Origin of the sequence: Micropruina sp. (genome assembly GCF_047606365.1) — a bacterium.
In the GTDB taxonomy this organism is placed as follows: Bacteria; Actinomycetota; Actinomycetes; order Propionibacteriales; family Propionibacteriaceae; genus Micropruina.
The window spans coordinates 1-54455 of record NZ_JASGEN010000007.1 but is presented as its reverse complement, the minus strand read 5'-3'; the positions used below and the strand labels follow the sequence as shown (position 1 = coordinate 54455).

58 protein-coding genes and 1 pseudogene (1 of these 59 running past the window's edge) are annotated in these 54455 nt (G+C 69.1%); 33 read left to right on the top strand and 26 right to left on the bottom strand.

All coding sequences use genetic code 11. From position 1 onward, the window contains the following. Positions 1 to 1124, top strand: partial view of a BglG family transcription antiterminator gene (locus QM624_RS01285; protein ID WP_415088275.1) — the 3' portion only. Its footprint begins 787 nt before the window's first position; the window shows 1124 of its 1911 coding nt (coding positions 788-1911); the start codon falls outside the window, past its left edge; its stop codon occupies positions 1122 to 1124. Positions 1125 to 1128: 4 nt separating this feature from the next. On the opposite strand, the gene QM624_RS01280 is transcribed toward QM624_RS01285, so the two are convergent. Continuing rightward, positions 1129 to 1998, bottom strand: a complete 870-nt coding sequence (locus tag QM624_RS01280; protein ID WP_415088274.1) for a mechanosensitive ion channel family protein — start codon at positions 1996 to 1998, stop codon at positions 1129 to 1131. A gap of 61 nt (positions 1999 to 2059) precedes the next feature. On the opposite strand from QM624_RS01280, the gene QM624_RS01275 reads away from it, so the two are divergent. Continuing rightward, complete coding sequence (locus QM624_RS01275; RefSeq protein WP_415088273.1) at positions 2060 to 2797, top strand: SDR family NAD(P)-dependent oxidoreductase; 738 nt, start codon at positions 2060 to 2062, stop codon at positions 2795 to 2797. 70 nt (positions 2798 to 2867) lie between these two features. On the opposite strand, the gene QM624_RS01270 is transcribed toward QM624_RS01275, so the two are convergent. The 6 genes from QM624_RS01270 to QM624_RS01245 all read right to left on the bottom strand — a co-directional run bounded on the left by QM624_RS01270 (position 2868) and on the right by QM624_RS01245 (position 9331). After that, complete coding sequence (locus QM624_RS01270; protein WP_415088272.1) at positions 2868 to 3584, bottom strand: ABC transporter ATP-binding protein; 717 nt, start codon at positions 3582 to 3584, stop codon at positions 2868 to 2870. Next, complete coding sequence (locus QM624_RS01265) at positions 3568 to 4344, bottom strand: ABC transporter ATP-binding protein (RefSeq protein WP_415088317.1); 777 nt, start codon at positions 4342 to 4344, stop codon at positions 3568 to 3570. The genes QM624_RS01270 and QM624_RS01265 overlap by 17 nt, the downstream gene beginning before the upstream one ends. A 62-nt stretch (positions 4345 to 4406) precedes the next feature. After that, positions 4407 to 6143 carry a branched-chain amino acid ABC transporter permease gene (locus tag QM624_RS01260; protein WP_415088270.1) on the bottom strand — a complete coding sequence of 579 codons (1737 nt, stop codon included), beginning with the start codon at positions 6141 to 6143 and terminating at the stop codon, positions 4407 to 4409. Next, positions 6140 to 7090, bottom strand: coding sequence for a branched-chain amino acid ABC transporter permease (locus QM624_RS01255; protein ID WP_415088269.1), 951 nt, complete (start codon positions 7088 to 7090; stop codon positions 6140 to 6142). The genes QM624_RS01260 and QM624_RS01255 overlap by 4 nt, the downstream gene beginning before the upstream one ends. A gap of 65 nt (positions 7091 to 7155) precedes the next feature. Beyond that, positions 7156 to 8370 carry a branched-chain amino acid ABC transporter substrate-binding protein gene (locus tag QM624_RS01250; RefSeq protein WP_415088268.1) on the bottom strand — a complete coding sequence of 405 codons (1215 nt, stop codon included), beginning with the start codon at positions 8368 to 8370 and terminating at the stop codon, positions 7156 to 7158. 214 nt (positions 8371 to 8584) lie between these two features. Beyond that, entirely contained in the window at positions 8585 to 9331 is a 747-nt protein-coding gene (locus tag QM624_RS01245) for an SIR2 family NAD-dependent protein deacylase (RefSeq protein WP_415088267.1), read from the bottom strand. A 143-nt stretch (positions 9332 to 9474) separates the two neighbouring features. On the opposite strand from QM624_RS01245, the gene QM624_RS01240 reads away from it, so the two are divergent. Next, entirely contained in the window at positions 9475 to 10623 is a 1149-nt protein-coding gene (locus tag QM624_RS01240; RefSeq protein WP_415088266.1) for an LLM class flavin-dependent oxidoreductase, read from the top strand. Then, positions 10620 to 11225, top strand: coding sequence for a CE1759 family FMN reductase (locus QM624_RS01235; RefSeq protein ID WP_415088265.1), 606 nt, complete (start codon positions 10620 to 10622; stop codon positions 11223 to 11225). The genes QM624_RS01240 and QM624_RS01235 overlap by 4 nt, the downstream gene beginning before the upstream one ends. A 14-nt stretch (positions 11226 to 11239) precedes the next feature. On the opposite strand, the gene QM624_RS01230 is transcribed toward QM624_RS01235, so the two are convergent. Beyond that, positions 11240 to 12265, bottom strand: coding sequence for an SDR family oxidoreductase (locus QM624_RS01230; RefSeq protein ID WP_415088264.1), 1026 nt, complete (start codon positions 12263 to 12265; stop codon positions 11240 to 11242). A 64-nt stretch (positions 12266 to 12329) separates the two neighbouring features. Here QM624_RS01230 and QM624_RS01225 point away from each other — a divergent pair, with 64 nt between their 5' ends. Together QM624_RS01225 and QM624_RS01220 are read left to right on the top strand one after the other, a co-directional pair. Beyond that, a complete protein-coding gene (locus tag QM624_RS01225) occupies positions 12330 to 12887 on the top strand; it encodes a TetR/AcrR family transcriptional regulator (RefSeq protein ID WP_415088263.1) in 558 nt (185 codons plus the stop codon). Positions 12888 to 12931: 44 nt separating this feature from the next. Next, a complete protein-coding gene (locus tag QM624_RS01220; protein ID WP_415088262.1) occupies positions 12932 to 14398 on the top strand; it encodes a M1 family metallopeptidase in 1467 nt (488 codons plus the stop codon). Between the two features lie 55 nt (positions 14399 to 14453). Here the strand turns inward: QM624_RS01220 and QM624_RS01215 are convergent, their stop codons facing one another. Together QM624_RS01215 and QM624_RS01210 are read right to left on the bottom strand one after the other, a co-directional pair. Further along, a complete protein-coding gene (locus QM624_RS01215) occupies positions 14454 to 16250 on the bottom strand; it encodes an MBL fold metallo-hydrolase RNA specificity domain-containing protein (RefSeq protein ID WP_415088261.1) in 1797 nt (598 codons plus the stop codon). 14 nt (positions 16251 to 16264) lie between these two features. Further along, positions 16265 to 17740: an FGGY family carbohydrate kinase gene (locus QM624_RS01210; protein WP_415088260.1), complete on the bottom strand. Its 1476-nt coding sequence runs from the start codon at positions 17738 to 17740 to the stop codon at positions 16265 to 16267. A gap of 90 nt (positions 17741 to 17830) precedes the next feature. Between QM624_RS01210 and QM624_RS01205 the strand changes: the two genes are divergently transcribed. The 3 genes from QM624_RS01205 to QM624_RS01195 all read left to right on the top strand — a co-directional run bounded on the left by QM624_RS01205 (position 17831) and on the right by QM624_RS01195 (position 20225). Continuing rightward, positions 17831 to 18235 carry a hypothetical protein gene (locus tag QM624_RS01205; RefSeq protein ID WP_415088259.1) on the top strand — a complete coding sequence of 135 codons (405 nt, stop codon included), beginning with the start codon at positions 17831 to 17833 and terminating at the stop codon, positions 18233 to 18235. Positions 18236 to 18544: 309 nt separating this feature from the next. Next, positions 18545 to 19192, top strand: coding sequence for a hypothetical protein (locus QM624_RS01200; RefSeq protein ID WP_415088258.1), 648 nt, complete (start codon positions 18545 to 18547; stop codon positions 19190 to 19192). A 157-nt stretch (positions 19193 to 19349) separates the two neighbouring features. Then, positions 19350 to 20225, top strand: coding sequence for a transglutaminase-like domain-containing protein (locus QM624_RS01195; protein WP_415088257.1), 876 nt, complete (start codon positions 19350 to 19352; stop codon positions 20223 to 20225). A 49-nt stretch (positions 20226 to 20274) separates the two neighbouring features. Here QM624_RS01195 and QM624_RS01190 read toward each other — a convergent pair whose 3' ends face one another. The 5 genes from QM624_RS01190 to QM624_RS01170 all read right to left on the bottom strand — a co-directional run bounded on the left by QM624_RS01190 (position 20275) and on the right by QM624_RS01170 (position 25947). Next, positions 20275 to 21276: a LacI family DNA-binding transcriptional regulator gene (locus QM624_RS01190; RefSeq protein ID WP_415088256.1), complete on the bottom strand. Its 1002-nt coding sequence runs from the start codon at positions 21274 to 21276 to the stop codon at positions 20275 to 20277. Between the two features lie 33 nt (positions 21277 to 21309). Beyond that, a complete protein-coding gene (locus QM624_RS01185) occupies positions 21310 to 22686 on the bottom strand; it encodes a GH1 family beta-glucosidase (RefSeq protein WP_415088255.1) in 1377 nt (458 codons plus the stop codon). Continuing rightward, on the bottom strand, positions 22683 to 23591 hold the full coding sequence (locus QM624_RS01180; protein ID WP_415088254.1) for a carbohydrate ABC transporter permease: 909 nt from the start codon (positions 23589 to 23591) through the stop codon (positions 22683 to 22685). The genes QM624_RS01185 and QM624_RS01180 overlap by 4 nt, the downstream gene beginning before the upstream one ends. Beyond that, positions 23588 to 24538 carry a carbohydrate ABC transporter permease gene (locus tag QM624_RS01175; protein WP_415088253.1) on the bottom strand — a complete coding sequence of 317 codons (951 nt, stop codon included), beginning with the start codon at positions 24536 to 24538 and terminating at the stop codon, positions 23588 to 23590. The genes QM624_RS01180 and QM624_RS01175 overlap by 4 nt, the downstream gene beginning before the upstream one ends. Before the next feature lie 98 nt (positions 24539 to 24636). After that, positions 24637 to 25947: an ABC transporter substrate-binding protein gene (locus QM624_RS01170; RefSeq protein WP_415088252.1), complete on the bottom strand. Its 1311-nt coding sequence runs from the start codon at positions 25945 to 25947 to the stop codon at positions 24637 to 24639. A 240-nt stretch (positions 25948 to 26187) separates the two neighbouring features. On the opposite strand from QM624_RS01170, the gene QM624_RS01165 reads away from it, so the two are divergent. The 9 genes from QM624_RS01165 to QM624_RS01125 all read left to right on the top strand — a co-directional run bounded on the left by QM624_RS01165 (position 26188) and on the right by QM624_RS01125 (position 32695). Further along, positions 26188 to 26937, top strand: a complete 750-nt coding sequence (locus QM624_RS01165; RefSeq protein WP_415088251.1) for a PIG-L deacetylase family protein — start codon at positions 26188 to 26190, stop codon at positions 26935 to 26937. A 143-nt stretch (positions 26938 to 27080) separates the two neighbouring features. Beyond that, complete coding sequence (locus QM624_RS01160; RefSeq protein ID WP_415088250.1) at positions 27081 to 27785, top strand: NUDIX hydrolase; 705 nt, start codon at positions 27081 to 27083, stop codon at positions 27783 to 27785. Between the two features lie 110 nt (positions 27786 to 27895). After that, entirely contained in the window at positions 27896 to 28513 is a 618-nt protein-coding gene (locus tag QM624_RS01155) for an SAF domain-containing protein (RefSeq protein WP_415088249.1), read from the top strand. Continuing rightward, positions 28513 to 29280, top strand: a complete 768-nt coding sequence (locus tag QM624_RS01150) for a hypothetical protein (RefSeq protein ID WP_415088248.1) — start codon at positions 28513 to 28515, stop codon at positions 29278 to 29280. Before QM624_RS01155 ends, QM624_RS01150 begins: the two co-directional genes overlap by 1 nt. Continuing rightward, complete coding sequence (locus QM624_RS01145; RefSeq protein WP_415088247.1) at positions 29277 to 30230, top strand: hypothetical protein; 954 nt, start codon at positions 29277 to 29279, stop codon at positions 30228 to 30230. Before QM624_RS01150 ends, QM624_RS01145 begins: the two co-directional genes overlap by 4 nt. 154 nt (positions 30231 to 30384) lie before the next feature. Then, positions 30385 to 30594, top strand: a complete 210-nt coding sequence (locus QM624_RS01140) for a hypothetical protein (protein ID WP_415088246.1) — start codon at positions 30385 to 30387, stop codon at positions 30592 to 30594. Positions 30595 to 30637: 43 nt separating this feature from the next. After that, on the top strand, positions 30638 to 31921 hold the full coding sequence (locus tag QM624_RS01135; protein ID WP_415088245.1) for an AAA family ATPase: 1284 nt from the start codon (positions 30638 to 30640) through the stop codon (positions 31919 to 31921). Beyond that, a complete protein-coding gene (locus QM624_RS01130; protein ID WP_415088244.1) occupies positions 31914 to 32192 on the top strand; it encodes a hypothetical protein in 279 nt (92 codons plus the stop codon). Before QM624_RS01135 ends, QM624_RS01130 begins: the two co-directional genes overlap by 8 nt. Then, positions 32192 to 32695, top strand: coding sequence for a hypothetical protein (locus QM624_RS01125; protein ID WP_415088243.1), 504 nt, complete (start codon positions 32192 to 32194; stop codon positions 32693 to 32695). Before QM624_RS01130 ends, QM624_RS01125 begins: the two co-directional genes overlap by 1 nt. A gap of 8 nt (positions 32696 to 32703) precedes the next feature. Here the strand turns inward: QM624_RS01125 and QM624_RS01120 are convergent, their stop codons facing one another. Then, on the bottom strand, positions 32704 to 32910 hold the full coding sequence (locus QM624_RS01120) for a hypothetical protein (RefSeq protein WP_415088241.1): 207 nt from the start codon (positions 32908 to 32910) through the stop codon (positions 32704 to 32706). A gap of 89 nt (positions 32911 to 32999) precedes the next feature. Here QM624_RS01120 and QM624_RS01115 point away from each other — a divergent pair, with 89 nt between their 5' ends. From QM624_RS01115 to QM624_RS01100, 4 genes are read left to right on the top strand one after another with little or no spacing between them, the layout of a single operon-like run. Next, complete coding sequence (locus tag QM624_RS01115; RefSeq protein ID WP_415088239.1) at positions 33000 to 33773, top strand: terminase large subunit domain-containing protein; 774 nt, start codon at positions 33000 to 33002, stop codon at positions 33771 to 33773. After that, on the top strand, positions 33770 to 34504 hold the full coding sequence (locus tag QM624_RS01110; RefSeq protein WP_415088237.1) for a hypothetical protein: 735 nt from the start codon (positions 33770 to 33772) through the stop codon (positions 34502 to 34504). Before QM624_RS01115 ends, QM624_RS01110 begins: the two co-directional genes overlap by 4 nt. Continuing rightward, positions 34501 to 34710, top strand: a complete 210-nt coding sequence (locus QM624_RS01105) for a hypothetical protein (protein WP_415088236.1) — start codon at positions 34501 to 34503, stop codon at positions 34708 to 34710. The genes QM624_RS01110 and QM624_RS01105 overlap by 4 nt, the downstream gene beginning before the upstream one ends. Further along, positions 34707 to 35543: a hypothetical protein gene (locus QM624_RS01100; RefSeq protein WP_415088235.1), complete on the top strand. Its 837-nt coding sequence runs from the start codon at positions 34707 to 34709 to the stop codon at positions 35541 to 35543. The genes QM624_RS01105 and QM624_RS01100 overlap by 4 nt, the downstream gene beginning before the upstream one ends. 88 nt (positions 35544 to 35631) lie before the next feature. On the opposite strand, the gene QM624_RS01095 is transcribed toward QM624_RS01100, so the two are convergent. From QM624_RS01095 to QM624_RS01085, 3 genes are all read right to left on the bottom strand, one after another. After that, positions 35632 to 36309, bottom strand: coding sequence for a recombinase family protein (locus QM624_RS01095; protein WP_415088234.1), 678 nt, complete (start codon positions 36307 to 36309; stop codon positions 35632 to 35634). Then, positions 36306 to 36464: a hypothetical protein gene (locus QM624_RS01090; RefSeq protein WP_415088232.1), complete on the bottom strand. Its 159-nt coding sequence runs from the start codon at positions 36462 to 36464 to the stop codon at positions 36306 to 36308. Before QM624_RS01090 ends, QM624_RS01095 begins: the two co-directional genes overlap by 4 nt. A 68-nt stretch (positions 36465 to 36532) precedes the next feature. After that, complete coding sequence (locus QM624_RS01085) at positions 36533 to 36814, bottom strand: hypothetical protein (protein WP_415088231.1); 282 nt, start codon at positions 36812 to 36814, stop codon at positions 36533 to 36535. 713 nt (positions 36815 to 37527) lie between these two features. Here QM624_RS01085 and QM624_RS01080 point away from each other — a divergent pair. Continuing rightward, positions 37528 to 37650 carry a hypothetical protein gene (locus QM624_RS01080; RefSeq protein ID WP_415088230.1) on the top strand — a complete coding sequence of 41 codons (123 nt, stop codon included), beginning with the start codon at positions 37528 to 37530 and terminating at the stop codon, positions 37648 to 37650. Here the strand turns inward: QM624_RS01080 and QM624_RS01075 are convergent. Both QM624_RS01075 and QM624_RS01070 read right to left on the bottom strand, forming a co-directional pair. Beyond that, positions 37647 to 37913, bottom strand: coding sequence for a hypothetical protein (locus QM624_RS01075; protein ID WP_415088229.1), 267 nt, complete (start codon positions 37911 to 37913; stop codon positions 37647 to 37649). The two genes, QM624_RS01080 and QM624_RS01075, sit on opposite strands and share 4 nt — an antisense overlap. A gap of 128 nt (positions 37914 to 38041) precedes the next feature. Next, positions 38042 to 39679 (bottom strand): recombinase family protein, encoded by a 1638-nt coding sequence (locus QM624_RS01070; protein WP_415088228.1) that lies wholly within the window; start codon positions 39677 to 39679, stop codon positions 38042 to 38044. Between the two features lie 39 nt (positions 39680 to 39718). On the opposite strand from QM624_RS01070, the pseudogene QM624_RS01065 reads away from it, so the two are divergent. The 7 genes and pseudogenes from QM624_RS01065 to QM624_RS01035 all read left to right on the top strand — a co-directional run. Beyond that, positions 39719 to 40369: pseudogene (locus tag QM624_RS01065) on the top strand (ATPase, T2SS/T4P/T4SS family); the annotation flags it as partial. Next, the gene (locus QM624_RS01060) at positions 40366 to 41220 is read left to right on the top strand and encodes a type II secretion system F family protein (protein ID WP_415088227.1); all 855 of its coding nucleotides are present in this window, start codon (positions 40366 to 40368) and stop codon (positions 41218 to 41220) included. The pseudogene QM624_RS01065 and the gene QM624_RS01060, both read left to right, overlap by 4 nt. Continuing rightward, positions 41217 to 42095: a hypothetical protein gene (locus QM624_RS01055; RefSeq protein WP_415088226.1), complete on the top strand. Its 879-nt coding sequence runs from the start codon at positions 41217 to 41219 to the stop codon at positions 42093 to 42095. The genes QM624_RS01060 and QM624_RS01055 overlap by 4 nt, the downstream gene beginning before the upstream one ends. A 24-nt stretch (positions 42096 to 42119) precedes the next feature. Continuing rightward, positions 42120 to 42302 (top strand): hypothetical protein, encoded by a 183-nt coding sequence (locus tag QM624_RS01050; protein WP_415088225.1) that lies wholly within the window; start codon positions 42120 to 42122, stop codon positions 42300 to 42302. Next, a complete protein-coding gene (locus QM624_RS01045; protein ID WP_415088224.1) occupies positions 42299 to 42658 on the top strand; it encodes a TadE/TadG family type IV pilus assembly protein in 360 nt (119 codons plus the stop codon). The genes QM624_RS01050 and QM624_RS01045 overlap by 4 nt, the downstream gene beginning before the upstream one ends. Next, positions 42655 to 43101, top strand: a complete 447-nt coding sequence (locus QM624_RS01040; protein ID WP_415088223.1) for a TadE/TadG family type IV pilus assembly protein — start codon at positions 42655 to 42657, stop codon at positions 43099 to 43101. Before QM624_RS01045 ends, QM624_RS01040 begins: the two co-directional genes overlap by 4 nt. A gap of 1 nt (position 43102) precedes the next feature. Beyond that, positions 43103 to 45940, top strand: a complete 2838-nt coding sequence (locus QM624_RS01035) for a LysM peptidoglycan-binding domain-containing protein (RefSeq protein WP_415088222.1) — start codon at positions 43103 to 43105, stop codon at positions 45938 to 45940. A 94-nt stretch (positions 45941 to 46034) separates the two neighbouring features. On the opposite strand, the gene QM624_RS01030 is transcribed toward QM624_RS01035, so the two are convergent. Further along, a complete protein-coding gene (locus QM624_RS01030) occupies positions 46035 to 47006 on the bottom strand; it encodes an endo-beta-N-acetylglucosaminidase H (protein WP_415088221.1) in 972 nt (323 codons plus the stop codon). Positions 47007 to 47165: 159 nt separating this feature from the next. Then, positions 47166 to 47636 (bottom strand): methyltransferase family protein, encoded by a 471-nt coding sequence (locus tag QM624_RS01025; RefSeq protein ID WP_415088220.1) that lies wholly within the window; start codon positions 47634 to 47636, stop codon positions 47166 to 47168. 92 nt (positions 47637 to 47728) lie between these two features. Between QM624_RS01025 and pdxH the strand changes: the two genes are divergently transcribed. Further along, a complete protein-coding gene (pdxH, locus tag QM624_RS01020; RefSeq protein ID WP_415088219.1) occupies positions 47729 to 48364 on the top strand; it encodes a pyridoxamine 5'-phosphate oxidase in 636 nt (211 codons plus the stop codon). A gap of 71 nt (positions 48365 to 48435) precedes the next feature. Here the strand turns inward: pdxH and QM624_RS01015 are convergent, their stop codons facing one another. The 3 genes from QM624_RS01015 to QM624_RS01005 form a co-directional block, all read right to left on the bottom strand. Then, positions 48436 to 49314, bottom strand: coding sequence for a universal stress protein (locus QM624_RS01015; protein WP_415088218.1), 879 nt, complete (start codon positions 49312 to 49314; stop codon positions 48436 to 48438). After that, on the bottom strand, positions 49311 to 50807 hold the full coding sequence (locus QM624_RS01010) for an APC family permease (protein WP_415088217.1): 1497 nt from the start codon (positions 50805 to 50807) through the stop codon (positions 49311 to 49313). Before QM624_RS01010 ends, QM624_RS01015 begins: the two co-directional genes overlap by 4 nt. A gap of 206 nt (positions 50808 to 51013) precedes the next feature. Next, entirely contained in the window at positions 51014 to 52825 is a 1812-nt protein-coding gene (locus QM624_RS01005) for an alpha-amylase family glycosyl hydrolase (RefSeq protein WP_415088216.1), read from the bottom strand. Between the two features lie 82 nt (positions 52826 to 52907). Between QM624_RS01005 and QM624_RS01000 the strand changes: the two genes are divergently transcribed. Both QM624_RS01000 and QM624_RS00995 read left to right on the top strand, forming a co-directional pair. Next, complete coding sequence (locus QM624_RS01000; RefSeq protein WP_415088215.1) at positions 52908 to 53567, top strand: hypothetical protein; 660 nt, start codon at positions 52908 to 52910, stop codon at positions 53565 to 53567. Then, the coding region (locus QM624_RS00995) for a serine/threonine-protein kinase (RefSeq protein WP_415088214.1) at positions 53567 to 54455 on the top strand (889 nt) is incomplete at its 3' end. The genes QM624_RS01000 and QM624_RS00995, both read left to right, overlap by 1 nt.

Below are 54455 nucleotides of genomic sequence, written 5' to 3'. Positions count from 1 at the left end.
CCGACCTGGTCGAAGCCAACACCCGTCCGCTGGCGGCCGAGTTGGGCGACATCGTGCCGGCCGAGGTGCGCGAGGCGGTCGAGCGTGCGCTGTCCGAGGTGGCGGCCGAGTTCCAGATGCTGCGGGCCGGCCAGGAGATGGTGGACAAGCTGGTCCTGCACGTCAACGCCCTGCGCCGCCGGGCCCGGACCGGCGCCTTCGTGCACAACCCGCTGAGCCGTCCGTTCAAAGAGACCCAGCCGCTGTTGCACGAGCTCGCCGTGCAGTTCGCGCGCAAGCTGAGCGCCTCGTTGTCGATCGCGGTCGGCGAATCCGAGGTCGGTTTCCTGGCCTTCTACCTGGCGCACCACTTCCAGCTGCCCCGGGAATCCGACAGTCAGGTGACGGTGCAGTTCGTCGTCCCCCGCTACGCGCCGCTGCTGGCCGGTTTCCAGGCCGCGGTGGAGCGCGCCGTGGGCGACCACGGCTACATCGGCCCGCCGCTGACCGCCGAAGAGGTGCGGGCCGAGGCCATCGACGGCGACGTGGTGGTGACCTGCGTGCACCTGTCGCCGATTCCGGGGGTGCGGACGGTGCGGGTGTCGCCGGTGCCGACGGCGTCCGACCTGACCGCGATCACCGAAGCCGTGCTGGCGGCCGCCGACCTGCGCCGCCGCAACCACGTCTGGTCGGTGCTGTCGGACCTGATCCGTCCCGACCACTACTTCTCGGACACCTCCTGGACCGACCGCGACCAGGTGATCACCGAACTGGCCCAGGTGCTGATCGACGGCGGCTACGCCCCCGACTGGTTCACCGAGGACGTACTGGAACGCGAACGGTTGTCGTCCACCGCGTTCCGGGACCAGTTCGCAATCCCGCACGGACTGCAGCTGAGTGCGCAGCGCACCGGAATCGCGGTCTTCGTCAGCCAGCGTCCGGTGTCCTGGGGCGACAGCTCGGTCCAACTGGTGATGCTGTTCGCCTTCGAGCCCGAGGAACGCCGGATCTTCCGGGACGTCTTCGACACCCTGATCGGCTTCCTGTCCTCGCAGCAGGCGACCGCAAGCCTGATCGCCGCCGGCGGAACGCACCGGGAGTTCATGGCCTGCCTCGCCGAACTGATGCAGGACGGCTCGCGCTGACGCCCTAGAGGGTGGGCGGCGAGGGCAGCACCCGCGGCCCCTTCACCCCGGCATCCTTCAGTGCCTGCGAGCCCCGATCGAGAATCGCGCGCTGCACCCCGAACTGCTGGTTGGGCTGGGTCTTCGCCACGATCCGGATCGTCATCCGGCCCGCCTCCACCGACTGGACGCCGACCACCTTGGGCTCCTCGAGCAGCACCTTCTCCCACTCGGCATCGGCGCCGACGTCGGCGGCCACCTGACCGAGGATCTCGATCACCCGGGTGGAGCTCTCGCTGGTGTCCACCGGAATGTCGATGGTCGCCGTCGACCAGCCCTGGGACTGGTTGCCGACCCGGACGATCTCGCCGTTGCGGATGTACCAGACCTGTCCCGAGCCGTCCCGCAGCCGGGTCACCCGCAGCCCGACGTCCTCCACGGTGCCGGTGGCCTCGCCCAGATCGACCAGGTCACCCACCCCGTACTGGTCCTCGACGATCATGAAGATGCCGGAGAGGTAGTCCTTGACCAGGCTCTGCGCGCCGAAGCCGAGCGCCACGCCGCCGACGCCGGCCGAGGCCAGCAGCGGGGTCAGCGGGATGCCGAGGGTGGCCAGGATGGTGAGCACCGTCAGCACCGCGATCACCGCATTGGTCAGGCTGCGCAGCAACGAGCCCATGGTGGCGGCGCGGGCGGCATAGCGGGCCAGGTGCAGCGGTTCGTTCTGGGTGCCCTGCTCTTCGCGGCGGCGCTTGGCCCGCTCGACGGCCAGATTCGAGGCCCGCCGGATCATCCGCACCAACAGCCAGCGCCCGACCAGCGCGACCAGCAGGATGACCAGGATGATGATCGGGGTTTCCGGCCAGTTCCACACGACGATCGCATACGGCACCATGGCGTCCATTGTTCCGGGCGGACGCCGTCGTCACCAAAGCGCCGACCGGTAGCGTGCTGTCGTGTCGTCCACCCGTGTTGCCCTGGTCACCGGCGCCTCGCGCGGTATTGGTGCCGTCATCGCCCGCCGGCTCGCCGCGGACGGCTGGAGCGTCGCGGTCAACTACCGCGCGGAGGCGGAGCTCGCCCAGCGGGTGGTCGACGACATCCGCGCCGGCGGGGGAGCCGCCGCCGCCTACCCGGCCGACGTCACCGACGAAAGCGAGGTCGCCGGCCTGGTCGCCCGGGTGAGCGCCGAACTCGGGCCGGTGCTCGCCGTGGTCGCCAACGCGACCGGGCCGCAGCCCAACGCGTTCCTGGAGGAGCTGACCTGGGACGCCTACCTCGACCAGTTCCGGTTCTTCGTCAAGAGTCCGACGTTGCTCGCGCAGGCCGTCCTACCGGCGATGAAGTCGCAGCGGTTCGGCCGGCTGATCCTGATCGGCTCGGACATGGTCGACCGGGCCAAGCCCGGCTCGTCCGCCTACGCCGCGGCGAAGGCCGCCGAGGCCGAACTGGTCAAGATCTGGGCCCGCGAGCTCGGACCGCACGGAATCACGGTCAACCTGGTCGCTCCCGGCTGGATCCCGGTCGAGCGGCACGTCGGCGCCGACACGTCCGGCTACCTCGCCGACGTCCCGATGGGCCGGATGGGCACCCCGGACGACATCGCCGGCCTGATCGGCTACCTGGCCTCGGACGCCGCCGGTTTCGTCACCGCCCAGCGGATCAGCGTCAACGGCGGCCACACCCTCGGGTGACCAAAGGAACCGTCCCCGGGAACTGTCCCCTTGGTCACCGGGGACGGTTCCTCCGGTCACCAACCGAGGGTCAGTCTTCGCCCAAGTAGGCGCGGCGCACTCGGTCGTCGCCGAGCAGTTGCTCGCCGGTGCCGTCCAGGGTGATCTGACCGACCTCGAGGACGTAGGCGCGGTCGGAGAGCTTCAGGGCGGCGGCCGCGTTCTGCTCGACCAGCAGGATCGTGACGCCTTCGGACTGCAACGCCCGGATGGTCGACATGATCCGCTGCATCATCAGCGGCGAGAGGCCCATCGACGGCTCGTCGAGCATCAGCAGTCGCGGACGGCTCATCATCGCCCGGCCGATCGCCAGCATCTGCTGCTCGCCGCCGGAGAAGGTGCCGGCCGGCTGGGTGCGCCGCTCCCGCAGGATGTCGAACAGGCCGTAGACCCGCTCCAGGTCGCTGGCGATCGCGCCGGTGTCTTTGCGGGCGAAGGCGCCGAGCAGCAGGTTGTCCTCGACGGTCAGCCGCGGAAAGATCCGGCGTCCCTCGGGGGAGTGCGCCAAGCCGCGCATCACCACCTTGTGGGCCGGGACGCGGTCGATCCGCTCACCCTCGAACCAGATCTCGCCCGACTCCGGACGCAGCAGCCCCGAGATGGTGCGCAGCGTGGTCGTCTTGCCGGCACCGTTGGTGCCCAGCAGCGAGACGACCTGGCCCTGCTCGACGGTGAAGCTGATCCCTTTGACCGCCTTCACCTTGCCGTAGGCGACCACCAGGTCCTTGACCTCAAGCATTCTCGGCACCGTCCTCGCCCTCGGGAGACCCGATGTAGGCCTCGATCACCCGCGGGTCGGACTGGACCTCTGCCGCCGTCCCCTCGACCAGGGTCTTACCGCGCACCAGGCAGGACACCCGGTCGCACAGGTTGAAGATGAACCGCATGTCGTGCTCGATGACCACGATCGCCATGCCGGAATCGCGGATCTTGAAGATCAGCTCCTCGGCCTGCCGGGTCTCCTGCGGGTTCATTCCGGCGGTCGGCTCGTCGAGCAGCAGCAGTTGCGGGTCGGTGGCCAGTGCGCGGGCGATCTCGAGCCGGCGCTGATCGCCGTAGGGCAGGTTCCGGGCCAGGTGGCCGCCCTGGCCCTTCATGCCCACATATTCCAGCAGCTCGATCGCCCGTTCGCGGGTCTCCGCCTCCTCACGCCGGTACTTCGGACCGCGCAGGATCGAGGTCACCGCCATCGACGAGGTGCGGCAGTACCGGCCCACCATCACGTTCTCGAGCGCCGTCATGTTCGGGAACAGCCGGATGTTCTGGAAGGTGCGGGCCATACCGGCGACCACCACCTGGCGCGGCTTGGGCGGCAGCAACTTGTCGGCGAACCGCACCTCGCCGCTGGTCGGCTTGTATAGGCCGGTCAGGCAGTTGAAGAAGGTGGTCTTGCCGGCACCGTTCGGTCCGATCAGGCCGACGATCTCGCCGGTGTGCACGGTCAGGCTGACGTCGTCGACGGCGACCAGGCCACCGAACCGCATGGTCACGTGGCTGGCGACCAGCATTTCGCGCTTGCCCACCTCGTGACCGGACGTCGCGGCGCCGGCCACCGGGCTGTCGATGCTCATCAGCTCTCCTCCGCGAACTCGTAGGGCAGGTCTTCCTCGATCTCGTCGACCAGTTCCTCGTCGTCGGAGTGGAACTCCAGCACCCGGCGCTGGTTCGGGATCATGCCCTCGGGACGGACCCGCATCATGACCACCAGCAGCAGGCCGAACAGCAGCATGCGGTACTCGTTGACGAAGCGCAGCTTCTCGGGCACCAGCTTCAGCAGCACCGCGCCCAGGATGACGCCCATCACGGTGCCCATGCCGCCCAGCACCACCGCGGCCAGCAGGAACGCCGACTCGAGGAAGATGTACTGATCGGGGGTGACAGACTGGTCGACGTGGGCCTTGACGGCACCCGCCAGGCCGGCCAGGAAGGCGCCGCCGGCGAAGGCCAGCAGCTTCAGCCCGAAGACGTTGACGCCCATCGCCTCGGCCGCCTTCTCGTCCTCGCGGATCGCCACCCAACCGCGTCCGATTCGAGAGTGGTTGAGCCGGGTGAAGACCAGCACGATGACCGCCATGATCAGCAGCATCAGGAAGAAGTAGTTCGAGAACCGGCCCAGTGGGATGCCGGCCACGGTGTGGATGGCTCCGAAGTCGAAGCCGAACAGGTTCAGGTTGGGGATCGCCGGAATGCCGGACGAGCCGTGCACCAGGTCGGGCCCGTCCCGGCCGTCCAGGTTGCTCATGCTGATCCGGAAGATCTCGCCGAACGCCAGGGTGACGATGGCCAGGTAGTCGCCGGAGACCCGCAGGGTGGGTGAGCCGATGATCAGGCCCAGGGTGGCCGAGATCAGGCCGGCGATCAGCATCACCACGATGAACGGCGGCTTCCAGCCGATGGTGGCGAACGCCGACTGGCTCATCGTCGCCGCGGTGAACGCGCCGGCGCCGAGGAAGGCGATGTAGCCCAGGTCGAGCAGGCCGGCCAGGCCGACCACGATGTTCAACCCGACCGCGGTGGCGGCGAAGATCAGCACCTGGGTGGCGATCGACATGTTGGCGTCCGAGCCGTTCTGGGTGAACGGGAACAGGAACGCCACCGCGAAGGCGGCGAACACCAGCACGGTGCGATGCCGTTGGCTGACTGCCGAGATCCAGCCGCCGATGCCGCTGCGCAGAATGAAGGCGGCCAGCACGCCGGCGAAGGTCAGGATCACCACGAAGCTGCCGCCGTCGACCTGGTTGAGCGCGTAGGCCGACAGCAGCAGCGCACCGAGCAGCACCAACGCGATGGCGAGAATGCCCACCCAGCCGGGGGTGCGCAGCCGTTCCAGGCTGGGCTGGCGTCCGGGGGTGATCAGCCGGGTGCCGATCAGGCCGATGACGGCCGCGGCGAGGGCGACCCAGCCGCCCCATTCGACGGTGACCAGGCCGCCGAGTTCGAGCACGATCGCCAGCAGCACCACCGCGATGTAGATCAGCATGCCGATGCCGGTGACCTTGGCGGCACGCGTCCAGCCGACCCGCTTGCTCACCTTCAGCAGAGCGGGTGCGATTCCTTTGGCGCCCGCCCACGGCTCGACCAGGCCCATCGCGGCGCAGATCGCCAGGATCAGCCCGAGCGCCAGCCCGAGGAACTGCAGGGTGGACGGCCCACCCAGGTACGACATGTCGTCCAGGGCCCCCGAGGCGTACGCCCAGGGCAGGTAGGCGGAGATGGCGAAGACCAGCCCGCCGGCCAGCGCCAGCAGGCGGCCGATGCGGTGGTGCCGGTTCTGCAGCTCTGGGGTGAAGATCGTGGGGATTCTCATGCCCGATCCACCACCTTCGCGCCGACCAGGCCCTGTGGCCGGAAGACCAGGATCAGGATGAGCAGCACGAACGCCCACACGTCCTTCCAGGAAGGTCCGCCGAACTGGCCGGGCATGAATGCGGTCGCCATCGCCTCGACGACGCCCAGCGTCAGTCCGCCGACCACCGCGCCGTTGATGTTGCCGATGCCGCCCAGCACGGCGGCGGTGAACGCCTTGAGGCCGGCCAGGAAGCCCATCCTGAAGTCGATGTTGCCGTAGCGCAGTCCGTGCGCGACGCCGGCGACGGCGGCCAGCGCGGCACCGACGGCGAAGGCGACGACGATGATCCGGTCGACGTCGATGCCCATCAGCCGGGAGGTGTCCGGATCCTGCGAGACCGCCTGCATGGCGCGTCCGGTCGCCGTCCGGTTGACGAACCACCACAGGAACGCCCAGCAGACCAGCAGCGCGCCGATCACGAAGAAGTTGCCTCGGTGGACGAGTAGCCCGCCGACGTTGACCGGGTCGCCGGTGAAGAAGTCGATCTGCGGGAACGGGATGGCCGCCTTGGCGTCCGGGAAGCCCGGGATCTCGCCGAAGAAGAGCCGGACGAACTCCTGCAGGAAGATTGAGATGCCGATCGCGGTGATCAGCGGTGCCAGCCGAGGTGCGTTGCGGAGCGGCCGGTAAGCGAACCGTTCCATCAGGACGGCGGTCAGCACGGCGACCAGCATGCCGCCGACCAGCATCAGCGGCAGATTCCACCAGGCCGTCGAACCGCCGGTGACGGTGCCCAGCACGATCCAGGTGGACAGCGCCCCGAAGGCGCCGATCATGAAGACCTCGCCGTGGGCGAAGTTGATCAGTTGCACGATGCCGTACACCACCGTGTAGCCCACCGCGATCAACGCGTAGAGGGCACCCAGCGATATGCCGTTGAGCAGTTGGTCCAGGAAGAACGTCACATCGCCCCCGTTCGGTTCTGTGGGGAGCCGCCGGAGCGACTCCCCACAGAATCAGTGGTTGATCCTTACTTGACGCTGGCGGTCTTGTTGGCCACCCACTTGCCGTTCTTGACCTCGTACATGGTCATGGTCTTGGTGATGGCGTCGCCGAACTCGTCGAAACCGACCTTGCCGGTGAGCCCGTCGAAGCTGACCTTGGCCATCGCGTCGATGGTCGCCTGCCGGGCCGAGGACGCGTCCGTGGCGTTCGGCAGGGACTGCTTCAGCGCGGCGACGACGGCCTTGCCGGCATCGTAGGAAGTCAGGCCGTAAGCGGACCAGCCGTCCTTGAAGCCGGCGGCCTGGTAGTCGGCGGCGAACTGCTTGCCGGCTGACACGGTGTCGACATCGGGACCGGGGAAGCTGACCAGGTCACCTTCGGATTTGGCGCCGGCCAGGGTGATGTACTTGTCGTCCTTGACACCGTCGCCGCCCACCAGCGGAACATTCAGGCCCTTGTTCTTCATCTGCTGGCTCATCGGTGCGGCCAGCTGGAACTCGGTGCCGAAGAACACCGCCTGCGGGCTCTTCGCCTTCATCAGGTCGATGACGGTGGAGAAGTCCTTGTCGTCCTTGTTGACCGTCTCGTCGGACACGACGTCACCGCCGAGCTTCTTGAACTCGGCCGCCACTGCGGTGGCGAGACCCTGGCCGTACGGCTTCTTGTCGTTGACCACGGCCAGCTTCTTGATGCCCGCGTCGGACAGGTACTGGGCGATGAACGGGCCCTGGACGGCGTCGGTGGCGCAGGTCCGGAAGTAGCTGTCGTAGGGACGCTTCGGGTTGGCCTCATCGGCACCCTTGGTCAGCGAGACCGCGGTGTTGGCCGGCGAGACCTGAACGATCTTCGCCGCATTGAGGATCGGCTGCACCGACTGGGAGACGCCCGAGTTCAGCGTGCCGACCACGGCGACCACGTCTTTGTCCGAGGCCAGCTTGGTCGCGGCGTTGGCGCCGACATCGGGGGTGGCCTGGTCGTCCTCGGGGGCGAGTTCGAGCTTCCAGCCGGGGATCTCGTTGGAATCATTGGCCTGCTTGAGCGCCAGCTCCACCGAGTTCCGGATGCCGATGCCCATCACCGACAGGTCGCCGGTCAGCGGCGCGATGACGCCGATCTTGGCGGTCTTGGTGGCTCCTGCGGTGCTTCCGGCGCTCGGCTCGGTACGGCTGCCGCAAGCGGCGAAGAGCAGCGATGCGCTCACCAGGGCCGCGGCGCCGCCGAGCAGATTCTTGCTACGCACATTTCCTCCTTGTCGCTCGCGACCCGCCGTCGCGATGATGCGAGAACTATTGCGGGCGAGGACGCGCAGGCGAAGCTCGGTGGCCTGATCGTTGGCCGATTGTGACCAGGATGCAACTTTGGCGTGCGCAATCTCCGTCCCGCGGTGTTGCAGGCATCTAACCGGCTGGGACGCCCGGGCGCCAGCACCCGGGCCGAAAATCGGTGACCCTAATTCAGTTCAGTAAAGCCGGAACGACCTCGACGATCGGATTGCGGTGGACGCTGTATGCGAGGGCGTCGTAGCCGGTCGGCTCGGCGTTGACGATGATCAGCGCCGTGCCGCGTCGGTGGGCGTAGGGCACCAGCCCGGCGGCCGGGTGGACGGTCAGCGAGGTGCCGATCACCAGCAACACGTCCGCCTCTTCGACGGCGGCCACCGCGGCGTCGATGTTCGCGGGGTCCAGATTCTCCTCGAACAGGATGGTGGTGGCCCGCACGATGCCGCCGTCGTAGGGGCAGCGCGGGTCGGTCTCGCCGGCGCGTACCCGGCGGATCATCTCGGTCATCTCGCCGGTGGCCCGGCAGCGTTCGCAGCGCCAGGTGCGGCTGTTGCCGTGCAGCTCGATCACCAACTCCGGGTTGGAGCCGGCCAGTTGATGCAGTCCGTCGGTGTTCTGGGTGACCAGGCCGGTCAGCCGGGCGCCCTGCTCCAGGCCGACCAGGGCGCGGTGGGCGTCGTTGGGTTGGGCGTCGTAGACGGGCGATTCGGCCCGGAACCGCCAGGCCTTGGCGCGGACGTCCGGGTCGTTCAGGTACCAGGACAACGTGGAGACGCGTTCGGCGTCCGGGTCGAGGGTCCAGCGACCCTGCGGCCCGCGGTAGTCGCCGATCCCGGACGCGGTGGAGATCCCGGCCCCGGTGAGGACGGCAACCCGCGCCGCATCGCGCAGCAGCGCGCGTGCCTCAGCGACCTCGTCCATGGCTCAGTGTGACCCCGGGGGCGTCGAGGAGTCGAGACCCCGGGCGACGTCGGATCGGTGCCGCGGAGGTGCGGCAGCGGAATAGGTCGCCGGGGTGGCGCGTTGGGACGTATAGTTGAAACGACAACTATTTGGGAGTGGGCATGCAGTTCGGGATCTTCACCGTCGGCGACATCACCACCGATCCGACCACCGGCCGGACGCCGAGTGAGCACGAGCGGATCAAGGCGGCGATCGCGCTGGCGACCAAGGCCGAGGAGATCGGGCTCGACGTCTTCGCCCTCGGTGAGCACCACAATCCGCCGTTCCACCCCTCCAGCCCGACCACGCTGCTGGGCAACATCGCGGCGCGCACCGAGCGGATCATCCTGTCCACGGCCACCACGCTGATCACCACCAACGACCCGGTGAAGATCGCCGAGGACTACTCGGTGCTGCAGCACGTCGCCGACGGCCGGGTCGACCTGATGCTCGGACGCGGCAACACCGGACCTGTCTATCCGTGGTTCGGCAAGGACATTCGCGACGGCATCAGCCTCGCCGTGGAGAACTACGCCCTGCTGCGCCGGCTCTGGCGCGAGCCGGTGGTCGACTGGGAGGGCCGCTTCCGGACGCCGCTGCAGGGCTTCACCCTGGCGCCGCAACCGCTGGACGGCGTCCCGCCGTTCGTCTGGCACGGCTCGATCCGCAGCCCCGAGATCGCCGAGCAGGCCGCCTTCTACGGCGACGGCTTCTTCCACAACAACATCTTCTGGCCGATGAGCCATACCCGGCAGATGGTCAACCTGTACCGGCGCCGCTTCGAGCACCACGGCCACGGGCCGGCGGACACGGCCATCGTCGGGCTGGGCGGGCAGTTCTTCATGCGCCGCAACAGCCAAGACGCGGTGCGCGAGTTCCGGCCGTACTTCGACAACGCGCCGGTCTACGGCCACGGGCCCAGCCTGGAGGAGTTCAGCGCCCAGACCCCGCTGACGGTCGGTTCGCCGCAGCAGGTGATCGAGCGGACGCTGTCGTTCCGTGATCAGGTCGGTGACTATCAGCGGCAGCTGTTCCTGGTCGATCACGCCGGCCTGCCCCTGGCGACCGTGCTGGAGCAGCTCGACCTGCTCGGCGAGATCCTGCCGACGCTGCGCGAGGGCTTCGCGCAGGGGCGTCCGGCGCATGTCCCGGAGGCACCGACGCACGCCTCGCTGGTCGCGGCCTCGCGGCAGGCCTCCGTTGCGGCCCCGGTCGGCCTCGACGACGTCACCGGACGCAGCCCCTACGCCGAGGCGGGGGAGGCCCGATGACCGGCGAACTGGTGGTGATCAGCGCCGGCATCGCGACGCCGTCGTCCAGCCAACTGCTGGGCGAACGGCTGGCCGACGCCAGCGCCCGGTTCCTGCTGGCGTCCGGGACGCCGGTCACGGTGCGGCACATCGAGTTGCGCACCCTGGCCACCGACCTGGCCCATCAACTGGTCTCCCAGGTGCCGTCGCCGGCCTTGTCGGACGCCTATGCCGCGGTAGGCCGGGCGGTCGGCGTGATCGTGGTGACGCCGGTCTTCAACGCCTCCTACTCGGGCCTGTTCAAGCAGTTCTTCGACCTGCTCGACGAGGGTGCGATGGCGGGCCGTCCGGTGCTGCTGGCCGCGACCGGTGGCACCGCGCGGCACTCGCTGGTGATCGACACCGCGCTGCTGCCGCTGTTCCACTACCTCAAAGCGGTGGTCGCTCCGCTCGGGGTGTTCGCCGCCACCGGCGACTGGGGCGACGTGTCCGGACACCTGGGTGGGCGGATCGATGCCGCATCCCGCGAGTTCGCCGAGCTGGTCACCCGGCGTCCGGGTGCACCGGTCGCCGACGAGTTCGAGTTGGACGCCGACTTCACCGACCTGCTGCGCCGGAGCTGAGCGGGGACCGTCGACTACCGATGGTCGCGCTCCTTGTCGAACGCGATCAGACACCGGGCCGACTCCACGATCGTCTCCTGCCAGGGACGCGGTGCCCAGCCGAGCAGCTCGATCGCCTTCGCGCTGGTGGCCGTCCGTCGCTGACCGAGCAGCGGGACCAGGTCGCCGATCTCAGTGTTGAACCGGCCGGCCAGCCGCACCAGCCAGTCCGGCAATGCGCGCCGCGGAACGCGCCGGGCGGCCTCACCGAGCCGCTCCCGCAGCACACCGGCGATCTGCGGCATCGAGACAGGGCCCGCGCCCCAGGCGATGAATCGCTCGCCCGCGGCGTCCGGTGACTCCATTACCAGCGCATGCAGTTCGGCCACATCGCGCACATCGACGATCCCCATCCACAGCTTCGGCGCCCCCGGCATGCCGTCCAGCAGGGCACGCAGCAGTCCCAGCGATGACGTGGACTCCGGGCTGAGGGCGGGTCCGAAGATGCCGGACGGGTTGATCACCGAAAGCTCGAGACCACCGCCCTGGCGGTCGACGAAGTCCCAGGCGGCCCGTTCGGCGAGTGCCTTCGACGTGACGTAGGCGCTCATCGGGCCGCCGCCGACCACCGTCCAGTCAGACTCATCGAAGGGTGTCGAACGCTCCGGGTGGCCGTAGTACACGGCGCCGCAACTGGAGGTGTAGACGACCCGGGCCACCCCGGCGTCACGGGCAGCCCGGAGCACCCGCAACGTGCCGTCGACCGCGGGCCGGATCACCTCTTCGGCGTCCCTGGTCGCGGTGAGCGGTGAGGCGACGTGCAACACGACCGCGCAGCCCTCGACCGCCTCTGCCCAACCGTCGTCGGCGAGCAGGTCGGCGACTGCGAACTCCAGCTGTGTCGCGTCCGCCCCACCCCGGGTCACGGCCGCTCGCACCGCGTCCGCCCTGTTCAGATCGCGCACGGTGGTGCGCACGCGGTAGCCGCGCCGCAGCAAGGTGACGATGCACCAGGCGGCGAGATAACCGGTCCCGCCGGTGACGAGAACGAGATCACGCATCTCCACTCCATTCAATAGCCGATCGATTCATTAGCCGATCGGCTAATAAGATACGATAGCGCCGATGACCACCAAGCGCACGCTGCAGGCGCAGCAGACCCGCCAAGCGGTGCTCGACACCGCGCGCCGGCTGTTTGCCGAACGTGGCTACGACGCCACGTCGCTACAAGAGATCGCGGACGCGATGGGCGTCCGTAAGGCGAACGTCTACTACTACTTCAAGACCAAATCGGCCCTGTTGGCGGAGTTGCTCAGCTCGCTGACCGCGCCGCTGGCCGATCTGCTCGACAGCGTCGCAGGACTTCCCGACCCCGCCGAACGGGCTCGTCGGCTGGCCGCCGGCTATGCCGCGGTGGTGGTCAACGCCTATCGCGGCCTCGGGCCGCTGAACCTGGGCGATCCCGGACTGCAGCGCGAGCCCGAAGCCGCTCGGCTGCTGAACCTGCTGGGCGAGCGCGCATTGGCGCTGCTGTTCGGTGATGCCCCGACAGTGGACCAGCGCGCCGCATTCTGGCTGATCCTCGATCTGGGTCCGGTGCTTCGCCGACTCGGTGAACTGTCGGACGCCGAGCTCACCGACGCCGTCGAGCGGCTCTGCCTGCGGGTGATTCGTTCGGTTTGACCGCCGGCGGTTGGCCGTCTTGGCTGGTCTGGCAGGCTGGCGGCGTGTCGCTCGCCCAACGCTTCTGGCTGATCCTCTCGGCTGTGCTGCTCGCCACCGTGCTGGTGTTGGCCGTGTTCGGTGACCGGCTCATCGTCGGCGGCCCGACCTCGGAGCCGGCCCAACCGGTCCGCGCGGCGTCCGGGATCGGTGACCCCTACCTGCCGGAGGCCGGTGGTGCGGGTTACGACGTCGAGCACTACGACGTCCGGATCAGTGCGCTGGCGCTCGACAACGAGCTGAGTGGTACCACCACCGTCACGGCTGTGGCCCGGCAGGATCTCGACGAGTTCCACCTCGATCTGGCGCTCAACGCCCGCGCCGTGACGGTGAACGGCGTGACCGCCGACTTCGTCCAGGGTGGCGACGGCGACCTGGCGATCACCGCGGCGCGGCAGCAGCCGGCATCGCCCGCGATCGGCTCGGGCGCCCGATTCACCGTGACGGTGACCTACGACGGCAACCCGGACCGCGGATTCGGTCGCAGTGACCGCTCCTACTACCGCGCCGGTGGCGAAACGGTGATCGCCGGAGAACCGCTGTCCTCGCCGCTGTGGTACCCGTCCAACGACCATCCCCGGGACGCCGCCACGATGGACTTCGCGATCACCGTGCCCCGCGACCGGGAGGCGATCTCCGCCGGACGGCTGATCGAGCACGGACCCGACCCCGACCGTCCGGACGCCGACCGCTGGCTGTGGCGGGTCGACGCCCCGACCGTCACCTACGCCACCTTCCTCGCCATCGGCGACTACCGGATCGAGCAGGGCACCGCCGACGGACGGCCCTTCACCTACGCGGTCAGCACCCGGCTGGGAGCTGGCGACCAGACCAGAGCGCTGCGCTGGCTACGGACGACACCGGAATCGGTGCGGAAGCTGGAGAAGTACCTGGGCCCCTACCCGTTCAGCGGCGTGGGCGGCTTCGTCCCGGGGATGAACATGGCGTGGGGCGGGCTGGAGACGGCGATGATCCCGATCTACGACCCGCGCCTGAGTGGAGACGAGACCCTGCTCAACCACGAACTCGCCCACATGTGGCTCGGCGACACGGTGACCCTCACCGAGTGGAACGACATCTACAACAACGAAGCCCTGGCCAGCTACGCCGAATGGCTGACCACCAGCGGCTCCGATCCGTCCAAGCTGTTCGACCAGAACTATCGCGGACGCGCCGACTCGTCCGACTTCTGGGGGCCGGAGTTGTCCGACCCGGGCGTGGACGGCATGTTCGTCCGGGTCTATGACCGCGGCCCCACCTCGGTGCACGCACTGCGCACCAGGATGGGCGACAAGGCCTTCTTCGCGTTCCTGCGAGCCTGGGCGCAGCGGCCGGGGGCACGCAGCCTGGAGGACTTCCGTCAGGAAGCCGACGACGCCACCCCCGAGGACCTGACCGGCTTCTTCACCGAATGGCTCGACCAGACTGATCGGCCGGAGGCGACCAAGGCGAACGGCGTCCCGCAGCGCTGACCCGGCGGCGAACCCAAAGGGTTTCGACAAGCTCAACCCGCAAGCGTCGACAAGCTCAACCAGCGAGAACCTTGGGCACGTGGGCCAGCAACGCCACGATCGACTGACCGCCCGGTGTCTCCACCGCTTCGGCAGCCGCATAGAGGGCGCTGTTCACGGCGTCCAGTAGCTGGCCCGGATCGCTCCCGACCAGGGCGACCGCCCGCTGCAGGGCCACCGAGACCGGGGTCTGCTTCTCCGCCGGCAGGAACGGCACCTGGCCGAGAGCGGTGGCCAGGATGATCCGCACCTGATCGCTGTCGTCGCGGTGGGTGGACGCCGTCGCCGGCAGCCGGGCACCCGGGCGGTCCATCGAATCGGACCCGCCCCGAGCCGGCACGGTCGACGCCTCCGCAACGGGTAGCGGCTCGACCGGCGGCGGAAGGGACGGCGGTGCGACCGGGGAGGTGGGCGGTAGCCCGGTCAGCGGCGTCAGGGTGACCACCTCGCGGTACCGGGGCACCACCGCGGTCAGCCCGAGCTCACGATGGATCCGGGCGGCGAGCGCGGCGGCCGAATCGGCCTCGCCATGCACGCAGAACACGGTGTGCGGCGGCGGAGTGAGGCCGGCCAGCCAGTCGATCAAGTCGGAGCCGTCGGCGTGCACCGAGAACTCCGAGTCCTGGACGATCTCGGCCTTGACCGGCACGAACCGGCCGCGGAACTTCATCTCGGTGGCACCCTCGAGCAGGGTCCGGCCCCGGGTGCCGACACCCTGATAACCGGTGAAGACGACGGCGTTGCGCGGGTTGGGCAGCAGATGCTCCAGGTGGTGCAGCACCCGGCCACCGGTGGCCATGCCTGAGGACGACACGATGATGCAGGGCTGTTCCGGCCGGTTCAGCCGCTTCGATTCCTCGGCGTCGGTCACCTCACGCAGGTTCGGCAGGTTCATGAACTCGTCGAGGTGTAGGTCGGGGCGCAGGCCGCCGGTACGGGCGGCGTCCCGGTAGACGGCGAGTGCGGCGACCGCCATCGGTGAGTTCACGAAGATCGGGACGTCGGGGATGCGGGCCTCACGGCGCAGCAGGGCGAGCGATTTCAGCACCACCGGCGTCCGGTCGACCGCGAAGGCGGGGATCAGCACCGAGCCGCCTCGTCCGATCGTGCGGCGGACGACGTCGGCCAGGATCTCGTGCGGCTGCCCTTCCGGGTCGGGATGCTCCCGGTCGCCGTAGGTCGACTCGACCAGCACATAACCGGCGCCGGGCGGCTCTTCGCGTGACTCCAGCAGTGGATGGTCGTGCCGGCCCAGGTCACCCGAGACCAGCACCGAGACGTCCCCGTGCCGCAGCGTGACGCTGGCCGAGCCGAGGATGTGGCCGGCCCGGGTGAGCCGCAGCACCAGTTCGTCGCCGAGGTCGAGATCGGTGTCATAGGGGACGGCCCGCAGCAGCGGCAGGGTCCGCTCGACGTCGGCCACGGTGTACAGCGGCAGCGGTGTCTCGTGCTTCGAGTAGCCGCCCTCGGCGGCGTACTGGGCCTCGCGCTCCTGCAGGTGACCGGCGTCCATCAACACGATCTCGGCGAGCCGGGCGGTGGCTTCGGTGCACCAGATCGGGCCGGTGAATCCCCGCGCGACAAGGGCGGGAAGGTAGCCGCAGTGGTCCATGTGGGCGTGGGTGAGAACGACGGCCTCCAGGCTGGCCGGCGGAATCGGGAACTCGGCCCAGTTCAGCTCGCGCCACTTCTTCTCGCCCTGGAACATGCCGGCGTCGACCAGCAGGCGGCGGCTGCCGACGGTCAGCAGGTGCTTGCTTCCGGTGACCGTGCCGGCTCCACCGAGAAAGGTCAGGCTGATCGGTGTGGTCATGGCACTGACCCCGCTCAGCGGGCGACGACCTTGTCGTAGAGGTCGGCGAAAGCGGCGACCCGTTCGCGGTAGTGGGCTTCGCGCCCGGCCACCGGGCTGACCACGTCACCGTGGTCGACCGGCGCGAACGACACCTCGGGGGCCAGGATCTCCAGCGCCTGCATGGCGGTGCCGTGCAGGGTGGACCGCTTGATGGTGATCGGCAGCACCTCCACCCCGATGGTGTCGGCCAGCACCTGCAGCAGCCCCGGCACCTCGGCGGTCACACTGCCGGTGGCCAGCACCCGCTGGGCACCGCCGGCGGCCTGGGTGAGCTGGGCCAGCATCCGCTGATAGGACAGCGCCACGCCCTCGATCGTCGCCCGGTACAGGTCGACCGGGGTGGTGCCGGCCGAGACCCGGTGGAACTCGGCGCGGGCTTGGCCGACCCAGCCGGTGGACCGCTCGCCGGTGAACCAGGGCAGCACCAGTGGGGTGAGCGGCGACGGATCGGCCCGCAGTGCGGCGTCCAGCACCTCGGGCTCCTCGGGCAGTCGCAAGGTGGCCTGCAGCCAGCTGACGGCGCGTCCGACGTCGTTGAGCGCACCGCCGAGCAGCGAGCGGTTCTCGTCCACCCGGTAACACCACAGGCCGCGGGGCAGGTCGTCGACCAGCCCGTCGACCAGCACCCGCATCGCCCCGGACGTCGCCGCCGCGGCCACGATCGAACTCGAGTCGGTGCCGCCGGCACCCAGCGAGGAGGAGAAGCCGTCGGCGACCGGCGGGAACCAGACGGCATCGGCCAGGTTCGGGTGCAGCGGGGCGAGCTTCGGGGTCAGTGGCTGGCTGGGGTGCGCGATCGGCGAGAACTGCTCAACCTGCACCCCGACCAGGGCGCACAGCTCGGCGTCCCAGGTGCCCTCGCGACGGTTCAGCATGCCCGTCCAGGCCGCGGTCGAGGTGCCCGCCGCGGTGGTGCCGATCAGCTTCATGTAGGCGTACTCGCCCAGCGACATCCAGTGCCGGACGCGTCCGAAGGTGCCCGGGTCGGTCTCACGCAGCCACAGGAACCGCGGCGGCAGGTAGCCGGTGTGCTGCCGGGTGCCGGTGCGCTGCTGGGTGGCGTCCTCGTCCAGGGTCTGGCGCAGCTGGTCGACCTCGGCCGAGCAGCGCGAGTCGGCGTAGGTGAAGCACGGCGTGATCGCGTTGCGGTCGGCGTCCACCCCGACCAGCGACGCGGCGAAGGTGTCCAGGGCCACGCCGGCGATCGGGTGCTGACTGGCGCCGGCCACGAACTCGACGATCTGCCGCAACTCGTCGGCCACCTGGTCGCCGTCGATGACGGTGGTGCCGTCCGAGCCGGTGGTGAACGCGTGCGGAATCTTGAGCCGGCAACCCCTCACGGGCAGCCCGGTCGCGTCGAAGAGGCCGCCACGGGTGCCGGTGCTGCCGACATCGAGGGCGAGGACGAAGGGGGACTGGGCCTGCTCGGGCTCAACGCTGAAGCTCATGGCTCAGACAATCATGCGGCGCGATCCGGCGGCTAGCCCGGGTTCACGTCTACCTCCCCGCGCGGTAGCCGCGCGAGTAGGGTGACCGGCATGGTTTCCAGTCGTCAGGAGGACGCCCGGCGGCGTCAGGAGCTGGCCGACGCGGCCCTGCGCAACGAATCGGTTGCCGCGCAGGTGCTGATCGACGAGTTCGTGGCGACCGCGGCGGCTCGCGGGCTGAAAGCGGAACCGTTGCGCGCCCTGCTGATGGACGGCACCCGGGTGAAGAGCGACCAGGTCGGCTGGTACATCAACAAGGGCCAGACCCTGGCGATCGCTCCCGACGGCCGGTTCTTCAAGCTGCTGACCACCGGCGGCCGGTTCGCCCGGTTCACCGGGGTGAAGCTCAGCCCCAGCCTGCCGCCGATGGTGGTGGGACGCGGTGGTCGCGACGGCGAGACCGGTGATCTGAAGGACTTCCTCGACCGCGCCCTGGACGACTACGCGACCGACTGACCTCGCCCGGAAACGAAACGATCCGGAGCCGCGGCGGTGCGGCTCCGGATCGGTGTCCCGTTAAGGGCTCCAGGAGGCTGCTGGACCGTCCACGCAGCCCCCTGGGCGATATGGATGGTTGAGAGGGCAACCAAACTCCCCAAAGGTGATACGTCAAGTGTACGACTCCGGGCGCTCGGCCACCATCGCGGACGCCGTGTCGGACGGACGTTACTGAACAGTTACTGAATATCTCTCGGTTTTGGCTGGCAACACGTGAGGTTCGTTGGACAACACCTGTGACAACACCTGCCGATCAGGGTGAGCGGCATGAGACATCGTGTCGATCCGCTCGTCCGTTCGCTCAACGCCGAGTGGGAGTCGCTGGCCGCAATGCCGGTGCCCGCGGCCTGGTCACTGGCCGGGTCGACCCTGGGCGAGCTGCTCCACGGTATCGCCGACGATCCGGACGCCGCACTGGGTGAGTTGCTGCGCCGGCATGCCGCCGGCGACGAGCTGGCGGGCCGGGTGGTGATGCAGGCGATGCTCGGCAAGCTGATCCGGCTGGCCGCTCAGGATGCCCGGCATTGCGTGGGTGACTACGTGGCGGAGTGCTGGCTGCGGCTGGCGCAGTATCCGCTGGCGCGCCGTCCGAACCGGATAGCAGCCAACCTCGCTCTCGACACGCGGCTGAGAGTGCGCGCCGGTGACGATCGGCGTCCGATCGCCGACGTGGCGCTCGACGAAGTCGGCGTCCCGCCGCGGTTGGACGTCTCGCGGTTGGTCCGTGCCGCCACCCGGCTCGGCTTGATCGATCGTGAGGCAGGTGCCTGTCTGTACGCGGTCTACGGCTTGGGGCTGCGCAGCCATGAGGCTGCCGAGCCGTTGCGGATCAGCGCCGCCCTGGTCCGCTCGCGCAACGCCCGCGCGATCCGACAGCTCGCCCCGCACGCGGCGACCCTGGTGGCGGTGGCCTGACGATCGCTCTCTCTGGCCGATGATAGAACTAGCTAGTAATCAACCTAGATTTATCTAGAGAACTCCATACCCCCCAAGAGGTGTGATCGGGTGAGCGGGTGCACGAGGCCGCTTCCGGCTGGGATAAGTTGGCGCCCACACGACGAAGGGAGCCGGTGTGTCGCAGCCCCGATCCGTGCGCGCGTTGCGCCTCGGTTGCGAGTTCAACCACGTTGCCCAGTCGCCGACCCCGGCCACCTTCCTGGTGCGCCCCGCGGGCGAGGCGACTGTCGTCCGCGAACTCTGGACCTGTGACCCGGCCACCCCGGCGACGCAGTTCCGCGACCTGTACGGCAATGAACTGCGCCGGCTGGTGCTGCCCGTCGGCGAATCGCTGGTCGGCTACTACGCCGTCGTCGAGGTGCCCGACGAGCTGGACGCCGCCGATCCGTCCGCGGTGCTCGGCTCGCCGGAGGAACTGCCCGACGAGGCCCTGCTGTTCACCCTGCCCAGCCGCTACTGCCAGTCGGACATGCTCAGTGCCGCCGCCTGGGAGCGGTTCGGCAACCGCGAACGCACCTTCGCACTGGTCACCGAGATTCAGGACTGGGTCTGGAACCACCTGGAATACCGCACCGGCAGCACCGGCTCGTGGTGGACGGCGAAGGACTCCTACGAGTCCGGCTACGGGGTTTGCCGAGATTTCGCGCACCTGATGATCACGCTGTGCCGGGCGCTGAACATTCCGGCGCGCTACATCAGCGGCTACCTGCCCGACATGGACGTGCCGGCGCTGCCGACCGCGATGGACTTCCACGCCTGGGTCGAGGTGTATGTCGGTGACCGCTGGTGGACCTTCGATCCGCGGCACAACGCCCGGCGCAAGGGCCACGTCCCGATCGCCCGCGGCCGCGACGCCGCCGATGTCGCGATGGTGACCAGCTACGGCGCTCCCTGGCTGCGCCGGCTCACCGTCTGGGCGGACGAGGACTTCTCCGAATCCTGGCCGCCGGCGGACACGTCGCTGGCCGCCAGGGATCCGTTCCGCAACTGAGCACGCCTCGTCATCCCGGCGGACGCCGGGATCTCCGCGCGGGACTGGGTCAGGCCGACTCCCGCTGGACCAGGCGGCTGGGCAGGATGACCGGGGATTCCGGTTCGGTGCCGTTGAGTTTCTCGAGCAGCATCTGGCCGGCGGTGCGGGCCAGGACGTCGGGGCGGTTCTCCATCGTGGTCAGCGTCGGGATGCTCTGGGTGGCGACCACCGAATCGTCGAAGCCGACGATCAGCAGGTCGTCGGGGACGCGGCGTCCGAGCCGTTCGGCGGCCCGGATCGCGCCCGAGGCCATTAGGTCGGAGGCGACGAACAGAGCGTCGATGCCGGGGTGGTGGCTGAGCAGGTCGTAGGCCGCCGCTTCGCCGCCGGCGAAGGTGAAGTCGCCCTCGGCGATCAGGTGACCACTGCGTCCGGCCTCGGCCAGTTCCTGCTGGAAGCCGCGCAGCCGTTCCACACCGGCCGCCATGTCCATCGGGCCGGTGACCGAGCCGATGGTGTGCGCCCCGCGATCGATCAGGTGCCGGGTCGCGGTGGCGGACGCCTTGAGCTGGTCGACGTCGACGTAGGCCAGTCCGGGCACCCCGGGATTGCCGACGAACACCACCGGACGCGACGAGGCGGCGACCGCGCGGGCGAAGTCGTGGCCGTGGTGGGAGATGACGATCGCGCCGTCGGCATGGTCGGAGAGGAAGAAGGCCAGCATCGGATCGACGCCGTCGTGCGGGTGCGCCATCGACAGCAGCACGTGGATGCCGGTGTGCCGGAACGCCTCCAGCGCCCCGTGGTAGGCCCGCGGGAAGAACGGATCGGAGAACACCCGCTCCTCGGTTTCGGGCACCAGCACCACCACGGCGCCCACGCGTCGGGTGACCAGGGCGCGGGCAGCGGTGTTGGGGCGATAGCCGAGCATCTCGACGGCCCGCCGGACGGCTTCCGCGGCCGGTTGCGACACCGGCACCACACCGTTGATCACGCGTGAGGCGGTGGCCCGGGAGACGCCGGCCGCGCGGGCCACGTCGTCCAAGGTCGGGGCCGTCCGCTGACTCATCGCCGCCTCTGCCTCCCGTTCCTGCCGGGTCGCTCAGGCCCGCTCCGGCAGCGTCAGCGTACCGGTGCGGACCAGCTCGGAATACCAACGGGCGCTCGCCTTCGGCACCCGGTTCAGCGCCTCGTCGACCGCCACCAGGCCGAACCGCTTGGTGTAGCCGAAGGCCCATTCGAAGTTGTCGATCAGCGACCAGACCAGGTAGGTGTCGACCTGCGCGCCGGCCTCGATCGCCTGATGCACCGCGCTCAGATGCCCGACCAGATAGTCGATCCGCTCGGTGTCGTCGATCGGTCCGGACGCCGGGTCGGGGTCGTCGATCGCCGCGCCGTTCTCGGTGATCGCCAACGGGATGCCGGCCGGACCGGTGTAGTCGCGGTGCAGACCGATCAGCAGGTCGCGGAAGGCGTCCGGGGTGACCTCCCAGCCCATGTCGGTACGGGACAGTTCGGGACGGTCGACGGCGACGGCGTCCGTGGCCGCCGGGTGCGGGGTCGGCTGCGGTGCGGGCTGACCGGCGTGGAACAGCTGCGAGGTGTAGTAGTTCACCCCCAGCACGTCGATGGGTGCTCCGATCAGCTCCAGGTCGCCGTCGTGCACCAGTCCGGACGGCCAGGCCGCGCCGGCGTCCGCGATCACGTCAGCCGGGTATTCGCCGCGGAAGACCGGGTCGGTGAAGATCCGATGCGCGGTGCCGTCGACCCGGCGCACCACGTCGACGTCGGCGGCGCTGTCCGGGTCGGCCGGATAGGCCGGGGTGAAGTTCAGTGTCAGGCCCAGCGTCGCCTCGGGATCGGCGGCCCGCAGCGCCTTCACGGCCAGGCCGTGCCCGAGCAGCAGGTGATGGGCGGCGGCGTAGGCCTCGGCAGGGTCGGTGTGGCCGGGTGCGTGGTGGCCGCCGGCATAGGACAGGAAGGACGCGCACCAGGGCTCGTTCAGCGTCGTCCAGACCCGCACCCGGTCGCCCAGCGCGTCATGCACCCGCATGGCGTAGTCGGCGAAGGCGTCCGCGGTGGCCCGGTTGGTCCAGCCACCGGACAGCCAGGCGGGTAGATCCCAGTGGTAGAGGGTGAGCCAGGGCCGGATGCCCGCCGCGCACAGGGTGTCCACCAGGGCGTCGTAGAAGCCCATGCCGACCCGGTTCACCGAGCCGTCCGGGTTCAACACCCGCGGCCAGGACACCGAGAAGCGGTAGGTGTCCAGGCCCATCGAGGCCATCAACTCCACGTCTTGGGGGTACCGGTGGTAGTGGTCGACCGCGACCCGGCCGTCCGAGCCGTCCGCGATGGCGCCGGGAACCCGGCAGAACTCGTCCCAGATCGAGTCGCCGCGCTCGTCGGCACCCCCCTCGATCTGGAAGGACGAGGTGGCGGTGCCCCAGCGGAAGCCCTGGGGGAAACGGAGGGTGCTCATCCTTTGACTGCTCCTTGCATGATGCCGGAGACCAGTTGGCGGCCGGCGACGACGAACAACAGCAACAGCGGAACCGTGGCCAGCACCACGCCGGCCATGATCAACGACAGGTCCTTGAAGTAGGACGCCTGCAGCAACTGCAGGGCGACCGGCAGCGTCGGATTGGTCGATCCGAGCACGATGAACGGCCAGAAGAAGTTGGTCCACGACCCGACGAAGCTGAACAGCCCCAGCATCGCCGCGGCCGGCCGAGCCGCCGGAAGTGCGACGTGCCAGAAGGTGCGGATCATCGAGCAGCCGTCCACCCGGGCCGCTTCGATCAGCTCGTACGGCAACGCTTCGGAGAGGTACTGGGTCATCCAGAACACTCCGAACGCGGTGACCAGGCCGGGCACGATGACGGCCTGCAGCTTGCCGACCCAGCCCAGGTTCGACATCACGATGAACAGCGGAATGACGCCCAGCTGGGTGGGCACCGCCATGGTGCCGATGACGAAGGCGAGCAGCCCGTTGCGGCCGCGGAAGCGCAGCTTGGCGAACGAGTAGCCGGCCAGGGTGGAGAAGAAGATCACCGCGACCGAGGTGACCAGCGCCACGATGATGCTGTTCAAAAGGGCTTGCCAGAACCCGATTCCGGCGTCCAGAACGCGTCCGACGTTCTCGGCGAAGTGACCCTGTGGGATCAGTGACGGGATCGGGTTCTGGGCGATCTCGGCGGCCGTCGAGGTGGACAGCAGGAAGGCGTAGTACAGCGGCGCCACCGAGATCACGATGAACAGGCTGAGCAGCAGATAGGTGAGCCAGCCGGGACGCCGGAAGCCGCCCTCCATCCGGTGCCGGCGGCGTCGGGCGGCGCGAGCCGCACCCTTGCCGGCGAGTTGCTCGGCCATTGCGACGGAACTCATCGGGCCACCGCCTTCCGTTGTCCGCGAACCCGATGGTGCGGTGCGTCACTGCTGGCGATCCGCTTGGTGATGGCGTAGTTGATCATCGCGAACAGCACGATGATCAGGAACAACAGCCAGGCCACGGCCGCCGAGCGGCCCAGGTTGCGTTGGGTGGCCCAGCCCAGTTCGTAGAGGTACATGGTGACCGTCATCCATTCCCGGTCGGGGCCGCCGAGGCCGAAGGTGTCGAACAGCCGCGGCTCGTCGAAGATCTGCAGGCCGCCGATGGTCGAGGTGATGACGACGAAGATGATCGTCGGACGCAGCATCGGCACGGTGACGTTGATGAAGGTGCGCCACCGGTTGGCGCCGTCCACCACGGCCGCCTCGATGACGTCGCGCGGAATGGCCTGCATCGCGGCCAGGAAGATCAGCGCGTTGTAGCCGGTCCAGCGGAAGTTGACCATGGTGGCGATCGCGACGTGCGAGGCCCACCGGTCGGCGTGCCAGCCGATCGGGTCGAGGCCAAGGCCGGCCAGCATGGTGTTGATCACCCCGGACTCGTCGGCGAACAGCTGGCCGAAGACCAGTGAGACCGCCACCGGGGCGACCACGTAGGGCACCAGGACGCCCATCCGCCAGAAGGTCTTGGCCCGCAGGTTGGCGTCCAGCACCGAGGCGATGAAGATCGCCAGCAGGATCTGTGGCACTGACGAGAGCAGGAAGATGCTGAAGGTGTTGACCACGGCGTCCCAGAACCGCGGCTGGGCCAGCACATAGCCGAAGTTGCCGAACCCGATGAAGCCCTGATTGCCGACCACCAGGCTCCACCGGTGCAGCGCCACCCAGCCGGTGTAGAGCAGCGGGAACAGCCCGACCACCGCGAAGAGCAGGAAGAACGGGGCGATGTAGAGATAGGGGGCGCTGCGGACGTCCCATCGGCTGAGGCGCTGTCGCCAGGTCATCGTGGTCTCCGTTCGCGTCGGGGACGGTTCGGGCGGTGGGCGGGGTGGTGTGGCCACCCCGCCCACGTGCTTTCGCGGAACCTCTTGGGTCAGCACCCTCAGCCGAGGGCGTTGAACTCCTTGATCGCCTGCGTCCACGACTCGTCGGCGGACTGCTTCTTGGTCACGTCGACCCGGTTGATCGCGTCAGCGAGCACCTGCCGGACGGCGAAGTACTGCGGGCCCTTGAACGGATTGACGGTGACCGCCTTCGCCCGGTCGGCCATGATCTGGCCGGTCGGCGCGTTGTTGAAGAACTTGTTGGTGACGCCCAGCAACTCGGGGCTGCTCAGCGCCTCGGTCTGGCTCGGGAAGGTGCCCTTGGACTTGAAGGCCTTGATCTGCTGCTCGGGAGCGGTCAGCCAGGCTGCCAGCTCGCGGGCCGCAGCGGTGTTCTTGCCCTGGGCGGGAACGGTCAGGTACGAGCCGCCCCAGTTGCCGCCGCCACCGGGGAAGACGTTGGCGATGTCCCAGCCTTTGACGCCCTTGGCGTTGCCCTCGACCACGCCGAGCATCCAGCCCGGGCACAGCATGGTGGCGAACTTGTTCTTCTGGAAGGCGTTGGTCCAGTCGGTGCTCCACTGGGCCAGGCCGGCGGACAGCTTGTCGTCCTTGGCGGCCTTCAGCACCGAGTTGTACATGTCCTTGACCGGCTGGTTCTGGTCGAGCGGAATCAGCACCTCTTCGGTGTCGGACGACGAGAAGGCGTTCGGCACCTGGTTGATCTGGCCCTGCAGGATGGCGTCGGCGGAATCGAACCAGGCCACGCCGTTGGACTTGGCCACGAACTGCTTGCCGACCTCGAAGTACTTGTTCCAGTCGCCGTTCAGCAGTTGAGCGACCTCGTTGCGATCGGTGGGCAGGCCGGCCTTGGCGAACAGGTCGGAGCGGTAGCAGACCGCCTCCGGACCGATGTCGGTGCCGAAGCCGACCAGTTTGCCGTCCGGTGTGGTCGCCGCGGCCGACTTCCAGTCGAGCCAGCGACCCTTGACGTCGTCGCCGCTCAGGTCGGTCAGCTTGTCGGAGGTCTGCATGACGTCGGGCATCCAGTCGACCTCGATCGCCTCGATGTCGCTCAGGCCCGAACCCGCGGCCAGCTTGCTGAAGTAGTTCTCGCGTGCCTCGTTCGAGGTGGCGGCCTTCTTCGGCGTGATGGTGACGTTCGGGTGCAGCTTGGTGTACTCCTTGAAGAGTTCCTCGTAGCCGAACTCGTTGAAGGTGGCGACCGTCAGCGTGACCGGCTCGGTGGACGCCGCTGACGGCGCCGAGGCGGCTGACGACGGTGCGGCGGCCGGCTGGGTACAACCGGCCGCGAGCAGGGCCAGCAACGCGGCTGGAACCGCCGCGGTGCGGATGAACGTGGTGCGCATGTGACTCCTTCGTCGCTTCGGCGGGCCTGGCCGGCGCCGCGAGCGGGAGGCTTCCTCCCTGGTTGAAAGCGCTCTCAACCTGACACGAATCATGCGTGAGAGCGCTTTCATGTGCAAGCGGTTCACGACTTCCGAGACCGGATCGTGACCTTGCCCGGTCGGTCGAGCTTGTCGGAACCTCCTGCGGCGCGTAATCAGAACCCCCTCGACGCGCTACCAGCCGGGTCGTAGGTTGGCGCCATGACTGAACCACAGGGGATCGAGCGGCTGCCGGACGACGAGTTCCGGCGGGTGCTGTGCGTGGTCGCGCACCCGGACGACCTCGAATACGGTGCGTCGGCCGCGGTCGCCGAATGGACCGACCGGGGCGTCGAGGTGTCGTATCTGCTGCTGACCAAGGGCGAGGCGGGCATGCAGATCCCGCCCGAGGAGTGCGCCCGGATCAGGCGTGGCGAACAGGAGCGGGCCTGTGCCCAGGTCGGCGTTTCCGAACTGCTGATGCTCGACCATCCCGACGGCATGCTCGTCTACTCGCTGGACATCCGGCGCGACATCGCCCGGCGGATCCGCGAGTTCAAGCCCGACGCCGTGGTCACCTCCGCCTGGGATCTGGAGGCGCCCTGGGGGCTGAACCAGGCCGACCATCGGGTGGCCGGGGTGTGCGTGCTGGACGCCGTCCGGGACGCCGACAACACCTGGGTGCACCCTGAGCTGGCCAAGCAGGAGGACCTGCCCAAGTGGGGGACCCGCTGGCTGCTGGTCGGTGGACATCCGAAGCCGACGCACGGGGTGCCGGTATCGGCGGCCTCGGTGCAGCGGGCGGTGCAGTCGCTGGAGGCGCACGAGGAGTACCTGGCGGCCATCCCCGGGCATCCCGCGCCGAGCGACTTCATCCCCGAGATGCTGGCCGGTGGCGGCAAGGCGCTGGGCGTCGATCACGCGATGCTGTTCGGTGCCTACGACCTGCGTGGACGCCCGGCCGGCGCGTAGCAACCCGCTGCTGGTCGAGCTTGTCGAGACCCCTCGTCATCGCTGGCCGAATCCGTCATCCCGGGCTCGCCCCGGGATCTCGTCCTTGCGACACGAAATCACCTTGATGTAATTCGTCGTCCTGACGAGATATCATCCCGAACATGCATCGCTCCTTGTGGCCAGCTGATTCGCGGAGCGTCGCCACGGCCGTAGGGGTAGATCTCGTCGTCCTGACATTGATCGAAGCGCGACTGCACGTACTGCTGACCAGCCGTGAGTCGGAGCTCTTCGCCGGCCTGCCGGCACTGCCGGGTGGATGGGTGCACCCTGACGAGAACCTGGACGAGGCGGCGACGCGCGAGTTGTCCGAGGAGACCGGGCTGGCGCGGTTGCGCACCCATCAGGAGCAACTCCGCAGCTACGGAGAAGTGGGCCGTGACTCGCGTGGCCGGGTGTTCTCCGTCGCCTATCTGGTGCTCGCCCCCGGAGCGCCCGACCCGGCACCGGACAGCGCAGCGGGACGAGGGTGGACGCCGGTCGACGAAGCGCTGGGCCTGCGACTGGCCCGCGATCACAACCGAATCCTGACCGACGGGTTGGACCGGGCCCGGGCCAAGCTCGAATACACCTCGTTGGCGACCGCGTTCTGTCCCGCGGAGTTCACCGTCGCGGAACTGCGCGGCGTCTACGAGGCGGTCTGGGGACGATCGCTCGATCCGCGCAACTTCCACCGCAAGATGACCGGGACACCCGGCCTGCTGGTCGAGTGCGGACGTCTTCGACAAGAAGGCCCCGGACGTCCGGCAGCGCTGTATCGGGCGGGACGGACGCGAGTGCTCAACCCGCCGTTCGTCCGCGAACCCTGAGACCGTGACTGTTTCCTAGTTATCCACAGATTCCGTGAGACCGCTGGGCATCCTCGGCCTGCGCACTTACTCTCGTCGGCACCAGTACGACCATCATGAGGTACCCGACGATGACCGACCCGAGCGTTTCTCCGGCCACCGCCACCATCAGGCCCCGACGCAATCTGCGCTGGATCCTGATCGGGGTCCTCGCGATCTGCCTGGGCGGATTGGGGTCGGCGGTCCTCTACACGAGCGTGGCCGACGCCACCTCGGTGCTGAAGGCCAATCGCACCATCCATCGCGGCGAGCTGATCGGGCCGTCCGACCTGGGACCGGTCAGCCTCGGCAGCCACCTCGGCGTCGAGACGGTGCCGGCCGAGCGGGCCGCTGAGTTGATCGGCAAGACCGCGCTGCTCGACCTGTCCGACGGAGCACTGGTCACCCCCGCCTCCATCGGGGAACCCGAGGTGGTGCCGGGCTTCTCGCGGCTCGGTCTCAAGCTGGCCCCGGGTCAGGTGCCGGTCTCCCCGCTACCTGCGGGAACCTCGGTGGTGTTGGTGCCGATCACCACGGGCAACGACGGCAAGTCGGCCGGGTCGGCCTATCGAGCCACCATCGCGGTCGCGCCGGCAAGCCTGGCCGACGGCAGCACGTCGTTGGAGGTGATGGTCGCCGACGCCGACAGTGACGAAGTCGCCCGGCTCGCGGCCGCCGGACGGCTCGTCGTGGTGAAGCGAGCACTCTGATGTCCATCGTGGTGCTGACCTCGGCGGGCAGTGCGCCGGGCGTGACTACGACGGCTCTCGGGCTCGCCTTGACCTGGCCGCGTCCGGTGCTGCTGGTGGACGCCGACCGGACTCCCACCCAGGCCGTCCTTGCCGGCTATCTGCGCGGTGAACACCCTGGCCAGCGCGGCTTCGGCCGGTTGCTGCAGGCCGCTCGCGAACGGCGTCCGATGGCGGAAGTGCTCGACGACGAAACCATCGAACTGCCGCCGCTGCTCGAGACCGACACCCCGGCCAGATTCCTGCCGGGCTTCCCGCATCCGGGTGTGGTCGGGCTGTTCGGTTCGGCCTGGCCGGAACTGATGGCGGCTCTCGCCGAATGGCCGGGCGACGTCCTGATCGACGCCGGACGGGTGGGTGCCGAGGGCCTGACAGTTCCGCTCACCCAACGGGCCGACCTGGTGCTGATGGTGACCGGGACGTCGCTGGTCGCGTTGGCGGGGCTGCGGCTCTACCTCGGGGGAGTGCGTGACGCGGCCGGCGAGACGGCGCTGCTGCTGGTCGGCAGCGGACGGCCCTACGGCCGGGCCGAGGTGCAGGGCCAGTTCGCGATCACGATCGCGGGCGAGGTGACCCACGCGCCGGCGCAGGCCGCGGTGCTCAGCGACGGCGCACCGCGTCCGCGGCGGTTCGCCGACTCGGCCTACGTGCGCAGCCTGCGCCAGGCCGCCGGCTCGATCGCCGGCCGGCTGGAGGCGTCCCGTGAGCTGATCGGAACCCGCCGATGACGAAGCTGACCACGATTCCGCTGTGGCAGGACCTGCCCTTCGAGACCACCGTGCCCGCCGAACGGCTGCCCGGACGGCGTCCGCGCAGTGCCGAGTCGCCCGATTGGGAGGACACCTGCCCCAGCTCGGCGCCGTCCGAAACGCCGGCCGGGCTCGACTGGAGCCTGGTGGTGGTGTTGCGCCGGAAGGCGTCCGAACTGATCACCCGCGAACTCGCCGAGTACGCCGACGAGCACGGCACTGCGATGCCCGACGTGGATCGCCGGTTGCTCGGGCGGTCCCTGGTCCGCCAAGTGGTGCGCGATCACGCCGAGGATCTGTCGGCCAACGGCCAGGCGCTGTGGCCGATCTCGCTGGAACACGCCTACGCCGAGGGTGTCGAGAACGCCATCTTCGGCTACGGACGCCTGCAGCCGCTGTTCGAGATTCCCGGCGCGGAGAACATCGAGATCCACGGCCACGACTCGGTGATGGTGCAGTTCGGCGACGGACACCGTGAGCAGCGACCGCCGGTGGCCGATTCGGACCAGGAGTTGGTCGAGGCGATCCGTTTCCTGGGTGAGTCGGTGTCGCCGGCGCGGCCGTTTGACGATGCGCACCCGACGATGACGCTGGCGTTGGGGGATCGCTTCCGGTTGCATGCGATCGGCTTCGGTCTGTCGTACCGGCCGTCGATCACGATCCGGCAGCACATCCTCACCGACGTGTCGTTGAAGGACCTGGTGGCCACCGGCATGCTGCCCGACGAGGTCGGCCGGCTGCTGCATTCGGCGGTGATGGCACGCAAATCGATCGTAATTTCCGGCGACCAACCGGCGGGCTACAAACCACTACTATACGCAGGCCCCTGGGAGCGGCGCTGCCGCTGGGTGAACATCGGGTGCCCGAGGTGGGGGCGCGTCACAAGTTGGGGGTTGCCTTGCTGGCCGAATGGCAGCCCTGTAACTTGAGGTAAGCCAACAACTACAAACCGAGTCTTAGCTGTAATGCATCGAAAGTGCGTGAGCCCCAGCCGGAAGCGGGGCCGGACGTAGAGCCCAAACGGACCAAGAGCCGTTTATCGAGAAGGGGCAACGGGACTCTCCTATTCCAAGGAGAACCCCTATGTCCACCGTCAGCCAACGCACCATCGGCAGCCTCGGTTATGCCTGCCGCGCAGATGTCGGCACACCAGAGACTCGCGCCGAGGCCCGTCGCGACCTGGCCGCCATCCGCTTGGAGCAGGCCATCGCCGAGGCCATGGATGCCCCGGCACCGCTGACGATGGCGCAGCGGGCGGCGCTGGCCTCGATTCTCACCAGCGGCGTCAAGTGACCGCCGTCGAGTCAGCTCGGCAGCAGGCTGGGGGCTGATCCCCGTGACGCGACAGGGGCAGGGCCCCGAAGCCGCCGACCCCCAAGCCCGAAAACGCGTCGACGACGCGCTGGTCGAGGCCGCCAAGGACCGCCTGGCAATGAGTGAAGACCAGCGGATCTACGAGCAGGAGCGCGCCAGGCGCAGGGCGAAGCGGCGCCTGGACGCCGAGGAAGCCGAGGACCTGCGCGAGCAGGCGGGCAACACCGCGCCGCCCGGCCAGTCGTGGCGGCCCGATTACGTGCTCGAAACCGCCGCCGCGCTGCGCGAGGGCACCATCCGGCGGACCGCCCCCACTGTTGGCGAGGTCGGACAGGGCCGGTTCCTGTTCTACGAGGGCAAGGTGAACGGCATCCATGGGGAGTCCGGCTCTGGCAAGAGCTGGACAGCGTTGTGGGTGTGCGTGCAACAGCTCATCGACGCCGCCGACGTGGTCTATATCGACCTGGAGGACGACGAGGTCGGCATCGTCGGGCGGCTGCTGGACCTGGGCCTGACCGACGAGCAACTGGTGCACTTCGCGTACCTGCACCCGGAGGAGGCCTTCACGGACGCCGCTCGGCGGGCGCTGCTGTCGTACGTCGAGCAGGAGCGTCCGACGCTGGTCGTGATCGACAGCACGGGTGAGGCGTTGGCGCTCGACGGTGCCCGGCCCAACGAGGACGACGACGTGGCGCGCTGGTTCCAGCGGCTGCCCGGTGCGATTGCGCGGCTCGGTGCGGCGGTGGTGGTGCTCGACCACATGGCCAAGGCGGATTCGTCCGGGCTGTGGCCCATCGGGTCGCAACGGAAGCGGGCGGCCATCAGTGGCGCCCAGTACCTCCAGAAGACGATCGAGCCGTTCGACAAAGAGACCGCAGGCGCCGCCGAGCTGGTGGCCGCCAAGGACCGCCACGGCAACTACCGGGCCGGGCTGCCTGTTGCTGTGCTGGAGGTTGACCCCACGGGCCCGGAGGGGCTGTCGGTGCAGCTGGTGCCGGTCGCGGAACGCGCGGAGACCAGCCCGGTTGACGAGGTAGCGCACTGCATGGAGGTCGTGAGCCGTCTGCTGGAGGGGCTGCCCGAGGGGCACAGCGGCCTGACGAAGCGGGGCGTCCGGGAACGGGTGCGCACCCTGGCCAGGGGCCGGAACGACCTCACCGACCAGGCGTTGGGGTTGCTGGTTCGGCGGGGCTTGGTGTCCATGACGCCGGGGCCGAGGAACGGCAAGTACCACCGGTCACTCCACCCCTACCGCGCAGCCGAGCGCGATTTCACGCCAACCACCGAAGGAGACACCGATGACTGAGCCCGAGCTGCCCAAGTGGGTGCAAGAGAAAGTTCACGGCGACTTCCAGCGGGCGCTGGAGCTGTTGGCCGCGATCTCCCGGACCGATGCCGAGCGACTGCTGGAACTGTTGCGCGCCGAGCGCGACGTGATGGGGCTGGTGCTGGCCCTGGCGTCGCTGGCGCACTACTTCCGGCCTACCTGGCCCGACGTTCCGGATGACACATTCATCTGGGACCACCTCGCTTCCCAGTGGTACGCGGCGGGGCTGCAAGAGCGGGGACAGCTCTGATGGGCGCGTGCAAGGTGTGCACCCACCCGGAGCGGAAGAGCATCGACGCCGCGCTGATGATGGGCATGCCCCGGCGGCAGGTGGCGGCCTCGTTCGGGGTACACCGGGACTCGATGCGGCGGCACTACGACCGCCACCTGAAGGCGATTGCCGCCGAGCTGACAGCCGAGCGGGAGCGGGCGGGCGCCACGTCGGCCCTGGACAGGCTGGAGGAGCTGTACGGGCGGACCAAGCGGATTCTTGACCTGGCCGAGGAGGAAGGCAAGGCGTCGCTGTCGCTGGCGGCGGTGCGCGAGCTGCGCGGCATCGTCGAGGTGCTGGCCCGGGTGACCGGCGAGCTGGACGAGAAGCCGACCGTGACGGTGAACCTCGCGGCGTCGCCGGAGTGGCAACAGGTGCAGACGTTGATTCTGGCCGCGCTCGCTCCGTACGCCGAGGCCCGGCAGGCGGTTGTGCTGGCGCTCGACAGCGCCGAGACGGTGCCGGGGGAGGTCGTGCAGTGAGCGGCCCGCTAGCGAACGCCACCAATGACCGTGGTCGGCGGAACCGGCGTCACGTGCACCGGGATGCCTGGGCCCACCAAGAACGCCACGTCGCCCCTGTTGATGGTCTTGAGCAGAACGCACCCGGTGCCGTTGAACGACTGAATGACTTCGAGGCTGCTCTTGCCCTCGACGACGAACGTCTCGCTGCCGTAGTGGAGCTTGAACTTGGCCATATGGGGCCCTCCTGTTCTGTCGCTGCCGGGCGTGTTCCCGGCGGGTGCTCGCAGACTATCGGCGGCCACGGACAGTTTTCGGTGGCGCTATGAGGACGACCCTGGGCGGTGCCCTGGCCGCCGCGCTCGACCCGGTGCGCTGGGCGGCTGGGCTCGGTTTCGTGGCGGAGCCGTGGCAGTCCGGCCTCATGCGGACGACGGCTGCGCGGGTGGTTGTGCCGTGCTCGCGGCAGGTCGGCAAGACGCAGTCGACCAGCTACAAGGCGTTGCACACCGCGCGCAACGAGCCCGGCCGCGACGTGCTCATCATCTCGCCGAGCCAGCGGCAGTCGACAGAGATGCTGTTGCGCATCAAGACGGTGCACCGCGCGGCGGGCGGCGGTCGGCTCACCAAGGACAACGAGACCGAGATCGGGCTGCCCAACGGGTCGCGGGTGCTGTCGCTGCCGGGCACCGAGGGCACCGTGCGCGGGTTCGCGAACGTCCGGCTGCTGATCGTCGACGAGGCGGCCCGAGTGGACGATGACGTGTTTGCGTCGGTGCTGCCGATGGTGGGCAGCGACGGCCAGATTCTCGCGCTGTCGACCCCGTGGGGGCGGCGCGGCTGGTTCTTCGAGCTGTGCGAGGAGGCCCCCGGCAACGGCTGGGAGCGGCACCGCGTCACGGTGTACGACTCGGCGCAATGGACCCCGGAGCGCATCGCCGAGGTGCGGGCCAGCGTCGGGTCTTACGTGTTCTCGTCCGACTACGAAGCCGTGTTCGGCGACGTAGAGACGCAGGTGTTCGCCACCGAGGACATCCGGCGCGCGTTCGCCGCCGACCTCGACCCGCTGTTCCCACTAGGCGCGGAGGTGCCCCAATGATGATTGACCCGTACCCGTCCTTAACGGTCGGCCTCGACCTGGGCCAGGCACACGACTATTCGGCGCTGGCCGTGGTCGAGCACGTGCAGGTGCTGCCCGAAGACTGGCCGATGGAGCGCTACCTGCGGCACCGCCAGCGGCAACAGGAGATATGGGCCAGTGGGCGCGGCGACTACGTGAGCATGCCCACGATCCGCGAGGAGTTCTGGGTGCGGCACTTGCAGCGGTGGGCGATCGGGACGCCGTACCACGAGGTCGTGCGCGGCGTGGGTGGGTTGCTGTCGCGGCCGGAGCTGCTGGGTGCCCGCCTGTACTACGACCGCACGGGCGTCGGCGCCCCGGTCGGCGACTCGTTGTGGCAGGCGTACACCGACGGCCGGATGGGCCGCTCGATGCCGAACGGGGTCACGATTACGGGCGAGGGCGGTGACCGGTCGTACGCCAAGCGCGACCTGATGCAGGCGTTGCAGCTGCCGATACAGCAGGGCCGGTTCCGGGTGCCGCAGCGGCTGCCGTTGGCGTCCGTGCTGGAACGCGAGTTGTCGTCCTTCCAGATGAAGCTGACCCCCAGTGGCCGGGCGACGTTCGACATTGCCCGCCGCGAGGGTGAGGGGCACGGCGACTTGGTGCTGGCGGTGTCGCTGGCCGTGATCGACCCCGGTTACAAGGTGGTGCCGCGTCTGGTGGAGACGGCTGGCCGTGCCGACCTGATGGACGGAGGGCCGAAGTGAGGCCGGTTGCCGCGCTGCGGGCGGCCAGCGGTGCGGCGCGCGACCGGCTGCGCGCGGTGTCGCCGAACGATGCCGCCGTGATCGACGAGCACCTGTCCGCGTTGCGGGCCGAGGCCGCCATGTGGCGCACCCGGTACCGGGCGCTGGAACAACAGATGACGAGGGACGCCGCACGGTGCGGCGCCCACGAACAGGAGGAACGATGAGCAATAAGGCCAAGATCAAGGGGCACAGCTACAAGCCCCACCGGGACATCGTGGGCCGCATCGCGAAGGTGGTTCTGGCGCTCGACCGCGACCTGAAGAACATGGGCTGGAAGGTGCCCGACCCGGCCAACCGCGAGGAGTACGCGAAGCGGCGCCGGGAGGAGACCCTGCGGCAGGTGACGGAGCTGCGCGCTGAGCTGGAGCAGCTGACGCAGGCCGACAGGCAGTTGGGCCACTACACGCCCGACCCGTTGTCGGGTGAGGCGCTGGGTCGTGCGCAGCTGTACGCCACGCAGGCCGCCACCGAGCTGGCCGGGCTGGGCGGCGAGGAGTGCCTGAAGGTGTTGCAGCAGGTGGCCGCCGTCGGTGACAACGAGCGGACCGCCGCCTACCTGACCGCAGCCCGTGGCCGCATCGGCTCGGCTGGGTTGTCGTCGGAGCTGTCGATGGTCGAGCGCCAGGTGGAGCCGCAGGACGCCAAGGTGCACCGGGCGTTCGGGGCGGCGGCCAACGAGTACTGGGCCCAGATGTACTGGTTCGACGAGCACCTGACCGAGGCGCTGCGGAAGGCGGAGCTCGGCCAGATGGCGAGCCCGCCCGCCGAGGCGCTGAACATGGAGCAGCTGACCGGGAAGCCGTCGGCGGCTGAGGCCAACTGGCAGGGCACGCGGGGGCTGTTCTTGGCCCAGAACGACGCCGAGAAGGCCGCCCTGAGGGCGTTCAACGGTGCGATCGGCGAGGCGGGCGTCGACGGGGAAGACACCTCGGCGGGGACGTTCAGTGACGCCGTGGCGGGCTCGATGGCGGGGGCGACCGGGTTCGGCGGAGAGTAGCCCGCGACACCACAACGCCCCGGCGTCCTTGAGAGGATCGCTGGGGCGTTGTGGTGTCTGGGGAGCCCAGGGTGCCGGAAAGCGGGTGCTAGGACGCGAGGGGGACACCTGCAGACGCTGAGGATGACTGGCGGGCCTGCTCCCAGAGGATTACCCGCCGGATGCTGGCCGGGTGCCACCTGCCCGCCCCGGTGGCGGTGGGCGTGCCGTCGTCGGTGAGCTGCTGACAGATGGCGGTGGGCCCGTGGCCGTCGCGGTGGAGCTGGACGATGCGCGCCGTGGTGGCTGGGTCGAGGGCCGAGCGGCGGCCCATGTGCTTGCCCTCGGCCTTCTTGACGGCCATGGCGTCGCGGGTGCGCTCGGAGATGATGCCGCGCTCGAACTCGGCGACCGCCGCCATGACGTGCGCCATGAAGCGGCCCGCGCTGGTGGTGGTGTCCACGTCGAGGTCGAGGCACGCCAGGTGCCAGCCCTCGCGGTGGGCTGTGCCGAGCAGGTGGGCGAAGTCGGCGACGCTGCGGCTGAGCCGGTCGAGCCTGCTGACGGCCAGCATGTCGGCCTGGCCTGAGCGCAGGTCGTCGAGGGCCTGGGCCAGTACGGGGCGGCCTTCCAGGCTCTTGGCGCTGGCGGCCTTCTCGCGGCGGAGGTCGAGGTGCCAGCCCTTCACCTGCGCGGCGAGGGCCAGGGCGGCCACCTGCACCTCGGGCCCGGCCTCCTGCCGCCCGGTGCTGACCCGGACGTACCCGATCGCACGTAGGCGCTTCACGAGCCGAGCCCCAACAGCGCGGCCACGCGGTCGACCACTGCCTCAACGAGGCGGGGGTGCAGCTGGTCTCGGCGGACGGCTTCCTGCGCGAACTCGCGGGCATCCTCGCGGAACCGGATGTGCTCGCCGAAGCTGTCGACGAGCTCCTCAGCCATGAACTGGATAGGCGTCAGCACCACCGGGGGCGGCCCGGAGAGCCGGTCCAGGTGGTGCTCCCTGCCCGTCACTGTGCGGCCCTCGCGGCGTTGGCGGCGATGCGGGCGAGGAGGGCGGTCTCCATGGCCGCCAGGCGCCGGACGCCGCGCTCGGCAAGCGTGCGGTTGTGCCCGCGCTTGCGGTTGATGCGGCTGCGTTCGAAGCAGAGGAGGTTGCGCGTGATGCGCAGGTAGTCGCTCCAACTGGAGTACCCCATGGGCAGGCGGCCTGTCTCGATCTCCTCGACGGTGGCCTGGGTGGCTTCCTCGTACAGGCTGTCTGGCTGGACGGTTGTAGTGGGCTCGGACATAACGTGGCTCCAACTCTCCTATGACTAGGTGCGATGTCTGTTAATCAGACAAGCGTGCGATACCAGCCTAGCTCTGTTTAGCGGAAGGGTTGCCTTCGGAAACGGTGCGAACGGGGCTCGACGCGGTGGGGGAAGCCGCTGCCAAACCGCCTCGATAGCGCCTGAGGCCCAACAGGTTGTGCCCCTTAGGCCCAACGAGTTGTGCTGGTGCGCCGACGAGCTGAGCGGATGTGCCGACGACCGCCGTTGAGCCCCGACGAGGCGCCAGGGCCCCCCGCCACACCCCCGCAGAACCCGACCGCCCCCGCCCCAGCTTCAACATGCCGCTCGGCGCACTCGGGCGCAGCACCTCCGCGCCACAACAGCGCCAAGCCCCGGCTACCCCAAACCAACCCCTAGAAGAGTCCGTGCCCCACCGTGCCGCCGACCGTGCCGCAGTGCCCGCCCTAGAGGGCGGGCACATTGGGCACACTCGTCTCGGCCACTGTGCCCGGCACACTGCGGCACGGTGGGGCACACTGGCTCTCGGGACACCCCTATTCCGGACTTGACTAGGGATAACAGCACCCGCGACCGTGCCCGGCACGGTCGTGCCGCAACGAGTCCGATCGACCGTGCCGCGAAGTCCGGGCACGGTCGTCCCCGCGCGGCACGGTCGTTCCTGCCCGTTTCGACCTACTGTCCAGCTGGAAAGCCCTACGAGAGGACGCCCGATGCCCACCGACTCCGCCAAGCTCGAACAGGCCATCCGCGAGGCGGTGGCCGCCGCGCCGCCCTTAACCGCCGAGCAACGCGCCCGCCTGGCCGCGCTCCTGCGCCCTAAGCCGTCCGGCTAGACCGACCACTCCGGCCGGAACTCGGGGTCGTCGGACCACCGCGACGCCACCTCTCGTTGCGGCCTGCACGGCCACACCTCGCCGCACAGCGTGCAGTACCGCACGTCGCCCGGGTTGTAGTCGGGCGAGTGCCGGTAATACGTCGCCCACACCTCAATGGGTGCCTCGGGCAGGTGCTTCTTGATGAACATCGACAGCCTGACGCCCTCGACGATGTGGGGCGGGTCGGGCTGGTTCCGTGCTCTGCGTGATCGTGTCGCCATCACCGCACGATATAGAACAGGCGTCCGAATACGCCAGGCCCTGGGAGCCCTGATCTCTATCAGCGTCGCGAGGTCGTCCTCTGGCGTCCTTGCAGCCCATTCCGGACACCAGGGGCTCCCCATCGGTTCTAGGCGCCCGCCCAGGACGCCAGCTCGGCGTCGCTCGGCGCTGTGATCTGCCCGTGGGGCAGCCACTCGAACGTCATTCGGGCCAGCCGCGCGGCGGGGCCCTTCTGCCCGATCGGCCCGCGCCGCACGAGCACCCGGTTCAGGGCGTCGCCCAGCACCAGGCGGCGGTCCTCGTCGGTCTCGGCGGCGGCCCAGTCCTCGGCGTAGGTGCGGTCCGCGCCGACCGGAACCCACTGGCGCGTGGCGGGCTGGTGCCGGGCCTCTTCCTGAACAGCCTTGAGGCGCGTCATCTCGGCGATGATTTCGGCGGCCCGGTCGGGGCTGGCGTTAACCACCTCGCGGCCAAGCTCGGTCAGCCGCACCGAGGCCTCCTGCAGCTGCACAGAGCCGCCCTCGACGACCTCTTCGAGCATCTGCAGGTGCGGCACGTCGCCCAACCGGGCCAAGAACTCGGAGACGACGACGGCGTCCGGGGTGGTGATGTTCTGGCCGCAGCTGCGGCAGTTGTAGGCAAGCCGCAGATTCCCCTTGGTGCCGAGGGCCTTGCGCCACATGCGCACCGGCTCGTCGTGCTCGCCGCACCACATCAGTCCCGACAACAGGCCCGAGTGCTTCCGCTTCAACGCGCGCGGCTGCCGCTGCGGGGTGGGCTCGGCGAGCTTGGCCTGCATCGCCCGCCACTGGCCCACCGGCATGACGGCCAGCGTCTCGTCGATTACGGGTAGGCCGTCCTCGTCGCGGACGACCTCGTCGCCGCGCACCTTGCTGCGGGTGCCCGAGCTGTGCACGCTCGGGTTGTGCGGAATCATCCCCGCGAGCAGCGGATGCCGCACCAGGCGGTCCACCGTCAGATAGCGCCACTCGCGGTCGGCGTCGGCGTCGCGCTTGGCCCGGGCGGCCTCCACGGCGTCCCGGAGCGCTCGGTCGGCAGGGTTCGCGTCGGCCTTCTTGATGGCCTCGTCGAGCTTCTTCTGCAGCCAGGGGCGTGCAGGCACGGGCGCGTTGTTCTCGCGGAGCCACTGCATGGTCGAGTACAGCGACTGACCGGCCATGGTGCGGCGCACAATCTCCCGCACCCACTTGATCTCCTCCTCGTCGTGCACGAGCACGTAGCCGGGGCCCTGCGGGTTGGGGACGCTTCGGTAGCCGTACAGCACCGTCCCGCCCGGGTAGCGGCCATGCTTGAGCAGGTGCGCACGGGCGGCGCGCTGCCGGTCGCGCATCGCCGCCGCCTCCATCTGGCCGAACACCGCCAGCATGATGGCGAACGCCTCGCCCTGGGCGGTGGTCATGTCGATGGGGTCTTCCACCGCGACCAGCCCCGCGCCGCGCTCCTTGACGGCCTCGTTCGCGTTGAGGAAGTCCATGACGCGGCGCGCCAGGCGGTCGACCTTCCACACCACCACCGCGTCGAAGCGTGACGGGCTGGCCAGCAGCGCGCGCCAGCCGTCGCGGTCCTCCGGCCGGTTGTGCGTGGCCGAGACGCCCTCGTCGCGGAAGACGCCGACTACCTTCCAGCCGCGCGCCTCGGCGTACTTGGTACCCGCCTCGACCTGTCGCTCAATGGAGACGGACTCCTCGGTGCGCAGGCTGATGCGGACGTACAGGGCGCAGGTGCGCACTCGCTTCGGGCTCATAGTGCCTCCATCTTAAGTGGTGGTTTCCCCCTGGCCGGGCAGGGCGCCGGAAAGACCACGCTGCTGCGGGCGTTGATCGAGGCGATCCCCGAGAACGAGCGGTTCGGCACACTCGAGACCGACTACGAGTTGCTCACCCATCTGCGGCCGAACCGGCGCAACATGCTCGCCCTGCAGGCCAAGGTCGGGCTGGGTGAACATCAGGACGGGCGCCGGCTCGGCGAGTACACGGTGGCCGACCTGATTCCCGAGGCGCTGCGGCAGAACCTGTCCCGGCTGATCGTCGGTGAGGTGCGCGGCTCGGAGGCCGGTGCGATGTTTGAGGCGATGCAGTCCGGGGCGGGAACTTTGAGTACCACCCACTCGCATTCGGCGGCGTCCACGATGGACCGGCTGGCCTCCCGGGTCGCCCAGGGCGGGGTGTTGAGCGTCGACGAGGCCTATCGACAGATCGCGCACCACATCCATCTCCTTGTCTATGTGCGGCTGACCGACGACACCTGGCGTGGCGGACGCCGCACCCGCCTGGTCGCCGAGATCCGGCAGCTCACCGGCGCCATCGAAGCGGGGCGCCCGGTCACCCACCTGGTCTATTCCGCGCCGACCTCCACGTCTGCTGCGGTGTTCCACCCCGAGCCGGCATTCACCGAAGAGCTGGCCGAGTTCGATGAGGCCTGGGATCGGTCATGAGCGCGGTGTCGGCCGGTCTGCTCGGTGCCCTCCTGCTCGGCGGGGTGGTTCTGGTCGTCGCCGGCCTCCGACGCCGCGCGGTGGCACCGGCGAGGCACGGCAAACCGGCAGGTTCGCTGACCGATCGCTTGCTCCCGTTGCTGCGGGCGCATGGGCTGCGACTGGGCATCGGCGTGATCGCCGGCATCGGGTTCGCCGCCGTCACGGGGATGACCGTGATGGTGCTCGTGGTTCCGATCGCGGTGGTCGGCCTGCCGATTCTGCTGAGCGCGCCCCCGAATCGCGACGTCGAGATGCTGGAGGCGCTCGATCGATGGGTGCGTGGCCTGGCCGCGACAATCCCAACCGGACGTTCGATCACCGACGCCATCCGGGTGTCCGCACGCAACGCGCCGGCAGTACTGTCCGGACCGTTGGCTCTGCTGGTCGCCCGGCTCGACGAACGATGGACGGCGCCCGAGGCGCTGCGGGCGATGGCGGACGAGTTGGACTCGGCCGATGCCGACGCGGTGCTGGCCGCGCTCGCCCTGGCCGCCGAACGGGGTGGCACCGGTGCGACCGCCACGCTGCACGCGCTCGCCGATTCCATCCAGGACCGGCTCAAGGCACAACGTGAGATCGAGACCGAGCGGGCCAAACCGCGCATCGTCGTGCGGCAGGTGACGGTGGTCACCGTCGCCGTCCTCGCCGTGGCGCTGCTGTTCGGTCGCGAGTTCTTCGCGCCCTACGGAACGCCGGTCGGGCAGGCCATTCTGTTGTCGCTACTCACGCTGTACGTGGCGTCCCTGCTGATGCTGCGTCGGATGACGATGCCTCGCCGTCGCGACCGGATCCTGAGGAGCCTGCGATGAGCGGGCTGTGGGTCGCGATCGCGTCCGGGGTGTTGCTGGCCGTGGGCCTGTGGGCGCTGGTCGGCTACTTCGTCCCGACCCATCCGCGGCTGGCCGACACCTTGAGCGTGCTGGACGGCCGGGCGGCGGTTCAGCCGTCGGCCCCGGTCGGTGGTCGGGATCGGCTGGGTGCATGGGTGCGCCGTCGTATGCCCGGCCGCATCGACGACCGGATCGGTCGGCAGCTGCAGTTGCGGGGCATCGGCCTCGACCGGTTCTACACCTACAAGGCGCTCGTAGCCATGGCCGGGTTCGCCCTGCCCACGCTGGTCGGCGCGGCCCTGCTGCTCACCACGGGCGATTCGATGGCCCTGCCGCTGGTCGTCGCGGTGCTGCTGGGGGTGGTGGGCTTCTTCCTGCCCGACATCGTGATCGGACGTCGGGCGGTCGCGACCGCCTCCGATGCGACCGAAGCACTGCTGACCTTCATGGATCTGGTGACGTTGGAGCGGCTGGCGAACTCGAGCGCCACGCAGTCGCTGCATGCGGCGGCCGCGGTGTCGGATCAGGCCGTGTTCGTGGCCATCAGAGATTCGCTGCAGCGCTCCAGGCTGGAGCAGCGGGCGCCGTTCACCGAACTGAAACGGCTGGGCGAGCAGCTCGAGTTGCCGGCGTTGTGTGACGTCGCCGACGTGATGAAGCTCGACGACTCCGGCGCCTCACTCTCGGATGCGTTGCGGGCGCGGGTCAAGGAGTTGCGCGACGCGCATCTGACCAAGGCGAAGGTCGAAGCCTCCGCCGTCTCTGAGCGGATGACCTTCCTGATGGTCATTCCCAGCCTGATCTTCGGGCTGCTGTTCCTGATTCCACCCCTGCTCAGGTTGCTGAGCACATGACTTCCACCATGAAGGAGTACCACCATGTCCATCCTGCACACCCTGATCGGGTTCCTGCTCAGCCCGCCGCGCCGCGACGAGAAGGGGCTGTCCCAGTCCACCGAGAACGCCTTGCTGCTGGCCGGAGCTGTTGCGGTGGCTATGACGATCGTCGGGGTGGTGACGTTCTTCATCAACGACAAGCTGGGTCCGCTGAAGCAGCCGTGAGCGAGCGCGGGGTCGCGGAGTCCACCCAGTGGGCGCTGCTGATCCCCGTGCTGATGCTGGTGGTGCTCGGCACCATCCAGGCCGGAGTCTGGCTGCACGGACGCAACGTGGCGTCCCAGGCGGCCTCCGCGGTGGCCGCGCAGGTCGCCTGGGGGCGCGGTTCCGACGCCGAGGCGTCCGCGATGGGACGCCGGATCGGCGCGGCCGGCGGGCTGACCGGGGTCGACGTCCGGGTGGAGCGGCAGGCACGCATCGTCCGAGTGGTGGTGACCGCACACGCGCCGCTGATCTTCGATCTCGGTCTGGGCAACGTCACCGAGCATGCCGTGATGCCGTTGGAACGGACCGAGCCATGATGCCCGACCGAGCCACCACAAGCGGGAATGCGGAACGAGGCGCCGCAGCCCTGGAGTTCGCGCTGATCGTGCCCGCACTGGGACTGCTGCTCTCGATGATGATCGGTTCCGCCCGGATCTGGCAGGCGCACACGGTCGTCGAGCAGATCGCCGGGACGGCCTCTCGGGCCGCCTCGATGGCGCGGACGCCGTCCGAGGCGCGGGCGGCGGCTGACGACATCGCGCGGTCCCAGGCCGCCACCCGTGGATTGTCCTGTTCATCGCTGCGGGTCGACACCGATCTGAGCGGCTTCCAGATCCCGGTCGGGCAGCCGGCCAGGGTGAGCAGCCAAGTCGCCTGCACCGTGCCGTTGTCCGACCTGATCGTTCCCGGCTGGCCGGGTAGCTGGACGGTGAGCGCCGAGGCCGACTCGGTGCTGGATCGCTATCGAAGGAGAGGCTGAAATGACTCGCTTGCGCGCCGTGGCCGCCGCGTTGTCACTGTTGGCGATCGTCGGCGGCGTGCCGGTGGCCCTGTGGCTGTGGGGGGTGTCGCCGCTCCGCCTCGCGGATCTGGCCCGCCCCGACGACGGGTCCGCGGTGCTGGCCGGTCTGACCGTGGCCGGCTGGCTGGCCTGGGCGGCCTTCACGCTCTCGGCGGTGGCTGAAGCCGTCAATCTCATCGGGCGCCGGAGGTCGCCGCTTCACATCCCGCTGCTGGGCGGCTTCCAGTCACTGGCCGGAGCCCTGGTGGTCGCGGTGCTGTCGGGCACCGCCGCGCCGGCGATGGCTGCCGTCCCTGCCCCGCAGCCGACCGGTACGACAGCGGCGGTGGGGCTGCCTGCCGATGAAGAGGACGACTCGAAGCACGTCGTCGACGACGCGACGAGCTACCGGGTGCGTCCCGGCGACGATCTGTGGAGCGTGGCCGAACAGCTGCTGGGCCAGGGCAGCCGATGGCGGCTGCTGGCCGACGCGAACCCCGAGTTGCTGGCGAACCCGACCGTCGACCTGACCCCGGGCGTCCGGTTGGTGGTGCCCGAGCTGCCGGACGAGCCGGACGCCACGGCACCGGAAACCGGCGCACGCCGGGCGCTCGCGAAGCCCGAACAGCGGCGAGCGGCGTCCCCGCTGACGGTCGTGGTGAAGCGCGGCGACACGTTGAGCGAGCTCGCCGAGGAGCATCTGGGAGCCGCCGCCAAATGGCCGCGGATCTTCCGGGCCAACAAGGATCGGATCAAGGATCCGGACGTGATCGACGTCGGCTGGCAACTGGTGATTCCGGCCCAGGCGGCCGCAGCGCCCGAACCCGGCCGGCATCGTCCGGTACGAAAGCAGAACCGCCTCCCACAAGGCCAATCGGTTCCACAGACGCAGCAGCCCGGCGAGCCCACAGCGCCCGCGCCGGAGACGCAACCAGCTCCTGATGGCGTACCCCAGACCTCAGCGGCCACCGCGTCCGGTTCCGGCTGGTCGCTCGTCGGCGGGCTGTCCGGTGCGGCGGCGGCGATGATTCTCGTCGGATTGGGCCTGAACCGGCTCGATCAGCTGCGGGCGCGTCCGCTGGGCCGGCGGATCAACCATCCGCCGGTGGATCTGCGACGCTACGAGACAGCGCTGGGCCGACGTGAACGACCGGACACGACAGCCCTGCTGGAGACGGCACTGCGCGCACTCGGAGCCCGGGCCCACGACGCCGGCCGGCCGTTGCCACGACTCGCGGTGGCCCGCATCGACGGGGCCGGGGTGAGTTTCGAGTGGGAGACCGAGCCGGCCTTCGATCCGCCGGACGGCTTCCGCCGCGTGGCGGGTTGCTGGCGGCTGACCAACGCCGCCGCCGACAAGCTGCCCGCTTCGGCGCACCCGGTGCCCTTCCCCGCGCTGATCACGGTCGGCCGGGACTCCGATGGCAATTGGCTGATGATCGACCTGGAAGCGCGGTCGCCACTGGCGCTGGACGGGCCACGGAACCTGCGACACGCGGCGGCCGCCGCGATGGCGGTGGAGCTGTCCTGTTCACCGTGGGCCTCGGAACTCAGCCTGACGGTAATCGGAGGCGACGAGATGTTCGTCCGGGCAGCCTGCCCCGAGCTGGTCCGGTTCTATGCCGAAGCCGAGGAGGCTCTCGACGGCCTGGCGGCCTTGGTCGCGGAGCGGGCCGCCGACGACTCGCCGACCGCGCTGCTGCGCGTCGATCCGGAACGGGCCGAGGCCGGTGCCGCGCAGATCGTCATCGTCGCCGATGAGCCGAGCGAAGTCGTGCGGGCCCGTCTCGACGAGATCGTCGGCGATGCCGATCTGGGGGTGGCCGGCGTGGTCGCCGGAACGGGCGGATCGGCGCTGGTGCTGACCGGTAGCGACGATGAGCCCGGCGCCCGGCTCGACCCGGAGCGCTGCGAGCTTCGCCCGCACCTGATCCCGGCGCACACCCGGGCGGCGATCGGCACGATCTTCGCGGCCACCGAGCAGCCAGCCGGGAAAGCGCCCTGGTGGTCGGAGGCGGACAACGTCCGAGCCCTGGTGCCGCGACGGGAATCCGTCCGGATCGGCGAGGCAGCGCCCGAGCTGATCGAACATCCCTATCTGAAGCTGATCGGGCCGATCGAACTGCTGGGTGCAGCAGGAGAAGCACCCGCGCGTTCCCGCCGGCAGTGCGAGGAATACTGCGCGTGGCTGCTGGAGAACCCGCGGAGTACCGCGACCCGGATGACCAACGAACTCGTGGTGGCCGAGAGCACCCGGCGGTCGAATATGTCGCGACTGCGTTCCTGGCTTGGTTCGGACGCCACAGGTGCCGCCTACCTGCCCGAGGCCTACTCCGGACGCATCGAACTGCATCCCGGCGTCGAGTCGGACTGGCAGCGGGTGCAGGTGCTGACCGCGCCCGGCCTGAACCGGCTGGGCCCGGAGGTGCTGGTCAACGTGCTGGAGTACGTCCGTGGCGCGCCGCTGGCCGACGCCGCACCGGGGCAATGGCGTTGGGCGGAGGAGTTGCGCACCGATATGGCGTCGCTGCTGCGGGACGCCGGCGTGCTGCTCACCCGATGGGCGCTGGAACACAGCGATCTGGACGTCGCCCGCTGGGCTGCCGGACGGGCGCTGTTGGTCGCACCCGAGGACGAGTTGCTGCTGGTCGAGCGGATCAACACCGAGGTGTTGGCCGGCAACACCGTCGAGGTGCAACGTCTGGTGCGCTGGGTGACCGGGCAGGCCCGCGCACTCGGCGTCGACCTGGCTCCCGAAACGGTGAATGCCTGCCAACGGGCGATGGAGGGCCGGACGAGGCCCCGCGCCGCCCGCTGATCCGCTGGTCGAGCTTGACGCTCTGGTTGAGCTTGTCGCTTGGGTTGAGCTTGTCGAAACCCCCGGGTCGCGACAAGCTCAACCAACGAAACGGCTAGCGCTGGGGTCGGTAGACCGTGCTCTTGCCCTTCAGCGCCCGGGTGATGCCGGACAGGTACGCCGAATGGTCCTGATCGGTCAGGTTGTAGGTGACGTAAACGCCGAACCGCTCCCGCACGGTGCGTTGCGCCATCTCCACGGCCAGCGCGTTGTCGGTGGTGGTCAGGTCGACCGCGGCCGCGCCCAGCTGCCGCTGCTTCAGGCCCGGAATCTGCGGCGGCTGCCACGAGCCGTAGTACGGGTTGTAGGCGTAGTCGAGCAGCCAGCCCGCCTTGAAGCCGCGGTAGACCGTCCGCTCGCCCGAGGGGCCGATGTTGTAGAAGGTGATCAGCTTGTCCTTGCCGAGCCGGTGCCGCAGCGCCTTGATGAAATAGACGAACGAGTAGTCGTTGGGCTGGCCGGTGCCGTTGACGCCGTACTCCGACCATTCGTCGTCGAGGTCGATGCCGTCCAGGCGGTACTTCTTCACCGCTGCGGCGAGCTCGGCGGCGAAGGCGTCCGCGGCCTGGTAGGTGGGGAAGTTCGCGAAGCCCGCACCCTGGTGGTTGCCCAGGATCGACAGCAGCACCTTGGTGCCCTTGGCCTGCACCGGCCGGATCTGCGTCTTGGCGTTCTCCAACGTTTCGGTGACCCGCTCATTGAGATGCAGGTACGCCTTCTTCTTGTCGACGTCGTAGTTGATGTTGGCCGCGAAGATCATGGCCATGTCGAACGCCGGGCGCTTGCTGTTCTTCAGCGAATAGTCGGCGACGTTGCGGAAGTCGTAGTTGTTGACCTCGACGTACACCACCGTCTTCGGGTCGGCGTGGCGATGGCCGTGGTGGCCGCCGCGATGATGACCGCCGCCGCCTCCCGCGGCGGCTGGTTGGGCGGCGAGGCCGGCGACCATCAACGCGCCGGCCGCGGTGACGGCGGCGGCCCTGGTGAGCGTGCGGGTGAGCCGTCCGATGCGGCTTGGATAGGACATGAGTGACCCTCTCCGTTGGGGGATACGAGTTGGCCGACCGAAATGGGGGTGCGGTCCCGAGCACTATAACGATTGAGTGAGCAGAGCGGAAGAGGTCCGGGGTCGCGGCAAGCTCGACCAACGGAGTCGGGATCCCGACCAACTCGGCCGGCGATGGGCCTAGAACCAGCGCGGCACCCGAGCCCGGTACGCCTCGTAGTCCGCACCGAACAGCCGGGTCAGGGCGTGCTCCTCGGCGGTGATCTGCGGTTGCAGGGTGAGCACCAGCCCGGGCAGCGCGACCAGGGTGCGCAGCCGTCCCTGCCAGATTGCGTGGGCGAGCAGGACGAGCATGATCGCGCAGTACATCGGGTTGCGGGTGTAGGCATAGAGGCCGTCGGTGACCAGCGTCGTCGCATCGTCGGGGTGGTGCGGCTTCATGGTGGTGCCCACCCGGCCGAAGCGGCGCAGTGCCGCGACGCTGAGAGTCAGCGCCGCCGCTCCGACCGTGGCGGCGAGGAACGTCTGACCGGGGAACCGGCGGCGTCCACCGGCCTGGGCGGTCAATCCGGCTTGAGCGCCCAGCCACAGCAACTCCCACACCGGCGGAATGATCCGCGGGACGGCCGGCCCGTCGTCTGCGTTGTCCATCGCCGCCTCCTCCGAGTTGACCTGCGAATGGCCCTAGCATCCGCCTCGCGGTGAGCCCCGGCAAGACCTCGCGGCGGTCGTAGGCTCGGGGCATGGATCCCTCCGCGATGCGGGTCAGCTATCAGCGCGACAGCCTGGACGAGGCCCGCGCCGCCGACCAACCGCTGGCACAGTTCACCGCCTGGTTCGACGAGGCGGTCGCCGCCGGAGTCACCGAACCCAATGCGATGACGCTGGCCACGGTCGGGCCCGACGGGCGGCCGTCCACCAGGATCGTGCTGATGAAGGGCTTCGACGCCCACGGCGTGGTGTTCTACACCAACTACCGCTCACGCAAGGCGCGCGAGTTGGAGGCGCACCCGTTCGTCGCGCTGCAGTTCCACTGGGTCGAGTTGGAGCGGGTGGTGCGTATCGAGGGTCGCGTCGAGCGGACCACCCCGGCCGAATCGGACGCCTACTTCGCCAGCCGTCCGGTCGGTTCCCGGGTCGGCGCCTGGGCCTCACCGCAGAGCGAGGTGATCGCGAACCGGGAGGTCCTGGTGAGCAACGCCGACGCGGCGTCCGCCCGCTACGGGGAGAATCCGCCGCGACCCGAGCACTGGGGCGGCTACCGGGTGCTGCCCGAGGTTTGGGAGTTCTGGCAGGGCCGGACGTCGCGGCTGCACGACCGGCTGCGCTACCGACTGGCCCCGAACGGCGACTGGGTCAGGGAGCGCTTGGCTCCCTGACCCAGGGCATGTGTTTAGGGCCTCGACAAGCTCGACCGACGAAGGTCTCGACAGGCTCGACCGGCGGTTTATCAGGGAACGACGATCACCGGCACCGGGGAGTTCCGGACGATCTTCGCGCCACCAGAGCCGAGGAACACGTTGGCCAGCTTGTGGGTGCGGGACGACCCGACCACCAGTACGTCACCCTCGGTCCAGTCGACACCGGCCAGGGCGTCGGCCCAGGTGGTGCCGCGGGCCAGGTCGACACTCGCGTTGACCCCGTCGTGCTTGTACAGGTGCTCGAGCGCCTCGACCTGCGCGCCCTTGACCTGCTCGACCAGCTTGGCGAAGACCAGGTCCTCGTCGTTGCGGACGGCGGAGGTGACCATCGTCCGATGCTTCAGCGCAACGGTCAGCAGCCGCAGCTCGGCACCGACGCGCTTGCAGATGTCGGCCACGTCGTCGAGCAGCTTCCAGGTGACATCGTCATCGCGGAAGGCCAGCGTGACCCGGTTGATCTTCGATCCTGCCGGGGGACGGTAGCCACGCGGGGCGAGTGCCACCGGCACCGGCGAGGAGTGCAGCAGCCGGTCGGTCTTCGAGCTGACCGCGATCCGGCCCTCGACGCCGTCGGTGCCGGAGCCGACCACGATCAGGGTCGCCTCGAGTTCCTCGGCCTGCTCCATGATGGCTGCGGGCACCGATCGACCGGTGACCCAGGTCGCTTCGGCGGTGATGCCCGGCTCATCGGCCAGCAGCTTCAGCGCTTCACTGGCGCTCGCCTCGCCTTCCTCGGCGGCCCAGGTTTCGAACTCGCCGTCGGTGGCGCTGCCGGCTGAGGTCTCCCAACCGCGCGGCACCACGGTGAGCGCATGGACCGTGTCCGCCTCCGACCGGGCGAACTGACAGGCCAGGGCCAGGGCGCCCGAGTCGTCGGTCGGTGGTCGGTAGCTGACCAGATATGTCATTCCTTGTCGTCCTTACCCTTTGGCTCGGCAATCTCTTCCAGGGACTTGTAAGTGTTCAGTGTCGCGTGGGTGCGTCCGTAGAACCAGTAGTAGGCCCACACGATGACCATCCAGCAACCGAAGATCAGCCAGGTGAGGGGAGCCAGGCCGGACAGCACGTACACACAGGCGACGACGGTCAGGATCGGGATCACCGGGTAGAGCGGCACCTTGAACGGACGCTCCAGGTCGGGGTGGGTCCGCCGCAGCACCATGATCGAGATGGCGACCACCGTGAAGGCCATCAGGGTGCCGATGGAGACGGTGTCCCACAGGTACTCGGCCGGCACGAAACCGGAGATGATCGCGACCAGGACCGACACGAAGATGGTGTTGTAGGTCGGCGTCATGGTCTTCTGGTTGACCGTGAGGAACTTCTTCGGGATCAGACCGTCGCGGCCGACCGCGAACAGGATGCGGGTCTGGCCGTAGAGGGTGACCAGGGTCACCGAGAAGATCGAGATGACGGCGCCGGCGGCCAGCACCGTCGACCAGATCTGGTTGCCGGTGACGTCGGCCAGGATCTTGGCCAGGCCGGCCTCGCCGGCGGCCTCGGTGGAGAAGAACTCGACCGGCTTGGCGGCGATTCCCGCAGCGGCGACCAGGATGTAGATGGTGGTCACGATGACCAGCGCCCCGATGATCGCCCGGGGCAGCGCCTTCTGCGGGTTCTTCACCTCCTCACCGGCGGTCGCTACTGCATCCAATCCGATGAATGAGAAGAAGATTGTGCCGGCCGCGCCGCTGATCCCGGCGGCCTGGGCGAAGAAGTTGTTGAAGTGGTCGGCCTGGAAGGCGCTGAAGCCGATCACCGTGAACAGCAGCAGCACGCCGAGCTTGATCATCACCATGATCGCGTTGACTGTCGCCGACTCGGACGCGCCACGCAGCAGCAGCACCATGCACAGCAGGATCAGGATCATCGCCGGCAGGTTGATTCCGCCACCGGTGGCGATGAAGCTGCCGGGGTTGTCGGGATCGGGGATGGGCACGAACGAGAGTGACAGGAACTTCGGAATCGTGAAGCCGAACAGGTTGTGCAGCAGTTCGTTGAAGTAACCGCTCCAGCCGACCGCCACGGCCGACACCGCGACGCCGTACTCAAGCAGCACACAGCCGGCGATCAGCACCGCCGCACCCTCACCGAGCGCGTGGTAGGTGTAGGAGTACGTCGAGCCGCTGACCGGGATCGCGGACGCCATCTCGGCGTAGCACAGCGCCGACAGGCCCGCGGCCGCGGCAGCGATGACGAACGAGATGAGGACGGCGGCGCCGGCCTTCGGGATCGCCTCGCTGAGCACGAAAAAGACGCCGGTACCGACGGTGGCACCGACGCCGAACATCATCAACTGGAACGTGCCCATGTTGCGGGCGAGCTCTTCGCCCTTGTGGTGCATGTGTTGAAAAACGATCGGCTTCCGGCGCCGAAGTTGCTCGCCGATGGGCACACTCATCTTGTCTCCCGAAATAAATTTTGTCCGACAGGGACGTGGGGACAAGCTAGCGGCTGTCACCCCCGCTGGGAACCACTTGGGCGGGTTTCTCTCATCACTACGATGTTACGATTTCTCGCCTTCGTGTGGTTCTACGGCCAAAATGATGGTGAATTCAGGTGTTTGCAGGCTCAACCATCGGTAGAGCGTGTGAGTGGCGGTGACGGCTAGTCACGGCTGTAGACCAGCAGGCTGTACGGCGCGATGGCCAGCGCGGCGTGGGCCGGCATGCCGTCGTAGTCGCCGGCGACCGCCTCCAGATCGAAGGAATCGAAGTCGCCGAAATCGTCGGAGTAGATCGTCGCGTCGCTGTTGAACCGCAGCCGCCACAGTCCCGGCGCAGGCATGCCGATTGTGTAGTTCCCCCGCGGCTGCGAGTCGAGATTGACCACCACGACCACGTCGTCGTGAGCGCCGTGGTCCCACCAGCGCTGGAACGCGATCATGTTGTTGTCGTCGTGGGCATGGATGATCCGTAGCCCCGACCCCATCAGGCCCTTGGTGGTGCCGGCCAGGTTGCGGCGCAGCGCGATCAGGTCGCGGTACATCCGGACGATGCCGTGGTACTCGGTGTCGAGGCTCCAGTCCAGGCCGACGTCGTCGCGGAACCACCCGCCCTGCAGGAACTCCTGGCCCTGGAAGATCATCGGAATGCCCGGTGCGGTGAACACCAGCCCGGCGCCCAGCGTCGACCGCTTCTGCGCCCAGTAGCCCTCCGGGTCGTCGGGATCGATCTCCTGCGGGACGCGGGCCCGGCCGTTGGCCACCTCGTCGTGCGACTCGGTGTAGATCACCCGCGCGTAGGTGTCGCCGTAGTTGTTGGCGATGGCGTCGGTCACCGCCGGAACCGACCGGTAGGCGTCGTCGGCGACGATGATCGCCTCCCGCACCGGATGCACGAAATCGGCCTCCCACTGGGCGTGATAGGCCGCGCCGTCGGGTCCGGTGCTGGTCACCGCGGGATCGCGGTGCAGGTCTTCGGCGATGGTGATCGTGTCGGGGAACTCCTGCCGGACGGCGCGGTTGATCCAGCTCTGCAGGCTCCAGCCGTCGGGCAGGTCGAAGTCGGCATCGGCGTCGACCGAACGCATGTAGGGGGTCATGTCGAACCGCAGGCCGTCGACGTGGTAATCGCGCAACCACATGAACGCGTTGTCGCGGATGAACTGACGCACCTCGCCCCGGCCGTAGTCGGGACGGGTGTCGCCCCAGGGCGTGTTGGAGCGCCAGTCGTTGTAGAAGTAGATGCCGCCCTTGCCGTTCTCGGACCAGCCGTCGAACTGCCACAGGTCGAGGTCGGACGGCCCGAAGTGGTTGTAGACGACGTCCATGATCACCGCGAGACCGGCCCTGTGCGCCTCTCGGATCAGGGTCTTCAAGGCGTCCGGCCCGCCGTAGGAGCTCTCCACGGCGAAGATGTGCGCCGGGTTGTAGCCCCAGGAGAAGTCGCCGGCGAACTCCGCCGACGGCATCAACTGCAGAGCGCTGACCCCGAGCCGCCGGAAGTGGTCGAGGTTGGCCCGGACCTCGTCGAATTTGCCGACCTGCCCGGGTTCTGCGGGGGCGAACGAGCCGACGTGCAACTCGTAGATCACCAGGTCGTTGTGCGGCGGGCAGACGAACGAGTCGCCCTGCCAGTCGAACGCGGCGTGGTCGTAGACCACCCCGTTGCCGACCGAGTTGGTGACCTGGAACGCGTACGGGTCGATCCGGTGCAGCTCCTGGTGGGCATTGACGATCCGGTACTTGAAGTTGGCGCCCGGACGGACACCCGGCACGAAGGTGTACCAGTAGCCGTTGGCTTCCGAGACCAGCGGGTCAGCGGCGTCCGACCAATCGTTGAAGTCGCCGAGCACCGCGACGGAATCGGCATGCGGCGCCCAGACCCGGAAGCCGACCCCGTCGGCGGTGACGATCGCACCCATCCCTGCCAAGGGCTCAGACGGTGGAGTGCTGCTGGCGGGTGCGGAGGCGTCCATGGCAGACAACGTACCGGTGAGGGCCGACAGTCTCGGCGAGGCCGCAAAGACGCCTGGTGCGCCGCCACCTATCTTTGGAGGCATGGCCTTTCTGTTGCGCGCGTTGAGTGTGGCCGGCGCCGCCGTCGTACTGACCGCCTGCGCCACCACCCCGCCGCCCGCCGTGACCGTCGCGCCGTCGGCCGGCCCGGCCAGCACCGAGACCGCGACACCCACCCCGTCCGGCTCGGCCTCGCCGGTGCCCAGCACCGATGCGTCGGTTCCCGCCGACTCGGTGGTGCTCGGGCCGAAGGGCGTCTCCGGCACCGACTTCGGTGCCGCCGAGGCACAGGTGGTGGCGCTGCTCACCGACAAGGCGGGCAAGGCCGACGAGTCCTACACCGGGCCGGTATGCGAACTCGACGACGCCACCCCCTACGGTCGGCAGCTGCAGTACGGCCAGACCATGTTCCTGTTCCAGAGCAAAGCCAAGGGCAGCAAAGCCTCGCCGCGCACCTTCACCGGGTGGTCCAGCGATCTGGATGCCCCGCTGAACAAATCGCTGAAGCTCGCCGACGGCTACCCGGCCAACCCGAGCTTCGCCGCGCTCAAGACCGCCTTCCCGGCCGGGAAGCAGAGCACCATCCACCTGGGCGACTCGTCGGTGCACGTGTTCCGTACGCCCGAGGGCATCTGGTACCGCGGCGCCACCAAGAAGGCCCCGGACACCGTGGGCGCCGGGCCGATGGGCACCTGCGAATAGTGACGGGGCAACTGCTGGCGGGGCGCTACCGCCTGGAGAACGAAATCGGTGCCGGAGGCATGGGACGGGTGTGGCGCGCCCGCGACGTCCGGCTCGACCGTGAGGTGGCGGTCAAGACCGTCGACCTGGCGCGGGTCAGCGACCCCTCCATCGCCGGCCGCTTCCAACGCGAGATCGTGCTCACCGCGAAGCTGACCAGCCCGCACACCGTCACCGTGTTCGACGGCGGCGTCGACGGCGGCACCGCCTACCTGGTGATGGAACTGCTGCACGGCGAATCGCTGGCCGACACCATCGCCCGCAGCGGGCCGCTGAGCCTGGCCCAAACCCTGGATGTGGCCCGGCAGGTCACCCTCGGACTGTCCGCCGCGCACGCGATCGGCCTGGTGCATCGCGACATCAAGCCGGCCAACGTGATGCGCAGCGGCGGACGGGTGAAACTGCTCGACTTCGGCATCGCCCAGCTCACCGGACAGGCCGACCCGCACCTGACCGCACCGTCGATGACCATCGGCACCGCCGCCTACATGTCGCCCGAGCAGGCCTCGGGTCGTCCGGTCGATGCCTCCACCGACCTGTACGCGCTGGGCTGCCTGATCATGACCATGATGACCGGACGGCCGCCGTTCGACGGCGACCAGGCCGTCATGGTGGCGTCCAGCCAGATCAACGAGGTGCCGCCCCGGCTGCTGAGCCGGCGTCCCGACGCACCGCAGGCCCTGGACGCCCTGGTCGGACGGCTGCTGGCCAAGAACCCGGCCGAGCGCCCCGACACCGAGGCGGTATTGCGGGCACTGGACCAGATCGCCGCCGACCCCAACGCCCGGACGGCGCCGCTGCCGATGCCGCCGATGGCGCCGCCGACGACCGCATCGGTGCCGCGACCGG

Excerpts from the sequence above, each read along its gene's own strand:
- QM624_RS01280 (WP_415088274.1), bottom strand. The coding sequence starts at position 1,998 with ATGGTGCCGTATGCGATCGTCGTGTGGAACTGGCCGGAAACCCCGATC.
- QM624_RS01265 (WP_415088317.1), bottom strand. The coding sequence starts at position 4,344 with ATGCTGGTCGCCAGCCACGTGACCATGCGGTTCGGTGGCCTGGTCGCC.
- QM624_RS01260 (WP_415088270.1), bottom strand. The coding sequence starts at position 6,143 with ATGAGAATCCCCACGATCTTCACCCCAGAGCTGCAGAACCGGCACCAC.
- QM624_RS01245 (WP_415088267.1), bottom strand. The coding sequence starts at position 9,331 with ATGGACGAGGTCGCTGAGGCACGCGCGCTGCTGCGCGATGCGGCGCGG.
- QM624_RS01240 (WP_415088266.1), top strand. The coding sequence starts at position 9,475 with ATGCAGTTCGGGATCTTCACCGTCGGCGACATCACCACCGATCCGACC.
- QM624_RS01235 (WP_415088265.1), top strand. The coding sequence starts at position 10,620 with ATGACCGGCGAACTGGTGGTGATCAGCGCCGGCATCGCGACGCCGTCG.
- QM624_RS01230 (WP_415088264.1), bottom strand. The coding sequence starts at position 12,265 with ATGCGTGATCTCGTTCTCGTCACCGGCGGGACCGGTTATCTCGCCGCC.
- QM624_RS01225 (WP_415088263.1), top strand. The coding sequence starts at position 12,330 with ATGACCACCAAGCGCACGCTGCAGGCGCAGCAGACCCGCCAAGCGGTG.
- QM624_RS01215 (WP_415088261.1), bottom strand. The coding sequence starts at position 16,250 with ATGACCACACCGATCAGCCTGACCTTTCTCGGTGGAGCCGGCACGGTC.
- QM624_RS01210 (WP_415088260.1), bottom strand. The coding sequence starts at position 17,740 with ATGAGCTTCAGCGTTGAGCCCGAGCAGGCCCAGTCCCCCTTCGTCCTC.
- QM624_RS01205 (WP_415088259.1), top strand. The coding sequence starts at position 17,831 with ATGGTTTCCAGTCGTCAGGAGGACGCCCGGCGGCGTCAGGAGCTGGCC.
- QM624_RS01200 (WP_415088258.1), top strand. The coding sequence starts at position 18,545 with ATGAGACATCGTGTCGATCCGCTCGTCCGTTCGCTCAACGCCGAGTGG.
- QM624_RS01190 (WP_415088256.1), bottom strand. The coding sequence starts at position 21,276 with ATGAGTCAGCGGACGGCCCCGACCTTGGACGACGTGGCCCGCGCGGCC.
- QM624_RS01185 (WP_415088255.1), bottom strand. The coding sequence starts at position 22,686 with ATGAGCACCCTCCGTTTCCCCCAGGGCTTCCGCTGGGGCACCGCCACC.
- QM624_RS01180 (WP_415088254.1), bottom strand. The coding sequence starts at position 23,591 with ATGAGTTCCGTCGCAATGGCCGAGCAACTCGCCGGCAAGGGTGCGGCT.
- QM624_RS01175 (WP_415088253.1), bottom strand. The coding sequence starts at position 24,538 with ATGACCTGGCGACAGCGCCTCAGCCGATGGGACGTCCGCAGCGCCCCC.
- QM624_RS01170 (WP_415088252.1), bottom strand. The coding sequence starts at position 25,947 with ATGCGCACCACGTTCATCCGCACCGCGGCGGTTCCAGCCGCGTTGCTG.
- QM624_RS01165 (WP_415088251.1), top strand. The coding sequence starts at position 26,188 with ATGACTGAACCACAGGGGATCGAGCGGCTGCCGGACGACGAGTTCCGG.
- QM624_RS01160 (WP_415088250.1), top strand. The coding sequence starts at position 27,081 with ATGCATCGCTCCTTGTGGCCAGCTGATTCGCGGAGCGTCGCCACGGCC.
- QM624_RS01155 (WP_415088249.1), top strand. The coding sequence starts at position 27,896 with ATGACCGACCCGAGCGTTTCTCCGGCCACCGCCACCATCAGGCCCCGA.
- QM624_RS01150 (WP_415088248.1), top strand. The coding sequence starts at position 28,513 with ATGTCCATCGTGGTGCTGACCTCGGCGGGCAGTGCGCCGGGCGTGACT.
- QM624_RS01145 (WP_415088247.1), top strand. The coding sequence starts at position 29,277 with ATGACGAAGCTGACCACGATTCCGCTGTGGCAGGACCTGCCCTTCGAG.
- QM624_RS01140 (WP_415088246.1), top strand. The coding sequence starts at position 30,385 with ATGTCCACCGTCAGCCAACGCACCATCGGCAGCCTCGGTTATGCCTGC.
- QM624_RS01130 (WP_415088244.1), top strand. The coding sequence starts at position 31,914 with ATGACTGAGCCCGAGCTGCCCAAGTGGGTGCAAGAGAAAGTTCACGGC.
- QM624_RS01125 (WP_415088243.1), top strand. The coding sequence starts at position 32,192 with ATGGGCGCGTGCAAGGTGTGCACCCACCCGGAGCGGAAGAGCATCGAC.
- QM624_RS01120 (WP_415088241.1), bottom strand. The coding sequence starts at position 32,910 with ATGGCCAAGTTCAAGCTCCACTACGGCAGCGAGACGTTCGTCGTCGAG.
- QM624_RS01115 (WP_415088239.1), top strand. The coding sequence starts at position 33,000 with ATGAGGACGACCCTGGGCGGTGCCCTGGCCGCCGCGCTCGACCCGGTG.
- QM624_RS01110 (WP_415088237.1), top strand. The coding sequence starts at position 33,770 with ATGATGATTGACCCGTACCCGTCCTTAACGGTCGGCCTCGACCTGGGC.
- QM624_RS01100 (WP_415088235.1), top strand. The coding sequence starts at position 34,707 with ATGAGCAATAAGGCCAAGATCAAGGGGCACAGCTACAAGCCCCACCGG.
- QM624_RS01090 (WP_415088232.1), bottom strand. The coding sequence starts at position 36,464 with ATGGCTGAGGAGCTCGTCGACAGCTTCGGCGAGCACATCCGGTTCCGC.
- QM624_RS01085 (WP_415088231.1), bottom strand. The coding sequence starts at position 36,814 with ATGTCCGAGCCCACTACAACCGTCCAGCCAGACAGCCTGTACGAGGAA.
- QM624_RS01080 (WP_415088230.1), top strand. The coding sequence starts at position 37,528 with ATGCCCACCGACTCCGCCAAGCTCGAACAGGCCATCCGCGAGGCGGTG.
- QM624_RS01075 (WP_415088229.1), bottom strand. The coding sequence starts at position 37,913 with ATGGCGACACGATCACGCAGAGCACGGAACCAGCCCGACCCGCCCCAC.
- QM624_RS01070 (WP_415088228.1), bottom strand. The coding sequence starts at position 39,679 with ATGAGCCCGAAGCGAGTGCGCACCTGCGCCCTGTACGTCCGCATCAGC.
- QM624_RS01060 (WP_415088227.1), top strand. The coding sequence starts at position 40,366 with ATGAGCGCGGTGTCGGCCGGTCTGCTCGGTGCCCTCCTGCTCGGCGGG.
- QM624_RS01055 (WP_415088226.1), top strand. The coding sequence starts at position 41,217 with ATGAGCGGGCTGTGGGTCGCGATCGCGTCCGGGGTGTTGCTGGCCGTG.
- QM624_RS01050 (WP_415088225.1), top strand. The coding sequence starts at position 42,120 with ATGTCCATCCTGCACACCCTGATCGGGTTCCTGCTCAGCCCGCCGCGC.
- QM624_RS01040 (WP_415088223.1), top strand. The coding sequence starts at position 42,655 with ATGATGCCCGACCGAGCCACCACAAGCGGGAATGCGGAACGAGGCGCC.
- QM624_RS01035 (WP_415088222.1), top strand. The coding sequence starts at position 43,103 with ATGACTCGCTTGCGCGCCGTGGCCGCCGCGTTGTCACTGTTGGCGATC.
- QM624_RS01030 (WP_415088221.1), bottom strand. The coding sequence starts at position 47,006 with ATGTCCTATCCAAGCCGCATCGGACGGCTCACCCGCACGCTCACCAGG.
- QM624_RS01025 (WP_415088220.1), bottom strand. The coding sequence starts at position 47,636 with ATGGACAACGCAGACGACGGGCCGGCCGTCCCGCGGATCATTCCGCCG.
- pdxH (WP_415088219.1), top strand. The coding sequence starts at position 47,729 with ATGGATCCCTCCGCGATGCGGGTCAGCTATCAGCGCGACAGCCTGGAC.
- QM624_RS01015 (WP_415088218.1), bottom strand. The coding sequence starts at position 49,314 with ATGACATATCTGGTCAGCTACCGACCACCGACCGACGACTCGGGCGCC.
- QM624_RS01010 (WP_415088217.1), bottom strand. The coding sequence starts at position 50,807 with ATGAGTGTGCCCATCGGCGAGCAACTTCGGCGCCGGAAGCCGATCGTT.
- QM624_RS01005 (WP_415088216.1), bottom strand. The coding sequence starts at position 52,825 with ATGGACGCCTCCGCACCCGCCAGCAGCACTCCACCGTCTGAGCCCTTG.
- QM624_RS01000 (WP_415088215.1), top strand. The coding sequence starts at position 52,908 with ATGGCCTTTCTGTTGCGCGCGTTGAGTGTGGCCGGCGCCGCCGTCGTA.